49 protein-coding genes and 1 pseudogene (1 of these 50 running past the window's edge) are annotated in these 57671 nt (G+C 62.5%); 33 read left to right on the top strand and 17 right to left on the bottom strand.

The features are described from left to right. Positions 1–1075, top strand: the 3' portion of a protein-coding gene (locus tag M0D66_RS22360; protein WP_266211611.1) for an AAA family ATPase. The gene continues 962 nt to the left of window position 1, outside the view; only the last 1075 of its 2037 coding nucleotides appear in the window; its start codon lies off the left edge, out of view; it ends in the stop codon at positions 1073–1075. Between the two features lie 127 nt (positions 1076–1202). Here the strand turns inward: M0D66_RS22360 and M0D66_RS22355 are convergent, their stop codons facing one another. Next, complete coding sequence (locus tag M0D66_RS22355) at positions 1203–1844, bottom strand: VC0807 family protein (RefSeq protein ID WP_266211610.1); 642 nt, start codon at positions 1842–1844, stop codon at positions 1203–1205. 150 nt (positions 1845–1994) lie between these two features. On the opposite strand from M0D66_RS22355, the gene arfB reads away from it, so the two are divergent. Next, entirely contained in the window at positions 1995–2399 is a 405-nt protein-coding gene (arfB, locus tag M0D66_RS22350; RefSeq protein WP_054034662.1) for an alternative ribosome rescue aminoacyl-tRNA hydrolase ArfB, read from the top strand. A 123-nt stretch (positions 2400–2522) separates the two neighbouring features. On the opposite strand, the gene M0D66_RS22345 is transcribed toward arfB, so the two are convergent. Then, positions 2523–3818, bottom strand: coding sequence for an EAL domain-containing protein (locus M0D66_RS22345; protein WP_266211667.1), 1296 nt, complete (start codon positions 3816–3818; stop codon positions 2523–2525). A gap of 563 nt (positions 3819–4381) precedes the next feature. Here M0D66_RS22345 and M0D66_RS22340 point away from each other — a divergent pair. Further along, positions 4382–4672 carry a putative quinol monooxygenase gene (locus M0D66_RS22340; protein WP_093632755.1) on the top strand — a complete coding sequence of 97 codons (291 nt, stop codon included), beginning with the start codon at positions 4382–4384 and terminating at the stop codon, positions 4670–4672. Positions 4673–4810: 138 nt separating this feature from the next. Here the strand turns inward: M0D66_RS22340 and M0D66_RS22335 are convergent, their stop codons facing one another. The 3 genes from M0D66_RS22335 to M0D66_RS22325 form a co-directional block, all read right to left on the bottom strand. Next, positions 4811–5068 (bottom strand): hypothetical protein, encoded by a 258-nt coding sequence (locus M0D66_RS22335; RefSeq protein ID WP_007182306.1) that lies wholly within the window; start codon positions 5066–5068, stop codon positions 4811–4813. Between the two features lie 199 nt (positions 5069–5267). After that, positions 5268–5510, bottom strand: coding sequence for a hypothetical protein (locus tag M0D66_RS22330; protein WP_093632441.1), 243 nt, complete (start codon positions 5508–5510; stop codon positions 5268–5270). A 245-nt stretch (positions 5511–5755) separates the two neighbouring features. Further along, positions 5756–6475 carry a YdcF family protein gene (locus M0D66_RS22325; protein WP_266211609.1) on the bottom strand — a complete coding sequence of 240 codons (720 nt, stop codon included), beginning with the start codon at positions 6473–6475 and terminating at the stop codon, positions 5756–5758. A 266-nt stretch (positions 6476–6741) separates the two neighbouring features. Here M0D66_RS22325 and M0D66_RS22320 point away from each other — a divergent pair, with 266 nt between their 5' ends. Continuing rightward, positions 6742–7065 carry a hypothetical protein gene (locus M0D66_RS22320; RefSeq protein ID WP_054034659.1) on the top strand — a complete coding sequence of 108 codons (324 nt, stop codon included), beginning with the start codon at positions 6742–6744 and terminating at the stop codon, positions 7063–7065. A 378-nt stretch (positions 7066–7443) separates the two neighbouring features. Here the strand turns inward: M0D66_RS22320 and M0D66_RS22315 are convergent, their stop codons facing one another. Further along, positions 7444–7698 (bottom strand): hypothetical protein, encoded by a 255-nt coding sequence (locus M0D66_RS22315; protein ID WP_093632446.1) that lies wholly within the window; start codon positions 7696–7698, stop codon positions 7444–7446. A 308-nt stretch (positions 7699–8006) separates the two neighbouring features. Beyond that, positions 8007–8393: pseudogene (locus M0D66_RS22310) on the bottom strand (transposase); the annotation flags it as partial. Positions 8394–8801: 408 nt separating this feature from the next. Between M0D66_RS22310 and M0D66_RS22305 the strand changes: the two are divergent. From M0D66_RS22305 to rluB, 4 genes are all read left to right on the top strand, one after another. After that, positions 8802–9704 carry a LysR family transcriptional regulator gene (locus M0D66_RS22305; RefSeq protein ID WP_266211608.1) on the top strand — a complete coding sequence of 301 codons (903 nt, stop codon included), beginning with the start codon at positions 8802–8804 and terminating at the stop codon, positions 9702–9704. Between the two features lie 137 nt (positions 9705–9841). Continuing rightward, positions 9842–11065 carry a pyridoxal phosphate-dependent aminotransferase gene (locus M0D66_RS22300; RefSeq protein ID WP_266211607.1) on the top strand — a complete coding sequence of 408 codons (1224 nt, stop codon included), beginning with the start codon at positions 9842–9844 and terminating at the stop codon, positions 11063–11065. A 372-nt stretch (positions 11066–11437) separates the two neighbouring features. Further along, a complete protein-coding gene (scpB, locus tag M0D66_RS22295) occupies positions 11438–12592 on the top strand; it encodes an SMC-Scp complex subunit ScpB (protein ID WP_266211606.1) in 1155 nt (384 codons plus the stop codon). Between the two features lie 64 nt (positions 12593–12656). After that, positions 12657–14555 carry a 23S rRNA pseudouridine(2605) synthase RluB gene (gene rluB / locus M0D66_RS22290; protein ID WP_266211605.1) on the top strand — a complete coding sequence of 633 codons (1899 nt, stop codon included), beginning with the start codon at positions 12657–12659 and terminating at the stop codon, positions 14553–14555. Here rluB and M0D66_RS22285 read toward each other — a convergent pair. Next, positions 14552–14902, bottom strand: a complete 351-nt coding sequence (locus M0D66_RS22285; RefSeq protein WP_200618553.1) for a hypothetical protein — start codon at positions 14900–14902, stop codon at positions 14552–14554. The genes rluB and M0D66_RS22285 overlap by 4 nt on opposite strands. Before the next feature lie 186 nt (positions 14903–15088). Here M0D66_RS22285 and rimP point away from each other — a divergent pair, with 186 nt between their 5' ends. The 5 genes from rimP (at position 15089) to truB (ending at position 21682) form a co-directional block, all read left to right on the top strand. Beyond that, positions 15089–15547, top strand: a complete 459-nt coding sequence (gene rimP, locus M0D66_RS22280) for a ribosome maturation factor RimP (protein WP_028199738.1) — start codon at positions 15089–15091, stop codon at positions 15545–15547. Beyond that, complete coding sequence (gene nusA / locus M0D66_RS22275; protein ID WP_054034655.1) at positions 15544–17019, top strand: transcription termination factor NusA; 1476 nt, start codon at positions 15544–15546, stop codon at positions 17017–17019. The genes rimP and nusA overlap by 4 nt, the downstream gene beginning before the upstream one ends. Before the next feature lie 94 nt (positions 17020–17113). Next, positions 17114–20074: a translation initiation factor IF-2 gene (gene infB / locus M0D66_RS22270; protein WP_093632457.1), complete on the top strand. Its 2961-nt coding sequence runs from the start codon at positions 17114–17116 to the stop codon at positions 20072–20074. A gap of 203 nt (positions 20075–20277) precedes the next feature. Next, a complete protein-coding gene (rbfA, locus tag M0D66_RS22265) occupies positions 20278–20643 on the top strand; it encodes a 30S ribosome-binding factor RbfA (RefSeq protein WP_054034654.1) in 366 nt (121 codons plus the stop codon). 103 nt (positions 20644–20746) lie between these two features. Beyond that, complete coding sequence (gene truB / locus M0D66_RS22260) at positions 20747–21682, top strand: tRNA pseudouridine(55) synthase TruB (protein ID WP_266211604.1); 936 nt, start codon at positions 20747–20749, stop codon at positions 21680–21682. A 120-nt stretch (positions 21683–21802) separates the two neighbouring features. On the opposite strand, the gene M0D66_RS22255 is transcribed toward truB, so the two are convergent. The 4 genes from M0D66_RS22255 to M0D66_RS22240 form a co-directional block, all read right to left on the bottom strand. After that, positions 21803–23365 (bottom strand): DHA2 family efflux MFS transporter permease subunit, encoded by a 1563-nt coding sequence (locus M0D66_RS22255; protein ID WP_200565683.1) that lies wholly within the window; start codon positions 23363–23365, stop codon positions 21803–21805. Positions 23366–23396: 31 nt separating this feature from the next. After that, the gene (locus M0D66_RS22250; protein WP_200618550.1) at positions 23397–24671 is read right to left on the bottom strand and encodes an EmrA/EmrK family multidrug efflux transporter periplasmic adaptor subunit; all 1275 of its coding nucleotides are present in this window, start codon (positions 24669–24671) and stop codon (positions 23397–23399) included. 76 nt (positions 24672–24747) lie between these two features. Beyond that, the gene (locus tag M0D66_RS22245) at positions 24748–26271 is read right to left on the bottom strand and encodes an efflux transporter outer membrane subunit (RefSeq protein ID WP_266211603.1); all 1524 of its coding nucleotides are present in this window, start codon (positions 26269–26271) and stop codon (positions 24748–24750) included. Positions 26272–26320: 49 nt separating this feature from the next. Next, positions 26321–26836 carry a MarR family winged helix-turn-helix transcriptional regulator gene (locus M0D66_RS22240; RefSeq protein ID WP_200618548.1) on the bottom strand — a complete coding sequence of 172 codons (516 nt, stop codon included), beginning with the start codon at positions 26834–26836 and terminating at the stop codon, positions 26321–26323. Between the two features lie 318 nt (positions 26837–27154). Between M0D66_RS22240 and typA the strand changes: the two genes are divergently transcribed. The 6 genes from typA to M0D66_RS22210 all read left to right on the top strand — a co-directional run bounded on the left by typA (position 27155) and on the right by M0D66_RS22210 (position 37001). Next, positions 27155–28981, top strand: a complete 1827-nt coding sequence (gene typA / locus M0D66_RS22235) for a translational GTPase TypA (protein WP_093632467.1) — start codon at positions 27155–27157, stop codon at positions 28979–28981. Between the two features lie 373 nt (positions 28982–29354). Next, complete coding sequence (locus M0D66_RS22230) at positions 29355–32216, top strand: 2-oxoglutarate dehydrogenase E1 component (RefSeq protein ID WP_054034650.1); 2862 nt, start codon at positions 29355–29357, stop codon at positions 32214–32216. A 152-nt stretch (positions 32217–32368) separates the two neighbouring features. Then, positions 32369–33631 carry a 2-oxoglutarate dehydrogenase complex dihydrolipoyllysine-residue succinyltransferase gene (odhB, locus tag M0D66_RS22225; protein WP_266211602.1) on the top strand — a complete coding sequence of 421 codons (1263 nt, stop codon included), beginning with the start codon at positions 32369–32371 and terminating at the stop codon, positions 33629–33631. A gap of 139 nt (positions 33632–33770) precedes the next feature. Beyond that, a complete protein-coding gene (gene lpdA / locus M0D66_RS22220) occupies positions 33771–35201 on the top strand; it encodes a dihydrolipoyl dehydrogenase (protein WP_093632469.1) in 1431 nt (476 codons plus the stop codon). 90 nt (positions 35202–35291) lie between these two features. Next, positions 35292–36389: a cell division protein ZapE gene (zapE, locus tag M0D66_RS22215; RefSeq protein ID WP_266211601.1), complete on the top strand. Its 1098-nt coding sequence runs from the start codon at positions 35292–35294 to the stop codon at positions 36387–36389. A 162-nt stretch (positions 36390–36551) separates the two neighbouring features. Then, positions 36552–37001, top strand: a complete 450-nt coding sequence (locus M0D66_RS22210) for a transposase (protein ID WP_167378274.1) — start codon at positions 36552–36554, stop codon at positions 36999–37001. A 149-nt stretch (positions 37002–37150) separates the two neighbouring features. Here M0D66_RS22210 and M0D66_RS22205 read toward each other — a convergent pair whose 3' ends face one another. The 5 genes from M0D66_RS22205 to M0D66_RS22185 all read right to left on the bottom strand — a co-directional run bounded on the left by M0D66_RS22205 (position 37151) and on the right by M0D66_RS22185 (position 43547). Continuing rightward, positions 37151–37636: a DUF2147 domain-containing protein gene (locus M0D66_RS22205; RefSeq protein WP_200618544.1), complete on the bottom strand. Its 486-nt coding sequence runs from the start codon at positions 37634–37636 to the stop codon at positions 37151–37153. Positions 37637–37887: 251 nt separating this feature from the next. Continuing rightward, positions 37888–39603: a ShlB/FhaC/HecB family hemolysin secretion/activation protein gene (locus M0D66_RS22200; protein WP_266211600.1), complete on the bottom strand. Its 1716-nt coding sequence runs from the start codon at positions 39601–39603 to the stop codon at positions 37888–37890. 249 nt (positions 39604–39852) lie between these two features. After that, entirely contained in the window at positions 39853–41238 is a 1386-nt protein-coding gene (locus M0D66_RS22195) for a collagen-like triple helix repeat-containing protein (protein ID WP_266211599.1), read from the bottom strand. Positions 41239–41405: 167 nt separating this feature from the next. Further along, positions 41406–42875 carry a collagen-like triple helix repeat-containing protein gene (locus tag M0D66_RS22190; protein ID WP_266211598.1) on the bottom strand — a complete coding sequence of 490 codons (1470 nt, stop codon included), beginning with the start codon at positions 42873–42875 and terminating at the stop codon, positions 41406–41408. Positions 42876–43334: 459 nt separating this feature from the next. After that, positions 43335–43547 (bottom strand): hypothetical protein, encoded by a 213-nt coding sequence (locus M0D66_RS22185; RefSeq protein WP_266211597.1) that lies wholly within the window; start codon positions 43545–43547, stop codon positions 43335–43337. Here M0D66_RS22185 and M0D66_RS22180 point away from each other — a divergent pair. The 14 genes from M0D66_RS22180 (at position 43534) to M0D66_RS22115 (ending at position 57411) form a co-directional block, all read left to right on the top strand. Then, complete coding sequence (locus M0D66_RS22180; protein WP_200658858.1) at positions 43534–43695, top strand: Flp family type IVb pilin; 162 nt, start codon at positions 43534–43536, stop codon at positions 43693–43695. The two genes, M0D66_RS22185 and M0D66_RS22180, sit on opposite strands and share 14 nt — an antisense overlap. Positions 43696–43856: 161 nt before the next feature. Beyond that, positions 43857–44357, top strand: coding sequence for a prepilin peptidase (locus tag M0D66_RS22175; protein ID WP_266211596.1), 501 nt, complete (start codon positions 43857–43859; stop codon positions 44355–44357). Positions 44358–44377: 20 nt separating this feature from the next. Beyond that, positions 44378–44842, top strand: a complete 465-nt coding sequence (locus M0D66_RS22170; RefSeq protein WP_266211595.1) for a TadE/TadG family type IV pilus assembly protein — start codon at positions 44378–44380, stop codon at positions 44840–44842. 91 nt (positions 44843–44933) lie between these two features. Then, positions 44934–45881 carry a Flp pilus assembly protein CpaB gene (cpaB, locus tag M0D66_RS22165; protein ID WP_266211594.1) on the top strand — a complete coding sequence of 316 codons (948 nt, stop codon included), beginning with the start codon at positions 44934–44936 and terminating at the stop codon, positions 45879–45881. A 40-nt stretch (positions 45882–45921) separates the two neighbouring features. Next, positions 45922–47373: a type II and III secretion system protein family protein gene (locus M0D66_RS22160; protein WP_266211593.1), complete on the top strand. Its 1452-nt coding sequence runs from the start codon at positions 45922–45924 to the stop codon at positions 47371–47373. A 138-nt stretch (positions 47374–47511) separates the two neighbouring features. Then, positions 47512–48753, top strand: a complete 1242-nt coding sequence (locus tag M0D66_RS22155; RefSeq protein WP_211701714.1) for a fimbrial protein — start codon at positions 47512–47514, stop codon at positions 48751–48753. Positions 48754–48756: 3 nt separating this feature from the next. After that, positions 48757–50142: a CpaF family protein gene (locus tag M0D66_RS22150; protein WP_200658864.1), complete on the top strand. Its 1386-nt coding sequence runs from the start codon at positions 48757–48759 to the stop codon at positions 50140–50142. Continuing rightward, a complete protein-coding gene (locus M0D66_RS22145) occupies positions 50135–51145 on the top strand; it encodes a type II secretion system F family protein (RefSeq protein ID WP_266211592.1) in 1011 nt (336 codons plus the stop codon). The genes M0D66_RS22150 and M0D66_RS22145 overlap by 8 nt, the downstream gene beginning before the upstream one ends. Positions 51146–51147: 2 nt before the next feature. Further along, on the top strand, positions 51148–52149 hold the full coding sequence (locus tag M0D66_RS22140; RefSeq protein ID WP_266211591.1) for a type II secretion system F family protein: 1002 nt from the start codon (positions 51148–51150) through the stop codon (positions 52147–52149). Between the two features lie 10 nt (positions 52150–52159). After that, positions 52160–53026 (top strand): tetratricopeptide repeat protein, encoded by an 867-nt coding sequence (locus M0D66_RS22135; RefSeq protein WP_266211590.1) that lies wholly within the window; start codon positions 52160–52162, stop codon positions 53024–53026. A 26-nt stretch (positions 53027–53052) separates the two neighbouring features. Then, positions 53053–53433, top strand: a complete 381-nt coding sequence (locus M0D66_RS22130) for a DUF3613 domain-containing protein (protein ID WP_266211589.1) — start codon at positions 53053–53055, stop codon at positions 53431–53433. Positions 53434–53515: 82 nt separating this feature from the next. Beyond that, a complete protein-coding gene (locus M0D66_RS22125; RefSeq protein ID WP_266211588.1) occupies positions 53516–55252 on the top strand; it encodes a TadG family pilus assembly protein in 1737 nt (578 codons plus the stop codon). Between the two features lie 15 nt (positions 55253–55267). After that, positions 55268–56659 carry a sigma 54-interacting transcriptional regulator gene (locus M0D66_RS22120; protein ID WP_093632485.1) on the top strand — a complete coding sequence of 464 codons (1392 nt, stop codon included), beginning with the start codon at positions 55268–55270 and terminating at the stop codon, positions 56657–56659. A 47-nt stretch (positions 56660–56706) separates the two neighbouring features. After that, positions 56707–57411: a DUF2968 domain-containing protein gene (locus M0D66_RS22115; RefSeq protein ID WP_266211587.1), complete on the top strand. Its 705-nt coding sequence runs from the start codon at positions 56707–56709 to the stop codon at positions 57409–57411. Positions 57412–57671: the final 260 nt, after the last annotated feature.

Genomic DNA, 57671 nt, shown 5'->3' with positions numbered 1-57671 from the left:
CGCTGCCGTCGAGGCCGGTGCGGTGTTCGCCGAGCTCAGCGCGCGGCCTGCTTTTACGGAGAACGGACTGCAGAGGATTGCTGAGGCGCTGGGCATCGAATCGGCGCGGTTGTCGGATGCACTGCCGGATGCATCGAGCGGCTTCGACGAAGAGCCTGACGATTTTTTCACGCAAACGGGTGCGCCAGACGATTTCGATACGCAGCCTGACGATTTGTTCGTCTCAGCACCGCCTTCGCCCGCCCAAAACCCGCTCGCCGACTGCGTCGTCTGGCTCGAGCGCAACTATCGATTCGGCCTCGAATCGCCCATCGGCCGTTTGTCGCTCGCGATTCGCAACGGTGCGGCCGGCGCGGCCCTCGAAGTCCTGCGCATCGATCCGGCCGAACCCTGCGCAGCGGCGCTGTACGAAGATACGCATGCGACGCTCACCGATCGCACAATCGCGCGACTCGCCGTAGGTTTTGCCCCGTACGCGGATGCGCTCGCCGAAGCACTGGCCGCCGATACACCGGACCCGTTGCCGCTGTTCGACGCGCTGAACCGTTTTCGAATTCTGTGCGCGACCCGCTCGGGGCCGCGCGGCGTCGATCAGGTGAATGCCGCAATGGCCGCACAGGTGCGGCGCGCAGCGGGTGTGACGCTGGCCGTAGGCGCGCAGTGGTTCGCTGGACGCCCCGTCATGGTGACGCGCAACGATTACGCGCTCGGTCTGTTCAACGGCGACATCGGCATTGCGCTGCCGGGTGCGGGCGGTGCGTTGCGCGTGTATTTCCGTACCGGCGACGGCGGTCTGCGTGCTGTATCGCCTGCTGCACTGCCGCCGCACGATACGGCATTCGCGCTCACGGTTCATAAGTCGCAAGGCTCGGAGTTCCAGCATGCGGTGTTGATGTTGCCGTCGGTGTTCAGCCGCGTGCTGTCGCGAGAGCTCGTCTACACGGCGATTACCCGTGCACGTGAGCGTGTGGAAGTGATTGGCGCGCGCGCCGTGCTGGCGCAGGCCATCGCGACGCCGACGCAGCGTGATTCAGGTCTAGCCGCGCGAATTGCGGAGGCGTGCCGCGTCGCCTAGCGGGATCGTGTGGGCGAGGCACGTATTCGTTCGCGAGCTCAGCAAGGAGTCAGTGCGATTCAGGCAGTCCGTGTGGCGCAGGCAGGCGAGGCAACTTGGGCAGCTAAGCAGCCGGGCAGCCAACCCCTCAGCCCGTGATCCCGCCCGGCTGCACGCGCGCCTCGACCCGGCTGGGCATGGTCTTGCGATACCACACCGTCCACAGCGTCAAGGCGCCGTAAATGCCATAGCCGACGAACGGCGAGACCACCAAAAAGCGCTCGATGGGCCAGGTGAGCGCCATCCAGGCACGCAGCGCCGTTTCACCTGTCAGGCCGACGCCCCATACGAGCGTCATGAGCCGCATTGCGCTGACGAGAGCAGGCCGCTCGCGCCACAAGGCTTCAAAGCGCTCGGCGCCGCCTTCCATTTCACGGGCGACGGTGGCGCGCGCGAGATAGAAGATCAGCGGACGGCGCATCGGCAACGACAGCAGAAACACCACGCCCACCGCGCCGGACACGAGCGACTCCCGCAGCAGCAACATGCGGGGACTGCCGCCCAGCGCCATCGCCGCGACCGACAGCACGATGCCCGCCACGACCATGATGCTGAGCGCGTCGACGCGTCGAAAGCGCACCAGTTCGATCAGGCTCCAGACGATCGGCGGCACGGCGGACGCGATCAGCGCGCCGGTCTCGCCAAGGTGCGGCAGCGCGAACCGGTAGGCAAGCCATGGCAGCAGAAAGTTGACAGCCAGTTCCAGCACAAAACCCGGACGGAGTTTCATATTAATTTACGCTGTAAGCGAAAACCGCAGTATCGATGAACCGGCCGTGTCGATGCAAATAGTTTTTCGCATCGGCAGCCGCGGCGGATAGTCCGTAGTCGGTATTCGACTTTGCTCTGTGTACACTTGCGTCTCTAGCTCAATCCCATCATGACATCCCGTTATCCGATCCCGCCAAACGAAATCGAATTGACCGCAGTGCGCGCCCAAGGAGCGGGCGGCCAGAACGTCAACAAGGTCTCGAGCGCCATCCATCTGCGTTTCGACGTGCACGCTTCGTCGTTACCGGAAGTGCTGAAGATGCGCCTGCTCGCGCTGTCCGATCATCGGCTTACGCGCGACGGCGTGGTGATCATCAAGGCGCAGCAGCATCGCACTCAGGAGATGAACCGCGCGGCGGCGCTGGCGCGGCTCGACGAGCTGATCGAAAGCGTCAGCGTGACGCGCAAGCCGCGTGTCGCGACCCGGCCGACGCGCGCGTCGAATCGACGTCGCCTCGACAGCAAGGCCAAGCGCAGTGAGATCAAATCCGGCCGCGGGCGGGTGGAGGATTGACGGGATTAAAGGGATTTAAGGCGGCAGGGCCGAGGCGCTAAATCCCGGCAGAGCGACAAAAGTGCCCTGTGAGGCACCCTGAGAATCTCACGACAACGCGCGCCAGCCAACGGTCGCGGGGCTTCAGCGTTTGCCCCCGCGTCGGCCAGAGCGCGTATCGGACGGCGAAGTCATCGGCACAAAATCGACGCACAGCACATGCGTGCCGTCACGCTCGAATGCGATTGCCGCGGTATAGCAATCCTGGCCGTCTGCGAGCGAGTAGTGCGGCCCCATCATGGCGACGCGTCCTGGCGCAGCGAGTGCGTGCTTGAAGTACGCGCGCCGTGACCAGTTGCTGCGCGTATCGGTGTAGAGCGGCGCGAGCCGCAGCGGAGGCGGCGGCAGCGAGACGGCCGAGACCGACGCTTGCGTCTGTTCGCCTTGGCCGTCGGTGACGAACACGCGGCGTGCTTCGGGCAGATGCCACACCTTTTGCGCCGCCTGCCGCAGATCGCCGGTGGCTTTGAAGGTTTCGGAAGCGGCGAGCACGGCTTCGGCGAACCCTTCGAAACCGAGCCGCTGGTGGCCCGCATGAGCCTGTTCATAGGCGGCGAATTTGCTCCACATCGACTCGATCAGCGCCGGCACTTTGGCGCACGCAGCCTGCACCGAACCCTTCGGCTGGCCGAGCCAGAAACCTTGCACGAAATCGACGTCGGCCTGCATCAGGATCATCAACTCTTCGTCGGTTTCGACGCCTTCGGCCAGCACCAGCGTACCGGACTGGTGGAGCATCGCGATCAGATGGCTGATCATCGAATCGTCGCCTTCACGTTTGCCCGCGCGCGCGACCAGCGAACGGTCAAGTTTGACGATGTCGGGGCGAAAGCGCCACACGCGGTCGAAGTTCGAAAAACCGGTGCCGAAGTCGTCGATCGCAATCAGGAAGTCGCGCGGCTGCGACGCCGCGAGCATGCTGGCGACGGCGGATTCATCGTCAGCAGGTTGTTCAAGTACTTCGATGACGATGCGCTCCTGCGCCAAGCCGAAGTGCGCCGAGAGCTCGTCGATAAAGGTGCGCTGCGGCCAGCCGGTTTCGAACACCTGCGGACGCGTATTCAGAAACAGCCAGCCGGTGCTGATGCCCTGTTCCATGAAATTCGCCACGTGCAGGCAGCGTGCGATGCGATCGAGCTCGCGTGCGTCGGCGGCCGAGCGCGTGCCGGAGAAGAGCACTTCCGGCGATACCGGTAAGCCGACCGGATCGAACGCGCGCAGCAGACCCTCGTAGCCGACCACGCACTGATGCGTGACGGACAGCACCGGCTGGAACACGCTGTGCAGGGTTAGGGCGCGCCACGTCGCGGTCCAGCCGGACTCGTCCCGGACCAGATGCGGGAGCAGGCCGCTAAGGGTCAATTCGCTGACGGTCGGCATAAGGGCAGGCATGAGTGCGGGCATAGTGACATCGCGGCAAGCGGGTGACGGGGCGCGCGGACAGATTTAACGCGCAACGGATGCACAGCCCAGGCGCCGGCAGGGTAAGGCGGGCACAGCCCGGGAACGCGGAGAGCAATGCCAGCCATGCTGGGCTCCGGCGGGATTAGTCAAAACCAGTCTAGCAGTTCGAACTTCGCGTGAATGTGCGGGTTATCACAGACGCGGGATGTGGCTGGGCGGCTAACAAACCGGCCGTGGCGCGGTGGCCGGCCCCGGTCCTGTGGGTGTTTGGCGTGGGTTTCGCACTCGTTTGCCGCGCGCAGGACTGACCGTTCGAATGCAATCAATCATGCGTATGAAACCGAGGGTAGCAGGGCGGTAAGTGGCTGTCCGCCAAACTCCAGGCAAGGACGGTGCTCAGACTTTTTGCGTCCGCGGGTGGCTCTGCTGCAGGGTAATCACGGCGTGGCCGCAGGAGCCGGCCCAGTGCGCGTGAGCGCCTGCAGGATTGACGGGCGGCGGGTATGCTGCTGCTTTTCCTGAACAAACGGAGTACAGGCATGACGGAAATAGCGGTGGTCGCAATCTCGGTGGCAAAGCCGGGTTATGAAGAGCAATTGCGCGAAGCGGCAGAAGGCATCGTTGGGCCTACGCGCGAAGAGCAAGGTGCGCTTCAATACGATCTGCACCGTGACGTGCAGGAGCCGCGCCGGTTCGTGTTTGTCGAGCGTTGGAAAAGCCAGGAAGCGCTGGCGGCGCATGCAAAATCCGCGCACATTGCCGCTTATAAGAAAGCGGTGGCGGATTGGGTCGAACACGCGGAAATTCGCGTCTTGTCGAAGATCGCGTAAGCGTTCAAAGGGCGAAAAGCGGAGACGAAAAGCGGGGGCGAACAGCGGGAGATCTCTGAAGGTCGAACCCCGAAAGTCGAACGACGGCGAGTGAGCTGCCAGACCGGACACGGCCTGCGCGGCGCTCGCCGTTTATCTTTAGTGCGTGGCTTGCGGGACGTCGAGGATCAGGATGATGGTCCAGTCGGCATCGCCGTCGTGGTGATACTGGCGTTCCGCGACAATGAACGGCTGTTGCTTGCCGTCCGGGCCAAGAAACAGCACGTCGCCTTCCATCGGCAGGCACTCGACGGGCGGCAGCGCGAGGAACGCTTCCTGACCGCCGCGCGGCATCAGTTTTTCGATTTTGCGAGATGCTGCTTCAGTCCATTCGATATCTAGCTGGATGTTGCTCATGCTGTCCTCCGCACCAAGGTGCGCACAGGTTAGGGGGAGTCCGGCAGGCGCCGGTCGGTGCGCGACTTTAGCATAACGTCGGCCGGCCGCAGCGGGCCTGCGGCGAGTCCATTAGACAACAAAAAAGCCGAAACCGGCGGTGCCGGCTTCGGCTTTTCACCTTCGCGGCGAGGCCGCAGGTGATGCTGTCAAACTGCGCTTACGAACTGGCGGCTTCGGCCTTCGCGGCCTTCTTGTGATGGTGCGGGGCCATCTTGTGATGTTTCTCCGGCATAGGCGCGCTTTCCATTGCTTGCTGGCGGTTTTGCAAATCTTGCGCGCGCTGCTCGACGTCGGCGGCCTTGGCCGGATCGGTGCTCATCATGACGCCGTTGTCCTGCGCATAGGCCGCGCCTGTTACGGCACTGAGGGAAACCAGGATCGCCAGGGACACTTTCTTCATTGTTACCTCCGCAGAGTGGTAATGGACCCGAGTATTTGCCTGTCCAATCGGAAAGACAATGCATTCTAGCCAGCAATATCCGCTCCAGCGGACGTTTTGTAACTACAGTGACAATTGGTTACACCTTGTTGCGTTCGGTCCACAGTCGCTGTCGACGACGATCTCATTTCGAACTCGACAATGCGTTGGCGGCACAAAGAATATTCGCATCTCTAAATAAATTGCTTTGTCAGGAATCGCGAGATTCAGAACCATCCGATTGCACGATAGACGTGAAATTGCGCGATTCCAATCAGTTCGTGCAGTGCAATCTCTGCATTCACCAGATTGTCATAGCGCGGCAGTACACCGGGATCTGTATGCAGCGCGCTCGAGATCAGCGGCTGTGGCGTGAGGCCGAAACGATGGAAGTCGAGCAATGCGCGCGGCATCTGATAGGCGGAGGTGACGAGTATCAGCGAATCGTAATGTGACCGGTCGAGAATGGCAGAGACGTTGCGTGCGTTTTCGTAAGTCGTGCGGCTGCTGTTTTCCAGCACGATGTCCGCACGCGGCACCTGGCGCCGCAGCAGGTAGGGCAGATAGGTATCCGCTTCGGTTGCGCTATGTCGCTGCGGATTGCCGCCGCTCACGATAACCTGACACGTGGCGGCCGCACGTTTGCAAGCCGCGTAGTTTTCCGCGCTCACGGCGATGCGCGCGAGCACGTCACGCGGTGGCACGAGCACATCGTCATCGTCGTAAATAGTGCCGCCGCCGAGCATGACGATTGCGGTGCGCGGCGCGAAGCGGGCGGGCGTGTCGGTCTGCCGATGCGGCTGCGCCAATTCCAGCAATGGAGCCGTGAGCCAGCCGGCGGCGAGCAGCCAGAACAGGGCGATCGCGCCAATGGCGAGCGGCCGGCGGGCGCGTTTCCAAAGCACGATTGCTGCAAAAAAAAGCGCTAATAAAGTGAATAGAATCAATTTAAATGGGGTAACGTATGACTTTCGGGACAAATCTATGGGCCTGCTATCGCGCCGCAGCGGTTGCATCGTCGGCCCGTAGACAGAACGCTAACATGGTGTTCAGACGGGGGTTCCGAAAACGAGACCAGGGCAGCACCTGGCGGAATTCGACCGCATGAAAGCGGCCAGTTTCCAGCCAAGGGCGGGTGCTATGCGCGTCACTGGTGGCGCGGTGACGTGTTGGGCATAGATGTGTCATAGCTGCACTTTAAGAAAGAAGTGAGATGACCACGTATTCCAACGAAGCGGTACTTGAAGCGCTGCGGCGGGCGCAATATCGCCAGGTCCCATGGGCCAGACGACCGGGTGTCTTCCAATATCTTCGCGCGCTAGGCTTGATGGACACTGTTCGGCAGCGCACCGTCGCACCGGCTCCGGGCTTTCATGCACCGGTTGATATTGCCGTGCTCACCGACCGCGGCAGAGCCGAGTTCGCGAGGCTTGCGCACGACGAACGCCTGTTGAGCTGGACCGCACAGCGAATGAACGACTACGTCGTCGCGACAGCCGAAGCGCGGCCCACAGCCGCTCTCGAAGCCCGGCCTTAAGGGCGCGGGCGAAAGGCGCTGGCGCTGTATTTCCCAGCCGCTCCACGCGGCTGGCGGTGATTCCATTGCTTCGCTTTGTTGGCTGGCTGGTGCGCCTGATACAGTGCGTGCCGCTCGCCTGTTGGCGCAAAAAAAAAGCCCGTATCGCAAGGATACGGGCGTACCGGAATTACTACTGCCACGCTGTGCTAATGGCGTTGAATCAGACTGGCGCATTGGCCGGTGGTTCCCTGATCGTTCAATTCGCCATGCAGCGCGTTGTCTTGCAGCGACGATGGGCGCCGGCTATATCGAACAATGGCGGCGAACAACAGCGGCAATCCCAAGTGATTTGACACACGCACACGCCGAGCCGGTCACCGGTGCGGCGGTACATACCTAGCGGCGGCGTGCAGGGTCGTCGCGCGGCGGTTCAGGCCGCGTGCGTACATTGCTCGCGATATCGCCGCGCAAGTCGCCACGGGGCGCAGGCGGCGTGAAGTCGCGGTTGCGTGTTCCGCTTTGCTGCCAGGCTTCGATGGTGGCCGTGTGATCCGGCCGCCAGTTCCACCCTTGTGGGCGCTGCTGTGCGAGCGCCGGTGCGGCCATTGATGAAACGACAATGCCGCACAGAAGCAGTGACATTGGTTTCATGCTGAGCTCCCGTCAAGCCGATCGACTCAAGGCCTGTTTGCATACACATAAGGTATGCCGAGTGGCGAAAGCACGCTGTAAGCAATAGTAAATGGATGTTTCACCCGCAATAATCGACTCGCTTCAGGTGTCTGAAGCGAGTCGACAATGACGGCGAAGAAACGGAAGGGGACGACTCAGCTGGGCGCGCCGAAGAGCGGTGCCCATTGCAGGTCGGACGGGCGTCGAAAGACGGCGCACGGCGGCCCAGATACACGCCGGGCGCCCGCAGGCGCCCGGAGGCAAAACAATTCGCGTCAGGCCATCTTGACCGGCGCGCGCCACGATTCCGGATTGGTCCAGAATGCGCCACGCAGACGGTCGCGGCTCGGCGGTGCCGGCGGTTTCGCCGCAGTCGCGCCAATGCGGCCGCGCAGCGAAATTTCACGGCCGCTCGTGCCGAGTCGCTTAACTATTTCGGCGAGCGTACCATCGGCTTGCCATTCGTCGAAGCGACGGCGGCAAGTCGGCGGCGACGGATAGCGGCCCGGCAGTTTGGACCAGCCTTCTCCAGTCGACAGCACCCAAAGCACGGCATTGACTACTGCGCGCGCTTCCACGCGTGGTCGACCACGACGTTCGCTCCGTGCTGGCTCCGCACAGAACAACGCCTCGACCAGCGCCCACTCGTTGTCTCTCAAATCGTCGAACAGCATCATGTTTCACCTCAGCGAAGCTAACTCCGGTGCGCTGCCCCGCGCCGCGCACTCTCCATGCACTCGATAGGCGAGTGCCAAGGGGGGTCGGGCTTGCCACGATCTGCTATTCAGTCAGTAGTCATGGCGCCGACCCTGTGTGCATGTAAATGCAGGAAGTGTGCCAACTTGATCCAACTACCTGAAAGCCCTGTGACAGCGGGCCAGCGCGGGCGCTAGCTAGGGGCGTATAAGAATCCAAAAAACCCATCTCGCAAATCGGGACAATCACCAATCTTGTGCAATCAAGCCCGTCCAGCGTGCGTTTGCGCCTTATTGCTGCGCTGCAGCGTTAGCACTAAATGCGAATGTGGTGCGGCATTTCGCCATACAATGCGCATCAAACTGGGTTATTGATGAGGCTGGTAAATGAATGTGACGCTGCGTCAGCTAAGGGTTTTCATTGAGGTCGCCCGTTTGCAGAGCTTTAGTCGGGCCGGCGATGAAATCGGTCTGACGCAATCGGCGGTCAGCCGCTGCGTACGCGAACTGGAAGGGGAGATCGGTCTGAAGCTGATCGACCGGACCACGCGCGAGGTGCAGTTGACGGATGTCGGCGGCAACCTGGTGTCGAGCGTGTCGCGGCTGCTGACGGATCTGGACGACGCCTTGCGCGAGATCCGCGAAATCGGCGAGCAACGCCGCGGACGGGTGGTGGTGGCCGCAAGCCCGACGATCGCTTGCCGGTTGATGCCCGGCATAGTGGCGTTGTGCGGACGGCAGTTTCCCTACATCACTTTGGGTCTGCGCGACGACGTGCAAAGCGACGTGGTGCGCAAGGTGAAGTCAGGCGAAGTCGATTTCGGCGTGATCATTGGTCCGTTTTCTGCCGACGACCTGCTGAGCGAATCGCTGATGACCGATTCGTTTTGCGTCGTTTCACGCGAAGACCACCCCCTGGCGGCACATAAGCAGGTGGCATGGACGGACCTCGAAGGCCAGCAGCTCGTCATGCTCGATTACGCGTCAGGCAGCCGGCCGATCATCGATGCCGTGATGCAGGAATACGGCGTGAGCGCCACCGTGGTGCAGGAGCTGGGGCATTCCGCGACCGTTTTTGGGCTGGTCGAGGCGGGCGTGGGCGTGAGCGTGCTGCCCTGGCTGGCCTTGCCGTTGCCGGCTGGCGCCTCGCTGGTGGCGCGGCCGCTCGTGCCGCGCGCGGAGCGCACTGTGGAACTGGTGCGACGGCGCGACCGTTCGCTGTCGCCGGCGGCGGAGGCGGTGTGGAGTCTGATTCGTCAATTGCCGGCGCGGGCTGAGGATTTGGGCTGATGACTTTGGCCGCGCCGCTTGACTCGGTGACGTCGCCGGCGACTCCGCCGTCCCAAAAGCCGGCGCCGCGCTAAACTGTCGCCTCCCTTGGCGTCAGCCTCGACCCATTACCCGTCCATCACTGTCTGGAAGTCTCGATGAGCGAAACGGATCTGCCCGTGCCCTCCGTCCCCAACGCGCGCGACGCCGTGCGCGCACTGCGTCCTTCACAGATCCGGGAAGTCGCGAACGCCGGTTTCGGCGTTGCGGACGTGTTGCCGTTCTGGTTCGGCGAGTCCGACCGGGTGACCCCGGCGTTCATCCGCGACGCCGCTAGCGCCGCATTGGCTGCCGGCGCCACCTTCTATACGCATAACCTGGGCATTGCGCCGTTGCGGGCGGCGCTCGCGGACTACGTCAGCAAGTTGCACGGGCCGACGTCGTCCGATCACATTGCGGTGACGAGCGCCGGCGTCAACGCACTGATGCTGGCCGCGCAGCTGGTGGTGGGAGCGGGCGACCGCGTTGTCGCGGTCACGCCGCTGTGGCCGAATCTGGTCGAGATTCCCAAGATTCTGGGCGCGCATGTAGAAACCGTCGCGCTGGGCTACGGTGAGCGCGGCTGGCAACTCGATCTCGAACAGTTGCTGGCGGCGCTGACGCCGGACACGAAGATGCTGCTGATCAACTCGCCGAACAATCCGACTGGCTGGGTGATGAGCCGCGAAGAGCAGCGCGCCGTGCTGGCGCATTGCCGCCGCCACGGCATCTGGATCGTCGCCGACGAAGTCTACGAGCGTCTTTATTACGCGGACCCTGAAGCTGGCGTTGAGAGTACCCATTCACGCACGGCGCCGTCGTTTCTCGATCTCGCCACGCGCGACGAACGCGTGATCTGCGTGAATTCGTTTTCCAAGGCGTGGCTGATGACTGGTTGGCGGCTCGGCTGGATCGTCGCGCCGGCCTCGCTGATGGACGATCTGGGCAAGCTGGTCGAATACAACACCTCGTGCGCACCGGCTTTCGTCCAGCAGGCGGGCATCGCGGCCGTCCAGCAGGGCGAGCGCTTCACACGGGAATTGGTGCTCGACCTGAAGGCATCGCGCGACCATCTGGTGCGGGCGCTGTCCGCGGTGCCGGGTGTCGACGTGAAGGCGCCGCCCGGGGCGATGTATGTGTTTTTCTCGATGCCGGGTGCGTCGCGCAGTCTCGAGCTATGCAAAGCCATGGTGCGCGAAGTGGGCCTGGGCGTGGCGCCCGGCAGCGCGTTTGGTCCGCAAGGCGAGGGTTTCGTGCGCTGGTGCTATGCCTGCGACACGGCGCGGCTGGACGCGGGTGTCGAGCGTCTGAAGCGTTTCCTCGCGCAGCACGGCACGCGGTGAGGCGCGGCGGAAAGGGCGCTCGGCGTGACTGAGGGGCCCGTAAGGTTCCAATTAAGGGTCCATTTCAGTCCGATTCTCGTGTATTTCCGTCTGGTTTTCCGCGAAAGCACGCAGCTTGGGGCGCCGCTGAAAAATGCGCCGGGGATTTCGTCTTTACGCACTGGTTGTTTTTGCGTAATATGGCGCTCAGTCACGCGATTCCTTTCAGGAATATCGCTGCTCCGTCCGGCTGGGTTTGGCTCGATTGCCTGTTTCGCCTCCCCCCGGTGCGTGCTCCCATCAATATGACCGATCAGAATCGGGCGAGCGCGTCTTCAGTTCCACATCGTCTGTTTGATCCGGTTCTTTGACCACAGGGTCTGACCTAGCTGCATGAATACCCAAGAGGCGAAGATCGTCCTCGAGACTGCCTTGATCTGCGCGCAGGAGCCGTTAAAGCTCGTCGATTTGCGCAAGCTCTTTGCCGACGGCGTGTCGGCAGACACTGTTCGGAATTTGCTCGAAGACCTGAAGCAGGATTGGTCTGGGCGCGGTGTGGAGCTGGTCGGGCTGGCGTCGGGCTGGCGATTTCAAAGCAAGCCCGCGATGCGTTCGTACCTGGATCGTTTGCATCCCGAGAAACCGCCGAAGTATTCGCGCGCGGTGCTCGAGACGCTCGCGATCATTGCGTACAGGCAACCGGTCACGCGCGGCGATATCGAAGAGATTCGCGGCGTCACGGTAAATACGCAGGTCGTCAAGCAACTCGAGGATCGCGGCTGGATCGAAGTGATCGGCCATCGTGATGTGCCGGGGCGTCCGGCGCTGTACGCGACAACGCGGCAATTTCTCGACGACCTCGGTTTGAAGGCGCTCGACGAATTACCACCGCTCGCGGATCCGTCGGCGCAACTGAATGCGGATCTGCTCGGTCAGCATGCGATCGAGTTTTCCGAGGCCGGGGCCGTACAGGCATTGGCTTCGGACGAAGAGAGCCCGCTCGAAGGGCCGTCGGAATCTGTCATCGGGGAGGCTGACGCTGAAGTAGGCGAATCTCTCGACGAGACTGCCGATCACGGCCACGTTGAGGCGGTTGGCGAGGCGGCTGGAACGGAAATCGCCGGCGAACACGCTGAAGAGCATCAAACGCCGGCCGCTCAGACGCAGCACGCGGAGCCGGCTGAGGCGAGCGGGGCAGTCGAAGCAGGCGAAACTGAACTTGCCGAGGCAAGGCATGATCCGGCGGTCGCCGCACCGGCGCCTGAGTCCCATCAGGACGCTGCAGCAGCGCCGAATGGGCAGGAACATGCCGAAGCGGCGAACGTTGAACCGCAGGCCGGCGCCGCCGAGCCCGCACTGAATCACGATCCGGTCTCCCAGGCCGATCCGGCAATACCCGCGCACGACTCGGGCGTACTCCGCAATACGGAGCACGCCGCCGAGCCGAACCCGACCACGGCGGCGCACGGCGATCCTGAGGATCGCCGCGATGCTGCACAGGACGCAGGCATTCTGACCGACGACGAACCCGAGTCGCGCAGCGCCTGACGTAACCGAACTTTTTTTGCCGCGCCCGCAATGGGCGCGCGCGACCTGACATTTTGAGGTTGTTTTGACACATACCCACGACACCGATTCGTCCGAATCCGAGCGCGCCGTGCCGTCGGCACGCGCCGACGAAGCGCGTACCACGCAAGCGTCGGCAGGCGAGGGCGAGCGCCCGGCGCAGGCCACGGAAGCAGACGGTGAAGACCGTCCGCGCCGCGGTCTGCGTCGCGGACCGCGCAGCCTGATCGCGCGCCGCCGCGCCGGAGCGAAGACGAAGGGCGCCGAAGGCGCGCCCGCGCAAGGAGCGCCGGTCGTCACTGAAACGCCGCCGGACGGCGAGGTGGTCGCGCAGGTGCGCATGCCGCGCAAGGATGGCGGCGCCAAGGGCCAAGGCCCGCGCCGCAATGCGGGCGGCGCGAAGCGCGAGGGTGGTCAGCGTGACGGTGCGCCCCGCGAAGGCGGACCTCGTGAAGGCGGGCGCGGCGAGCGCCAGCCGCGCGAAGGCGGTCAGCGTCAGAATCGCCGCGGCGCGGAAGCGCCGGTGGCAATCGCAGCCGAAGCGAATCCGGACGATCTGTTTTCGTACGTCACCTCGCCCGCATTCGATGCGGACAACAGCGCCACCGGCGGCGTACGCGCCCCGATGCTGCGCCGTGGCAAGCCGGCCGCGCCCAAGCGCGTTCTGGCTGCGGACGACGACGCGCCGAAGCTGCACAAGGTGCTGGCCGAAGCCGGCATGGGCTCGCGCCGCGACATGGAAGAACTGATCGTCGCCGGCCGCGTGTCGGTGAACGGCGAGCCGGCTCACATCGGCCAGCGCATCATGCCGACCGACCAGGTCCGCATCAACGGCAAGCCGGTCAAGCGCAAGCTGGCCAACAAGCCCCCGCGCGTGCTGCTGTATCACAAACCGACCGGCGAAATCGTCAGTCACGCCGATCCTGAAGGCCGTCCGTCGGTATTCGACAAGCTGCCGCCCATGAAGACCGCCAAGTGGCTCGCGGTCGGCCGCCTCGACTTCAACACCGAAGGTCTGCTGATGCTGACCACCTCGGGCGATCTGGCGAACCGTTTCATGCATCCGCGTTACAGCGTCGAGCGTGAATATGCGGTGCGCGTAGTCGGCGAGCTGGCGGAAGGTATGCGTCAGAAGCTGTTGCACGGCGTCGAACTGGAAGACGGCCCGGCGAATTTCCTGCGCATCCGCGACGGCGGCGGCGAAGGCACCAATCACTGGTATCACGTCGCGCTCGCCGAAGGGCGTAATCGGGAAGTGCGCCGCATGTTCGAGGCAGCCGGCCTGATGGTCAGCCGCCTGATTCGCACGCGTCATGGCCCGATCTCGCTGCCGAAGGGCTTGAAGCGCGGTCGCTGGGAAGAACTCGAAGACAATCAGGTGCGTGCGTTGATGGCGTCGGTCGGCCTGAAGGCGCCGTCGGAAGAAAAGGGCAGCCGCAGAGAGGCGCCGGAGCGTAAGCAGCCGGACCCGATGCAAACGTCGATGGGCTTCATTAACCGCGAACCGGTGCTGATGTCGCATGGCCGTTTCGACCAGCAGCAGCCGCGCGGTCAAGGCCGTCGCGGTGCGGCGGGTGGCGGCTTCGGCGGTGGTGCGGGTGGTGGGTTTGGCGGCAGTAGCGGCAGCGGCGGCGGTTACGGCAATCGCGGCGCTGGCCGCAGCGCCGGTGGTTTCAGCGGCCCGATGGGTGGCGGCGGTGCACCTGGCCCGCGTGGCGGCCGTGACGTCGACGGCAATCGCGCGCCGTCGGGCAATGGCAATCGTGCGGCCGGCGGCGGTAAGCGCGCTGGCGGCCCTGGTGGCAGCAATCCGGGCGGCGGTAGCCGCGGGCCGGCCGGCAATCGCGGCGGTAACGCCAACCGCGCCGGCGGCGGTGGCAACCCCAACGCGGGTGGCGCCAATCGTGGTGGCGGCGCACCGCGCGGCCGCTCGCGTGGTCGTTAAGCGGCAAGTAACTTGAGCATGACGGTTGGCTGCTGATCGTTCATCAACGATTTACGCTTCGCCACCGTCAGAATCGATCGACGAGCTCCGCGGATTTCATCGCAGGTTTCATCTGATGCATAAAACCGCGGTGTGCGCATAAGTAGGGGCAGAGTTTTCTCGCCCTGCTTGTCCGGCGCAGGTTCGAGGCGGCGCAAGCCGCCTTGCAAAAGGCCCGGCGCGCCGCCATATCGTTGAAAGATTCCCATGAAATCAAGCGGAAATGCGCTCCCTACGGCGTTCTGCGGTTTGCGTTTGTCCCGAAAAATGGCTACAATCGCGGAGTCGCTGGGCGTGCGGCTTTTCATGTGCGGCTCAGGTGCGACCACCGGTAATAAGATGATGGGCGTTTAGCCCATTTTTTTTTGCCGCGCAGTTCTAAGTGGTTCGGCATCTCGGGTAGCACGAACGTGCGCCGGCTTGGCGCGCGGCCCGCATTGGTGTTTGCAGACAAACCCGGCAGGTCTCGCCGCGCGAACATCTTAGAGGGCACTGTGCAACTGACGGAACTGATTGAAACCACGGTCGTGGGACTCGGCTACGAGCTCGTCGATCTCGAGCGCACCGGGCGCGGCATGCTGTGTATTTATATCGACCAGCCGGCCGGCATCGCGATCGAAGACTGCGAGAAAGTCACGCGTCAGCTCCAGCACGTTCTGACGGTCGAAAATATCGATTATGAGCGGCTTGAAGTGTCGTCGCCGGGTCTCGACCGCCCGCTGAAAAAACTGGCGGATTTTGAACGCTTCGCAGGCAGCGAAGTGGTAATCACATTGAAAAAGCCATTGGACGGACGGAAATCGTACCGGGGCATCCTGCATGCTCCGCAAGGCGAAACGATCGGTCTGGAATTTGAAGGGAAGGAAGGCGCCGCGATGCTCGATTTCACCGTCGCGGATATCGATAAGGCACGCCTCGTTCCGAAAGTTGACTTTAGGAGCCGCAAACAATGAGTCGCGAAGTGTTGATGCTGGTGGATGCGCTGGCACGCGAGAAGAACGTCGATAAAGACGTGGTATTTGCCGCGCTCGAGGCGGCCCTCGCTTCGGCCTCCAAGAAACTCTTCGAAGAAGACGCGGACATCCGCGTCCAGATCGACCGTGAAAGCGGCGAGCACGAAACGTTTCGCCGCTGGAAAGTGGTGCCGGACGAAGCCGGCCTCCAAGAGCCGGATCAGGAAATCCTGCTGTTCGAAGCACGCGAACAGAAGCCGGAAATCCAGCTCGACGAATACATTGAAGAACCGGTGCCGTCGATCGAATTCGGCCGTATCGGCGCGCAGGCCGCCAAGCAGGTGATCCTGCAGAAGGTGCGCGACGCGGAACGCGAGCAGATCCTGAACGACTTCCTCGAGCGCGGCGAGCACATCATGACCGGCTCGGTGAAGCGCCTGGACAAGGGCAACTTCATCGTCGAAACCGGCCGTGTCGAAGCGCTGCTGCGCCGCGACCAGCTGATTCCGAAGGAAAATCTGCGCGTGGGCGACCGCGTGCGCGCCTATATCGCCAAGGTCGATCGCACCGCTCGCGGTCCGCAGATCGAACTGTCGCGTACGGCGCCCGAATTCCTGATGAAGCTGTTCGAAATGGAAGTGCCGGAAATCGAACAAGGCCTGCTGGAAATCAAGGCGGCAGCCCGTGATCCGGGCGTGCGCGCCAAGATCGGCGTGATCGCTTATGACAAGCGCATCGATCCGATCGGCACCTGCGTCGGTATCCGCGGTTCGCGTGTCCAGGCCGTGCGTAACGAGCTCGGTGGCGAAAACGTCGACATCGTGCTATGGTCGGAAGATCCCGCTCAGTTTGTGATCGGCGCGCTCGCGCCGGCAGCCGTCCAGTCGATCGTCGTCGATGAAGAAAAACATTCGATGGACGTCGTCGTAGACGAAAACGAACTGGCGGTCGCGATCGGCCGCAGCGGCCAGAACGTGCGTCTTGCCAGCGAACTCACCGGCTGGCAGATCAACATCATGACGCCGGACGAATCTGCGCAAAAGCAGAATCAGGAGCGCGGTGTACTGCGTGACCTGTTCATGGCGCGTCTCGATGTCGACGAAGAAGTTGCCGACATCCTGATCGACGAAGGCTTTACGAGCCTCGAAGAGATCGCTTATGTGCCGCTCAACGAGATGCTCGAAATCGAAGCATTCGACGAAGACACCGTTCACGAACTGCGTAATCGCTCGCGCGATGCGTTGTTGACGTTGGCGATCGCGAATGAAGAAAAGGTCGAGAATGTTGCACTCGACCTGAAGAGTCTGGACGGCATGGATGCCGACCTGCTCGCCAAGCTTGCCGAACATCAGATCCAGACGCGCGACGAACTCGCCGAGCTGGCTGTGGATGAACTGGTCGAGATGACCGGAATGGAAGAGGATGCCGCTAAGGCGTTGATCATGAAAGCACGTGAACATTGGTTCCAGTGAGAAATGACCATGGCGCACTAAATTGAACGCGGCCGTTAGGCCGCATGACAAGATGCTAACCGCAAGGAATCGGTCCTTGCATTAAGAGGAATGAATGGCGAGTAACAACGTAGCCCAATTTGCCGCGGAACTGAAAATGCCTGCAGGCGTGCTCCTTGAGCAGCTTCAGGCAGCAGGCGTCACGAAAGCGAGCGAAGACGACAGCTTGTCCGAAACGGACAAGGCGCGTCTGCTCGACCACTTGCGCAAGTCTCACGGCTCGACTGATGCGGACAAGCGCAAGATCACGCTGACGAAACGGCATACGTCGGAGATCAAGCAATCCGACGCGACGGGCAAAGCTCGCACCATTCAGGTCGAGGTGCGTAAGAAGCGCACTTTCGTCCGCCGCGACGAATCCTCCGCTGAAGGCGGGGATGCATCGAATCATGTGGCCGAAGCTGATGTAGACGATCTCGAACTCCAGCGTCGTGAAGAGGAAGCTCGTCACGAAGCCGAGCTGCTCGAAAAGCAGGCTCAGGAGTTGAAGGCGCGTCAGGAACAGCTCGAGCGCGAAGAAGCCGAACGTCAGGCGCGCGAGCAGGCTGCTGAAGCCGAGCGTCGTCGTGCGGAAGAAGAAGCGGCGAAGAAGCGCGCAGCGGCTGCGGCCGAAGCGGCGGCTCGCGAACAGGCTCAGGCTGCCCAGCCGGCGCAGGCTGCCAAGGCGGCGAAGGCTGAACCGGTTGCGGCCAAGGCTGCGGAACCGGCGGCTGCCAAGGAAAGCGAGCAGGACGACGAGCGCGCTGCGGCAGAACGCGCGGCGCAACGCGAAGCAGCGAAGAAAGCGGAAGACGCAGCGCGTCAGGCCGCCGAGAAAACGCGCGCCGAGCAGGAAGAAGTCAGCAAGCGCCGTGCGGCGGCAGAAGCCGAAGCACGTGCGATTCGCGAAATGATGAACACGCCGCGCAAGGCGCAGGTCAAGGCGCCGGAACCGGCACCGAAGCCCGCTGAGCCGGCCAAGCCGGTGGAAGCCAAGGGCACGCTGCACAAGCCGGCGCGTCCGGCGGGTGAAGCACCGGCACGTCCGGCCGCCAAGAAGCCGGCTGCTGCGGCTCCGGCCGCAACGACCACGCCGTCGGCTGGCGACAAGAAGAAGCCGGGTGGTGGCAAGGGCGGCTGGCAGGACGACGCAGCGAAGCGCCGCGGTATCAAGACGCGTGGCGATTCGAGCGGCGGTGTTGATCGCGGCTGGCGCGGCGGCCCGAAGGGTCGCGGTAAGCATCAGGATCAGAACACCACGTTCCAGGCGCCGACCGAACCGATCGTGCGTGAAGTGCACGTGCCGGAAACCATCACGGTCGCCGATCTGGCGCACAAGATGGCGGTGAAGGCCTCGGAAGTCATCAAGTCGATGATGAAGCTCGGCCAGATGGTCACGATCAACCAGATGCTGGACCAGGAAACGGCGATGATCATCGTCGAGGAATTGGGCCACCACGCGGTTGCCGCCAAGCTGGACGATCCGGAAGCCATGCTGGTCGAAGGCGAGATCACGGACGCAGAAGCACTGCCGCGTCCGCCGGTCGTCACGGTCATGGGTCACGTCGACCACGGCAAGACCTCGCTGCTCGACTACATCCGCCGTGCCAAGGTTGCAGCGGGTGAAGCGGGCGGGATTACGCAGCACATCGGCGCGTATCACGTCGAAACGCCGCGCGGTGTCATTACGTTCCTCGATACGCCGGGCCACGAAGCATTTACGGCCATGCGTGCTCGCGGTGCGAAGGCAACCGACATCGTGATTCTGGTGGTCGCAGCCGACGACGGCGTGATGCCGCAGACGAAGGAAGCGATTGCCCACGCGAAGGCAGGCGGCGTGCCGCTCGTCGTCGCGATCAACAAGATCGACAAGCCGGATGCGAATCCGGAGCGCGTCAAGCAGGAACTCGTCGCGGAAGGCGTCGTGCCGGAAGAATATGGTGGCGATTCGCCGTTCGTGTCGGTGTCGGCTAAAACCGGCGCGGGCATCGACGACCTGCTCGAAAACGTGCTGCTGCAAGCCGAAGTGCTGGAACTGAAGGCACCGGTCGAAGCGCCGGCCAAGGGTCTCGTTATTGAAGCGAAGCTCGATAAGGGTAAGGGTCCGGTCGCAACGATCCTGGTCCAGTCGGGTACGCTGAACCGCGGCGACGTGGTGCTGGCAGGTAGCGCTTACGGTCGTGTGCGAGCCATGCTCGACGAAACCGGCAAGCCGACCAAGTCGGCAGGCCCGTCGATCCCGGTTGAGATTCAAGGTCTGTCGGAAGTCCCGCAAGCTGGCGAAGAAGTCATCGTCATGCCGGACGACCGCAAGGCGCGTGAAGTCGCGTTGTTCCGTCAAGGCAAGTTCCGCGACGTCAAGCTGGCCAAGCAGCAGGCCGCGAAGCTCGAGAACATGCTGGAGCAGATGGGCGAAGGCGAAGTGGCGTACATGCCGCTCATCGTCAAGGCCGACGTGCAAGGTTCGCAGGAAGCTCTGGTGCAGTCGCTGCTCAAGCTGTCGACCGACGAAGTCCGTGTGCAGATCGTGCACGGCGCAGTCGGCGGCATCAGCGAGTCGGACGTCAACCTGGCTACGGCTTCGAAGGCGGTCATCATCGGCTTCAACACCCGTGCGGACGCACAGGCGCGCAAGCTGGCGGAAACCAACGGCGTCGATATTCGCTACTACAACATCATCTATGACGCAGTGGATGAAGTGAAGGCTGCGATGTCGGGCATGCTGGCACCGGAGAAGCGCGAAGTCGTGACGGGTACGGTCGAAGTGCGTCAGGTCTTCAAGGTACCGAAGATCGGCGCGGTGGCCGGCTGTATGGTCACGGACGGTTTCGTCAAGCGCTCGTCGTCGGTGCGCGTGCTGCGCAACAACGTCGTCATCTTCACGGGCGAGCTCGATTCGCTCAAGCGCTTCAAGGACGACGTCAAGGAAGTCCGTCAGGGCTTCGAGTGCGGTATGTCGATCAAGAACTTCAACGATATCGTCGAAGGCGATCAGTTCGAAGTCTTCGAGGTTACCGAAGTCGCGCGTACGCTGTAATTCACGCGGCATTGGCTCAACGGGCGGAGCGGGCTTAAGCGCCCGCTCCGCCCGTTGTCTTTGGGCCCGCGCATTTTGTCGCGTATTGCGCCCCGCGGTGGCTTGCAGTCGCTATCAAGCCGCGCATTGCCGTCCGGGCAATCACCACCTCGGTTCGCGCGAACAACTTTATTGCATCCGTCAGAACGGAGCACACAAACACCATGCCTAAAAAACGTTCTTCTCCCAATCGCAACGTGCAGATCGCCGATCAGATCCAGCGCGACCTGTCCGAGCTGCTGCGCGAGGTCAAGGACCCGCGCATCGGCCTCGTCACGATTCAAAGTGTCGAGTTGACGCCCGACTACGCGCACGCGAAGGTCTACTTCACGACGCTAACCGGCGACCCGCAGCAGACGCTCGAAGCGCTCAACCACGCGGCCGGCCATCTGCACAATCAGCTGTTCAAGCGCCTGCACATCCATACTGTGCCGACGCTGCATTTCCATTACGACCAGACGATCGAACGGGCCGTCGAAATGTCCCGTCTGATCGACGAGGCGAATGCCAATCGCGCGAAAGAAGACTGAGCGCGCGGGTTGAACGTTGTTCTCCGCGTTCCGGGCTGCGCTGCTTCAGTTGCAGCTCATTTAGCGCTGTTTCCGTACACTTCGAAGACTCTGTCTTTCTGACATGACCGCACCTCAACGCCCCCGCGTGCCGCGTCGCGCGCTCGACGGCGTACTGCTGCTCGACAAACCGCTCGGCCTGTCGAGCAACGACGCGCTGATTCGCGCGAAGCGTCTCTACCTGGCAAAAAAGGCCGGCCATACCGGCACGCTCGATCCACTTGCCACCGGTCTTTTGCCGCTGTGTTTCGGCGAAGCGACCAAGTTTTCGCAAGACCTGCTCGAAGCCGACAAGACCTATGAGGCGACCATGCGCCTCGGTATCCGCACGACCACTGGCGACGCCGAAGGCGAAGCCATCGACACACGCGACGTGACATGCGATCAGGCCGCGGTAGGGGCGGCCATGCAGAAATTTCTCGGCGACATCTTTCAGGTCCCACCGATGTACTCGGCGCTTAAACGCGACGGCAAGCCGCTATACGAATACGCGCGCGCCGGCCAGACGGTGGAGCGGGAAGGGCGTCAGGTGACGATTCACGCGCTCGAGATGCTTGCCTGCGCGTTGCCCGACGTGACGTTTCGCGTGACCTGCAGCAAAGGCACCTATGTGCGCACGCTTGCTGAGGATATCGGTGAAGCGCTTGGTTGTGGTGCGCATCTGGTCGCGCTGCGGCGTACCGGTGTCGGTGCGCTGACGCTGGAAAATTCGGTGACGCTCGACGCGTTGTCCGATGCGACGGAGAGCGAGCGCGATACGTGGCTGCAACCGGTCGATGCGTTGTTGTCCACGTTCCCGCTTGTCACGCTGGACGAAGACGCGACCCGTCGCTTCCTGCATGGGCAACGCCTGAAGCTCTCCGAGTTGACCATTGTCGGCGATGCGGTGAATGCGCCGCGCGTACGCGTGTATGCAGCGGACGGTCGTCTGCTTGGCGTCGCGAAGCAAGGCGAGGGCGTGCTGGCGCCGGAACGGCTCGTGGTTACCGCAGCGAGCTAACGCGGAACTTAAGCGCCGCCTCGTCAGCAGCAGCAACAAAAAAGGCGGGACCGCTCACCAGCGGCCCCGCCTTTTATTACATACATACAGCTCGCGTCGCGGACTAATAAAACCAGAACCTCAATGCGCCGCCGCAGCTGCCGCACCTGCATCACCACCGGCGCGTTCAGGCTTTGCGATCCAGATCAACGCGATCAGCGCGACAAAGATCCCCGCCGATACAAAGAACAGATCGTTCACGCCCAACTGCGCGGCCTGCTGAGTCGCCATCGTATTGAACAGACCATATGCCTGCGGCTGACTGAAGCCCGCGGCACCCATCTGCCGGATCGACTGATCGAACACCGGGTTGTACGCGCTCGCCTGTTCGGCCAGTTGCGCGTGATGCATGATGGTGCGGTGATCCCACGCGGTCTGGAAAATCGACGTGCCGATACCGCCGCACATGATCCGCACGAAATTCGACAAGCCCGACGCAGCCGGAATCCGGTTGCCCGGCAAACCCGACAACGTGATCGACACCAACGGGATGAAGAACCCGGCCATGCCGATCCCCTGAATCAACGTGGGCATGAGCAGCGAATAGGTATCGACGCCGGTCGTATAACGTGAGCGCATCCAGAAGCACAGCGCGAACACGAGGAACGACAAGGTCGCGATATAGCGCGGATCGGTACGCGGCAACACCTTGCCGGTGATCGGCGACAGCAGCACGGCGAACAGGCCGACCGGCGCCATCACGAGACCCGCTTCGGTGGCGGTGTAGCCGATATCGGTTTGCAACCACAACGGCAACAACACGAGGTTGCCGAAGTAGAGGCCATAGCCGATCGACAACGCAATCGTGCCGCTTGTGAAGTTGCGCCGGCTGAAGAGCGACAGATCGACCACAGGATGTTCGGCCGTCAATTCCCACACGATGAAAAACGCCAGCGAAATCACCGCAACCAGCGCCAGCACGACAATGGTGGTCGACGAAAACCAGTCGAGGTCCTTGCCCTTGTCGAGCATCACCTGCAACGAGCCGACCCAGAGGATCAGCAGGCCCAGACCGACGCCGTCGATCGGCGCCTTTTTGACGACAGAATCGCGATTACGGAAGATCGTCCACGTTGCCACCGCGGCGATCGCGCCGACCGGAATGTTGACGTAGAAAATCCACGGCCACGAGATGTTGTCCGAGATCCAGCCGCCAAGAATCGGCCCGGCCACCGGTGCGATCAGCGTGGTCATCGCCCACATCGACAAAGCCATCGGCGCCTTGGCGCGTGGATAGCTCGCGAGCAGCAGCGTTTGCGACAGCGGAATCATCGGGCCGGCGACGGCGCCTTGCAGCACGCGCGAGGCCAGCAGGAACGGCAGAGTGGGGGCGAGACCGCACATCCACGACGAGATCACGAACAGGATGATCGACGCCATGAACAGGCGCACCTGGCCGATACGATCGGTGAGCCAGCCGGTCAGCGGCACGGAGATCGCGTTTGCCACCGCGAACGACGTAATCACCCATGTGCCCTGGTCGGACGACACACCGAGGTCGCCTGAAATGGACGGGATCGACACGTTCGCAATCGACGTGTCGAGCACGTTCATGAACACGGCGAGCGACACCGCGATGGTGCCGATCACCAGTTGCGCGCCCTCGAGCGGCGGATGAGGGACTTGCGCCTGAGCCTGAGCCATTAAAAAAGCCTTCTATGAATCGTCGCGCCGCTTACATCAGCTTCGCGGCGGCCTTGGTAGCGCCGCCAGCTTGAGCCGACTTCTGCGAGCCGCCGTTCGGACCTGCATTCTCCGAAATGATGCGGGCGATTTCCGCATCCGCCTGGTCGCCGTACTTGTCGAACACATTGGTCTGATAAACCGTGTTCGGCGCCTGGCCGAGCTGGCCACCCTGGTCGTCCTTGATGCTCACGTCGGCTTGCATCGACAGGCCGATACGCAGCGGATGCTTCTCGAGTTCCTGCGGGTCGAGCGCGATCCGTACCGGCAGACGCTGGACCACCTTGATCCAGTTGCCGGTTGCGTTCTGCGCGGGCAGCAGCGAGAACGCCGAACCCGTACCCGCCGAGAAGCCGACCACCTTGCCGTGGAACACCACTGACGAACCGTACACGTCGGCCGTCAACTCGACCGGCTGGCCGATGCGCATGTGCTTCAGTTGCACTTCCTTGAAGTTTGCGTCAACCCACACACCGCCCAGCGGCACGATGGCCATCAGCGGGGTGCCCGGCGAGACGCGCTGGCCGACCTGCACCGAGCGCTTCGCGACGTAGCCCGTGACCGGCGCCGGCAAGTTGTTACGCGCGTTGGCCAGATACGCATCGCGCACCTTCGCGGCGGCAGCCTGCACGTTCGGGTGATTGGCGATCGTGGTGTTGGCGGTCAGCGCGCGGTTCGAAGCCAGTTGTTGCTCAGCGGCGTCGACCGAGGCTTGTGCGCTTTTCACGGCGTCGCGGGCGTGCGAGATTTCTTCCGCGGACACAGCGCCGGTTTGCGCGACCGTCAGGCGGCGCTTCAGGTCATCCTGCGCGCGCGACAGATCGGACTGGCGCTGGGCAACTTGCGCCTGGTACTGGTTGTCGTCGGCGAACAGGCCGCGCACCTGACGCACTGTCTGCGCGAGATTCGCTTCGGCTTGTTCGAGCGCGACGCGCGCGTCGGCCGGATCGAGCACGACGAGCGGGTCGCCGGCCTTCACGGTCTGCGTGTCGTCTGCGTTCACGGCGACAACCGTGCCGGTGACCTGCGGCGTGATCTGCACGACGTTGCCGTTCACGTAGGCGTCGTCGGTGTCCTCATGGAAGCGTGCGTCGAGGAAGTAGTACAGGCCGTAGGCGACCGCGGCGATCAGGATCACGATGACGAGTAGCGTCATCATGCGCTTGCGTTTGCCGTTGTTCGCCGGCGGTTGTGCCGGTTGAGTCGGCTGCGGGGCCGGCTGCTGAGTCGGCTGTGTAGTAGCCGCGGGCTGTTGGGTGGTGCTCATTGATGTGCTCCGGGTTCTCTCAAGCGTCGTCGTTTATTCGGATGTTTATGCGAGTGCGGGTCGCGTCGATGTGGCTTCAGTTTGCAGCGGCGGTCGCAGCGGTGGCCGATGCGGCGGCGGCCGGTGCCGGGGCATCGGTCGGCACCACGAGGCCGGTTTGCGTGGCGTCGAAACCGCCACCGAGCGCCTTGATGAGGCCGATCTGCAGATCGCGGCGGCGCATCTTCAGGCCCGTTACCGTCTGTTCGGCGGCAAGACGGTTCTGGTCGGCGGTCAGCACCTGCAACTGCGGCGACAAACCGGCCTTGTAGCGGATCACCGCGAGCTGATAGGCCTTGGTCGACGCGTCGAGCGCGCGCTGTGCGTCGCCCGATTGCTGGTCGATCGAACGGATCGACGACACTTGCGTCGCGACATCCGAGAGCGCATTGATCAGCGTCTGGTTGTAGTCCGCCACATCGAGGTCGAAGTCTGCGTAGCGGCCCTTCAACTGCGAGCGCAGCGCGCCGGCGTCGAAGATCGGCAGGTGAATCGCCGGACCGAATTGCATCTGACGGCTGCCCGACTTGAGGAAACGGCCCCAGCCGAACGCATCGAAACCGAAACCGGCGGCGAGGTTGACGTCCGGGAAGAATTCAGCCTTCGCCTCTTTCACATCGTGCATCGCGGCTTCGACCTGCCAGCGTGCAGCGACGATATCCGCGCGACGCGCCACGAGGTCGGCCGGCAGATTGTTCGGCAGCGCTACCGTGTCACCGGTGGTAAGAAGCGGCTTGGCGATCTGCAGGCCACGATCCGGACCCTTGCCGAGCAGCGCGCCCAACTGATAGCGCGCCACGGTGATCTGGCCGTCGAGATCGGTCAGGTTCGCCTGGCTGGTCGCGATGTTGCCGTTCGCGGTTTCCCGTTCGACGTTGGTGTCGAGCCCGGCGGTGACGCGGCCGTTGGTGATGCGGCTGATGTCCTGGCGGTTGGCGATTTCGCGCGCGGCGATGTCGCGGAATGCGTACAACTGGGCGAGCTGGTTATAGGTGCTCGCCACGGAGGAGGCGAGCGTGACGCGCGCCTGCTGCATGTCGGCTTCCGCTGCCTTTTCCTGCGACACGGCCTGGCCCAGGCGCTGGCGGTTCTTGCCCCACAGGTCCAGATCCCACGACGCGCTCGCCAGCACGTTGTTCTCGCTATACCAGGTGCCGCCGTACGGAGGCGGGTAGAGCGCATTCGCCGAGAAGAGTTCACGGGTCCACGAGTAGCTGCCGTTGACCTTCGGGTACAGCGCCGAGCGCGAGCTTTCAATGTAGGACGACGCCTTGGCGAGGCGAGCCTGCGCCTGCGCGATCGAGGGGCTGCCTTCCAGCGCTTCCGCGATCAGCTTCGGCAGTTGGGGGTCACCGAACTGGTTGGCCCAGTCGAGCGACGGCCACTGGCCGCCCTGGCCCGGCAGGCTCTGGGTGGACTCGTACTGAGCCGGCGACGAGATCTGCTTGTCGCTTTTCATGCCGAAGTAGTTCGCGCACCCCGTGAGGGCGAGCGCCGTCACCGCGGCGGCGACAGCGGCCCGGCTCGAAAGTGCGGGCGCGGACAGGGAAAGGGATTTCATCGCTCGACTCTTTGAGTGGAATGTAATGATGGACACTGCAAGCAATTTATTACGATTTGCTGTCAAAATTGCTTGCTGCATCACGGGCTAGTCCCGTTTGTTCGCCGGAATTGATGAGTACGCGGCGCAGCATGCTCTTCAGAAAACCCACTTCTTCGGGGGTGAAGCCGCCCAGCAGGTTGTCCAGCACGCCGTTGAAAATGGCCGGCATTTTGGCCGCGATCGCGTGACCTTCCGGGGTCAGCGCGAGTCGCACGACCCGCCGGTCTTCGTTGCTGCGCACTCTTGTCAGCAAGCCGCGTTTTTCCAGCCGGTCGACCAGACGCGTGACGGCGCTTGCGTCGATGCCGTATTCGCGCGCCAGTTCGGCCGCCAGCAGGCACTTGCCGCTCGCCACCATGAACAGGATGCTGCCTTGCTGGCTGGTGATGCCCAACTCGGCCATGCTGCGCTGTGTGACCAGGTTCGACATGGTCGATTTCACTCGCGAGAGCAAATAGCCGACGCTTTCGCCCAACTGATACTCGCTGATCTCTGAGCTGGGTGTTGAGGACGGATCCGTCATGATTCTCGTGCGAATGCAATGGTTGACTAGGCAGGATTATAGACAGCGGTTGATTGACGCGGCAAGCGTTATTACAGCTTAGGCAAGGAACTTTTCCGCCTCAAGGCACAATCCGCGTGGATTTGCGTAGGATTTCGCCGAAGCCGTGTGGGACTGTTTCTTAGGCAGCGCTGCGTGGAAGGCGATGGAGCTATCAGGGAATACCAGAAAGCTTCATTTGGGCGTGCTATAATGTTGGGTTCCCAAAAGTGCGCTTTGGGCTTTGTTGGCTTCGTACACAATGCTGCTGCTGGCGCACTCAACTGTCTCCAGGTTCCTATGACTCGCGCCCTACGCAATATCGCCATCATTGCCCACGTCGACCACGGCAAGACCACGCTCGTCGACCAGCTCCTCCGCCAAACCGCTACCTTCCGCGACAACCAGGCGGTTGTCGAGCGCGTGATGGACTCGAACGACATCGAAAAGGAACGTGGCATCACGATTCTTTCGAAGAACTGCGCGGTCGAGTACGAAGGCACGCACATCAACATCGTCGACACGCCGGGCCACGCCGACTTCGGCGGTGAAGTGGAGCGCGTGCTGTCGATGGTCGACTCGGTGCTGCTACTGGTCGATGCGGTGGAAGGCCCGATGCCGCAAACGCGCTTCGTGACCAAGAAGGCGCTGGCGCTCGGCCTCAAGCCGATCGTCGTGATCAACAAGGTCGACCGCCCGGGCGCGCGGATCGACTGGGTGATCAACCAGACCTTCGACCTGTTCGACAAGCTGGGTGCAACTGACGAACAACTCGACTTCCCGATCGTCTACGCATCGGGTCTGAATGGCTACGCCGGCCTGACGCCGGACGTGCGCGAAGGCGACATGCGTCCGCTGTTCGAAGCCGTGCTGGAACACGTGCCGGTCCGCCCGGCTGATCCGTCGGCGCCGCTGCAGCTGCAGATCACGTCGCTGGATTATTCGTCGTACGTTGGCCGTATCGGCGTCGGCCGCATCACGCGCGGCACGATCAAGCCGGGCATGGCCGTCGCCGTGCGTTCGGGCCCCGACGGCGCGATCCTGAACCGCAAGATCAATCAGGTCCTGTCGTTCAAGGGTCTCGAGCGCGTGCAGGTCGACTCGGCTGAGGCCGGCGACATCGTGCTGATCAACGGTATCGAAGAAATCGGTATCGGCGTGACCATCTGCGCACCGGAACAACCGGAAGCGCTGCCGATGATTACCGTCGACGAACCGACCCTGACGATGAACTTCCTCGTCAATTCGTCGCCGCTGGCCGGCCGCGAAGGCAAGTTCGTCACGAGCCGTCAGATTCGCGACCGCTTGATGAAGGAACTGAACCACAACGTGGCGCTGCGCGTGAAAGAAACGGGCGACGAAACCACGTTCGAAGTGGCAGGCCGCGGCGAGCTGCACCTGACCATTCTGGTCGAAAACATGCGCCGTGAAGGCTACGAGCTGGCCGTGTCGCGTCCGCGCGTGGTGATGACGGAAGTCGACGGCGTGAAGCACGAGCCGTACGAAAACCTGACGGTCGACATGGAAGACGGCCACCAGGGTGGCGTGATGGAAGAGCTGGGTCGCCGCAAGGGCGAAATGCTCGACATGGCGTCGGACGGCCGCGGCCGTACGCGTCTCGAGTATCGTATCTCGGCGCGTGGGCTGATCGGTTTCCAGGGCGAATTCCTGACGCTGACGCGTGGTACGGGCCTGATGAGCCACACGTTCGACTCGTATCAGCCGGTCCGGGAAGGTGGTGTCGGCGAGCGTCGTAACGGCGTGCTGATTTCGCAGGACGACGGTGCAGCAGTGGCGTACGCACTGTGGAAGTTGCAGGATCGCGGCCGTATGTTCGTGTCGCCGGGCGAGCCGCTGTACGAAGGCATGATCATCGGCATTCACAGCCGTGACAACGACCTGGTCGTGAACCCGATCAAGGGCAAGCAACTGACCAACGTGCGTTCGTCGGGTACGGACGAAGCGGTGCGCCTTGTGCCGCCGATCCAGATGTCGCTGGAATACGCGGTTGAATTCATCGACGACGACGAACTGGTCGAAGTCACGCCGAAATCCATCCGCCTGCGCAAGCGTTACCTGAAGGAACACGAGCGCCGTAGCGCCAGCCGTAAGGGCGCAGTGGACTAAGTCAGCATCGGCCTTAACTGGCGTGCTGTCAGGCAAAAGCCACCTTCGGGTGGCTTTTGTCATTTCTGGCGCCCCATTCGCGTTGCGTGCAATTGTTCGCGGTTGGCTGCCTGTTTGTCGTGTTTGTCCCCGTTTTTCGCAGAAGTCTGTTGCGGGTCCTGTAAAACCGGCCGAAAGCCCGTCGTAAAAGGCTTGAGCGCCAGTCCGTCTGCTATCTGCACTATCCGTTCTGTGATATGCTCCCCGGGTGCAAAGTTTTAGGTCCTTCCAAGCAAGACTTGATTCGCGCAATCCGCTAAACGGTCAGGCCGTGTCGCGGAAGGTTCTGTAACCCGCTATTTCTCGAGAAACTCGAAGAAAGGTGAGCGTAAAAATGATGAAGCAATTCCAGTCGAACTCTTATCTGTTCGGCGGCAATGCTCCGTACGTAGAAGAAATGTACGAAGCGTATCTCGATAATCCGGCGTCAGTGCCCGAGAACTGGCGCAGCTATTTCGACGCGTTGCAGAACGTCCCTGCATCGGATGGCAGCAATGCCAACGACGTGGCCCACGGCCCGATCGTCGAATCGTTTGCGCAACGGGCCAAGGCTAATGCCTTCATCCCGCGCACGGCGGCCGGCGGCGAAGATCTCGCTACCTCCCGCAAGCAAGTCTATGTGCAGTCCCTCATCGGCGCATATCGCTTCCTCGGCTCGCAATGGGCCAATCTCGATCCCCTGAAGCGCCGCGAACGTCCCGCAATCCCCGAACTTGAGCCCGCGTTCTACGACTTCACTGAAGCCGACATGGACCAGGAGTTCAGCGCCACGAATCTGTATTTCGGATTCGAGCGTGCTTCGCTGCGCGAGATCGTCAAGGCCCTGCGTGACACGTACTGCGGCACGATCGGCGCCGAGTACATGTATATCAGCGATCCGGAACAGAAGCGCTGGTGGAAAGAGAAGCTCGAGTCGATCCGTTCGACGCCGAACTTCTCCAATGAAAAGAAGAAGCACATCCTGAATCGCCTGACGGCCGCTGAAGGCCTCGAGCGCTTCCTGCACACCAAGTACGTCGGCCAGAAACGCTTCTCGCTCGAAGGCGGCGAAAGCTTCATCGCCTCGATGGACGAAGTCGTGCGTCATGGCGGCGCCAACGGCGTACAGGAAATCGTCATCGGCATGGCCCACCGTGGCCGTCTGAACGTGCTGGTCAATACGCTCGGCAAGATGCCGGCTGACCTGTTTGCCGAATTCGAAGGCAAGCACGTCGACGACCTGCCGGCCGGCGACGTGAAGTACCACAAGGGTTTCTCGTCGGACGTTTCGACCGAAGGCGGCCCGGTTCACCTGTCGCTCGCGTTTAACCCGTCGCACCTCGAAATCGTCAACCCGGTGGTAGAAGGTTCGGCGAAGGCCCGTATGGATCGCCGCGGCGACGACAGCGGCCTGCAAGTGCTGCCGGTGCAGATCCACGGCGACGCGGCCTTCGCAGGTCAGGGCGTCGTGATGGAAACGCTGAACCTCGCGCAAACGCGCGGTTACGGCACGCACGGCACGCTGCACATCGTCATCAACAACCAGATCGGTTTCACGACGTCGGACCCGCGCGACTCGCGCTCCACGTTGTACTGCTCGGACGTCGTCAAGATGATCGAGGCGCCGGTGCTGCACGTGAACGGTGACGATCCTGAAGCTGTGGTGCTGGCTACGCAGCTGGCCATCGACTTCCGGATGCAGTTCCATAAGGACGTGGTTGTCGACATCGTCTGCTTCCGCAAGCTGGGTCACAACGAGCAGGACACGCCGGCTGTCACGCAGCCGCTGATGTACAAGACGATTGCGAAGCACCCGGGCACGCGCGCGCTGTACGCTGAAAAGCTGGTGCAACAAGGCGTGATTACGGCGGCAGAAGGCGACGAATTCGTCAAGGCGTACCGCAAGGCGATGGACGAAGGCCATCATACGGTCGACCCGGTGCTCTCGAACTACAAGAGCAAGTACGCGGTGGATTGGGTTCCGTTCCTGAACCGCAAGTGGACCGACGCAGCCGACACGGCAGTGCCGCTGGCCGAGTTGAAGCGCCTTGCTGAGCGCGTCACCACGATCCCGGAAAACTTCAAGGTTCACCCGCTGGTCGAGCGCGTCATCAACGACCGTCGCGCGATGGGCCGTGGTGAAGCGAAGCTTGACTGGGGTATGGGCGAACACCTGGCATTCGCGTCGCTGGTCGCATCGGGCTACGCAGTGCGCCTGACCGGTCAGGACTCGGGCCGTGGCACGTTCACGCACCGTCACGCGGTGCTGCACGATCAGAACCGCGAACGCTGGAACGACGGCACCTACGTGCCGCTGCAGAACATCGCTGAAGGTCAGGCGAAGTTCACGGTGATCGACTCGGTGCTGTCGGAAGAAGCGGTGCTGGGCTTCGAATACGGTTACTCGACCGCTGAACCGAATACGTTCGTCGCGTGGGAAGCGCAGTTCGGCGACTTCGTGAACGGCGCGCAAGTCGTGATCGACCAGTTCATCTCGTCGGGCGAAGTGAAGTGGGGCCGCGTCTCGGGTCTCACGATGCTGCTGCCGCACGGCTACGAAGGTCAAGGTCCGGAGCACTCGTCGGCACGTATCGAGCGTTTCCTGCAACTGTGCGCAGACCACAACATGCAGGTCGTTCAGCCGACCACGCCGGCGCAGATATTCCACCTGTTGCGCCGTCAGATGATCCGCCTGTTCCGCAAGCCGCTGATCGTCGCTACGCCGAAGTCGCTGCTGCGTCACAAGGAAGCCGTGTCGGATCTGTCCGAACTGGCGAAGGGCGCGTTCCAGCCGATCCTCGGTGAAATCGACGATGCGATCGAGCCGAAGAAGGTCAAGCGCGTGGTGGCCTGCTCGGGTCGCGTGTACTACGACCTGCTGGCACATCGCCGTGAATCGAAGTCGAACGACGTCGCGATCATCCGTATCGAACAGCTCTATCCGTTCGCGCATAAGCAGTTCGAAGCGGAAATGAAGAAGTACGACAACGCGACCGAAGTGGTCTGGGTGCAGGACGAGCCGCAGAATCAGGGCCCGTGGTTCTACATTGAGCACCACCTGAAGGAAGGCATGAAGGAAGGTCAGAAGCTGGCATACAGCGGACGTCCGGCTTCGGCTTCGCCGGCAGTCGGCTACTACGCGAAGCACTACGAGCAGCAGAAGGCGCTGATCGAAGGCGCTTTCGGCCGCCTCAAGAGCGCGTCGATCGCTAAATAAGGAAAACAGACGAACCGGGAAAGCGCGCTGCGCTTTCCCGTGCCGCGTTCAGTCACCACATGGTGGTTCGTTCCCGGCAAGTATGGTTCGCAGGCGGTCGTCGAGTACATAGATCGCGCGCCGTCACCCGATACGTATTCAGGATATTCATAATGGCTATTGTTGAAGTCAAGGTTCCCCAGCTCTCCGAGTCGGTCTCGGAAGCCACGATGCTGCAGTGGAAGAAGAAGCCCGGCGAGGCTGTTGCTCAAGACGAAATTCTCATCGAAATCGAGACCGACAAGGTCGTCCTCGAAGTGCCGGCGCCCTCCGCCGGCGTGCTCGCACAAGTGATCTCGAACGACGGCGACATCGTCGTTGCGGATCAGGTGATCGCCAAGATCGACACCGAAGGCACGGCAGGCGCCGCTGCTGTCGAAGCTGAAGTGAAGCCGGCTCCCGTTGCCGCGCCGGCACCGGCCGCTCAGGCTGCATCCGCAACGGGTGCGAACACCGCTGCTTCGCCGGCTGCCGGCAAGCTGATGGCCGAGAAGGGTCTGGGCGCGGGCGACGTCGCCGGCACGGGCCGCGACGGCCGCATCACCAAGGGTGACGTGCTGACGGCTGGCGCACCGGCGGCCAAGGCTGCACCGGCACCGGCTGCCGCACCGAAGGCTGCCAAGCCGTCGCTGCCGGACGTCAAGGCGCCGGCATCGGCCGACCAGTGGCTGAAAGACCGCCCGGAACAGCGCGTGCCGATGTCGCGTCTGCGTGCGCGTATCGCCGAGCGTCTGCTCGAGTCGCAGCAAACCAACGCCATCCTCACCACGTTCAACGAAGTGAACATGGCGCCGGTGATGGACCTGCGCAACAAGTACAAAGACAAGTTCGAAAAGGAACATGGCGTGAAGCTGGGCTTCATGTCGTTCTTCGTGAAGGCGGCTGTTCACGCGCTGAAGAAATTCCCGCTGGTGAACGCGTCGATCGACGGTAACGACATCGTCTATCACGGCTATTTCGACATCGGTATCGCGGTCGGTTCGCCGCGTGGCCTGGTGGTGCCGATCCTGCGCAACGCAGATCAGCTGAGCCTCGCTGAAATCGAAAAGAAGATTGCTGAATTCGGCCAGAAGGCCAAGGACGGCAAGCTGTCGATCGAAGAAATGACGGGCGGTACGTTCTCGATCTCGAACGGTGGTGTGTTCGGTTCGATGCTGTCGACGCCGATTATCAACCCGCCGCAATCCGCCATTCTGGGCGTGCACGCCACGAAGGAACGCGCTGTGGTCGAGAACGGCCAGATCGTGATTCGTCCGATGAACTATCTGGCGCTGTCGTACGACCACCGGATCATCGACGGTCGCGAAGCAGTGCTGTCGCTGGTCGCAATGAAGGATGCGCTGGAAGACCCGGCGCGCCTGTTGCTCGACCTGTAATCGCCGGTTAGGCGGGCGTCGGCTTGTCATCGCGCAAGTCGACGCCATATAAGCAGCACGTCTCTAGCATTCCGCAGTACTGGACCGACGCGCGCCACGAAGCGTGGCCGCGCGTCGCTCCGTCATCAAAAGGATTGTCATGTCCAAAGAATTTGACGTCGTCGTGATCGGCGCCGGCCCCGGCGGTTATATCGCCGCTATCCGCGCAGCGCAGCTCGGCAAGACGGTCGCATGTATCGAAAAATGGAAGAACCCGGCCGGCGCGCTGAAGCTCGGCGGCACGTGCCTGAACGTGGGCTGCATTCCGTCGAAGGCGCTGCTCGCGTCGTCGGAAGAATTTGAAAACGCATCCCATCACCTCGCCGACCACGGCATTAGCGTGGAAAACGTGCAGGTCGATATCGCGAAGATGCTGGCCCGCAAGGAAGGCATCGTCGAGAAGATGACCAAGGGCATCGAATTCCTGTTCCGCAAGAACAAGATCACGTGGCTCAAGGGCCATGGCAAGTTCACCGGCAAGACGGACGCCGGCGTGCAGATCGAAGTCAGTGGCGAAGGCGAAACCGAAGTCGTGACGGCGAAGAACGTCATCATTGCAACGGGTTCGAAGGCGCGTCACCTGCCGAACGTTCCGGTCGACAACAAGATCGTCGCCGACAACGAAGGCGCACTGACGTTTGACTCCGTGCCGAAGAAGCTCGCCGTGATCGGCGCTGGCGTGATCGGTCTGGAACTCGGTTCGGTGTGGCGCCGTCTGGGCGCGGACGTGACGGTGCTCGAAGCGCTGCCGGAATTCCTCGGCGCGGCTGACCAGGCGCTCGCCAAGGAAGCCGCCAAGCAGTTCAAGAAGCAAGGTCTGGACATTCACGTCGGCGTGAAGGTCGGTGAAATCAAGACTACCGACAAGAGCGTCACGATCAATTACACGGACAAGGACGGCAACGCGCAAACGCTCGAAGCTGACCGCCTGATCGTGTCGATCGGCCGCGTGCCGAACACCGACAACCTCGGTCTCGAAGCCATTGGTTTGAAGGCGAACGAGCGCGGCTTCATCGACGTCGACGACCACTGCGCAACGGCTGTGCCGAACGTGTACGCGATCGGCGACGTGGTGCGTGGTCCGATGCTCGCGCACAAGGCTGAAGACGAAGGCGTGCTGGTTGCTGAAATCATCGATGGTCAGAAGCCGCATATCGACTACAACTGCATTCCGTGGGTGATCTACACCGAACCGGAAATCGCGTGGGTCGGCAAGACCGAGCAGCAACTGAAGGCCGAAGGCCGCGAAGTCAAGACGGGCCAGTTCCCGTTCATGGCGAACGGCCGCGCGCTGGGCATCAACAAGGCGGATGGCTTCGTCAAGATGATCGCCGACGCGAAGACCGACGAGCTGCTGGGCGTGCATATCATCTCGGCAAACGCATCGGACCTGATCGCGGAAGCCGTGGTGGCGATGGAATTCAAGGCGGCGTCGGAAGACATCGGCCGCATTTGCCATCCGCACCCGTCGCTGTCGGAAGTCATGCGCGAAGCGGCCTTGGCCGTGGACAAGCGCGCGCTGAACATGTAATCACGCGCACGCCTGACTGAACGCAACTCTGGCATCACCACGAAGGCGGGCGGGTTCACTCACTCCCGCCTTTCTTTTTGCAGCAACACAATGAACGTCACCGAATACTACGAAAAAGAACTGCAGACGCGGGGTTATCAATCGGACCCGGCGCAACGCGCGGCGGTCGACCGTCTGCAGCGGTGTTATGACGAGTGGGTCGAATACAAATCGCGCCGCTCGAACGCGTTCAAAAAACTGATCATCCACCCGGATCTGCCTCGCGGCGTGTACATGTGGGGCGGGGTAGGGCGGGGCAAGAGCTTCCTGATGGACAGCTTCTACATGATCGTGCCGGTGCAGCGCAAAACGCGCCTGCATTTCCACGAGTTCATGCGCGAGGTGCATCGCGAACTGGAAGAACTGAAAGGCACGGCCGATCCGCTCGACGAACTCGCGCGCCGTATCGCCAAGCGCTACCGGCTGATCTGTTTCGACGAATTCCACGTCTCGGATATCGCCGACGCGATGATCCTCTACCGTCTGCTCGACAAGCTGTTCGAGAACGGCGTGCAATTCGTGATGACGTCCAACTACGACCCGGACACGCTCTATCCGGACGGCCTGCATCGCGACCGCATGCTGCCGGCAATCGAACTGATCAAGTCGAAGCTCGACGTGATCAATGTCGACGCGGGGATCGACTACCGCAAGCGCACGCTGGCTCAGGTCGAGGTGTATCACACGCCGCTCGGCGCAGCCTCGGATAAAGCGTTGCGTGACGCGTTTTCACGCCTTGCCGCGGTTCCTGATGAGAGTCCAATTCTGCGCATTGAAAAGCGCGAGCTGAAGGCGCTTCGGCGCGCTGACGGCGTCGTGTGGTTCGATTTTGCGACGCTCTGCGGCGGTCCACGCTCGCAGAACGATTACCTTGAACTGGCGAGCCGTTTTCATGCTGTGATCCTGTCCGGCGTGCCGCAGATGTCGGTGCGTATGGCTTCTGAGGCGCGTCGCTTCACCTGGCTGATCGACGTGTTCTATGACCACAAGGTCAAACTGCTGATGTCGGCTGCGGTGCCGCCCGATCAGCTGTATCTCGACGGTCCGATGGCCAACGAATTCGCGCGCACGGTCTCGCGCATCGTCGAAATGCAATCGAAAGAATATCTCGACACGCCGCGCCGGATCGTCGACACGTCGCTGACTTAAGCCGCCGCGTGACGCGGGCGCGAATGCTTTTGCGATAGATCACGGTCCGCTCGTCGAAGAGGCGGAGTCCGAAGTCGTATTTTCAAGATTCGGATTGGTCTTATGTTCCGCCCGCGGACGACTGGATATCTTCTTTGTCATGGTTCTGACAAAGGAGAAGCCATGAATCCGTACCGTGATATCAATGATGAAGAATGGCAACGTGTTGCACCGTTGCTTCCTGAACTGCGTCCGCGTTCCGAACTGCGTGGCCGGCCGCTCGCCAACACGCGCTCCGTGCTCAACGGCGTGTTGTGGGTGATGTATAGCGGCGCGACCTGGTCCGCCATGCCGCGCAAATATCCGTCGTATCAAACCTGCCATCGCCGCTTCAAGGCATGGTATGAGTCCGGCGTACTCAAGCGCGTCATGGACCAGTTGTTCGGCGCAGCGAGCGAGGAACTCTGCAAGCTGATGGAAGCGCGCATGCGCACACATGTGAGCGCGGAACAGAAAAGCGTTGACGCAGAAAAGGTGCCCGCAGCAGCGCCTCCGGCGTACAGCCCGGCAGCGGTCAAGCCGTTACCGTCTTCGCCGTTCGCGTATACGTCGCCTTTCAAGCACGCTGCATGACAACTTCAACCAGCCAGACTCAAACAAAAAAAACGGCCGCACGATGGCGATCGTCGGCCATTTCTTCTGGTTCCATCCTGGCAGCAGATGCGGCCCTGATGGAACACTATCTTCGCGCGTCAGGCATCGGCGCCTGAACGGCAAGCTCCTTACTGCTGGCGAATCCAGGTCTGCGAGCGGCCCAGCAGCGAAACGCCGATGTAGCCACGCACCACCAGCTTGTTCCCACCGTCTTCCAGGTGCATCTTGCACTTGTAGACCTTGCCGTTTTCCGGGTCGAGAATTTGCCCGTGATCCCAGCCGTCACCGTCCTTTTTCATATCGTTGATGATCGTCATGCCGAGGATCAACTGGTCCTTGCGCGCGTCCGTGCATTCAGTGCAGCGGCGATCCGGTTGATCGTTCGCGCTGAGTCCCTTGACCACCTTGCCGCTCAGCGAGCCGCTGCTGTCCTGTGCAATTTGCACGAGTGCCTTGGGCTGGCCGGTGTGATCGTCGATGGTTTGCCACATGCCGACCGGGGAATCGGCCTGCGCCATTGCCGTGACGGCGCTAACGAGCAGCACGCCGGCGAGGGCGGCATGTTTGGCTGTGCGAAGCGCGATTGCGCGTGCGCGTTGAGTGAATTGCATCATTGTCTTCCTCCTTGATTAAAGACGGCGCGATCATGGTCGCGCGGCGTTATTGGCGTCTCGGGCGGTCTTCAGTTGCCGGCTGCCGTGATGCCTGGTATTGCCTCTCAGATTCAAATCGGCCACATCGGTGTCCGCCGTGTGCGGCCTGCGGCCTGGGTGTCGCGGGCCGCATACCGTCAGCGCAGAATACGTGAAAGTGCGCGTGTCGTTTGATAGTGGAACCTCTAATCAGGACGCGGCACTTTCGAACATCAGTTCAGCTGATACGAGAATGTTGCGTTGATGCGTGGGCTGCGCGACGCGCTCTCCACCGGCGCATCGCCGATCGGTTTGGCCACCGACAAATCCAGGCTGTAATACTTCGCGTCCGAGATCCGGAAGCCGAACGCAATCGATGAAAGCTTCGACGGCGAGGGCGTGCCTGCATGCAGATACACGCGCGCCATGTCGAACGAGACGTACGGTGTGAAGGTGCGCAGATAGGTGAAACCCGGCGTGAACGGCCGGTTGACTTCGAACATTGCGCCCCAGCCCGAATCGCCCGACGCCTCGCCCGGTTCATAACCCTGCGCAAAACGTTGCGCACCGAACGAGATCTGTTCCGACGTGGGCAGCGAGACGCCGCTGTACTGACCGGTCAACGAAACCGCGGTGCCGATCTTCAGCGGCCACTCGTTAGTTTGCGAAAAGCTTGCACCGGTCCGCACGAAGTTGATTGACGCCGGATTCGTGACCGGCGAGCCGGGAACGTTCGAGTCGCCGGATTTCGACGCACCCAGGATATCGAAAGCCTTCGCCACATTGATACTCGCGCGGCGCACCTGGCCGGTTTCCACGTTGGTGTAGTCTGCCTGCAGTTGCAGCACCCGCACCTGTGAGCGAAAGCCGATTTGCGCGCCGGTGTTGTGATTGTTGTAGCGATCTTCGTCGTGCGATGCATAGACCGAGGCCGTGCCGATCACGCTCTGCTTGTTGCTCAACAGGATCGGATACGCCAGCGAGCCGCCGACCTTATCGTTGATGACCGTGCGCTCGATAAAGGAGGGAAGGCCGGGATTGTCGGTGGGGTTGCCGCGATAGTGCGACGCGTCGATCTTCCCAGTCAGCCCATTGCTGCCGATCGGCACTGTGGCGTGCGCGGCGAGATAGGTGACGTTGTCGCGGCCCTTCGGCAGCAACGCAGACACGCTCAGCTGTTCGCCGAGCGCGGTCAGGCCGTTTTCGGTGGCCGTCAGCAGGCCTTGCACGCCGGGGTGATTGAAGTCGATGCCTGTGCTGAGATCGAACGGTTTGCGGTCCACGTTCAACTCGAGCGTGGTGGCGCCGTCGGTATTTTGCGGAGGCGCCACGTTGGCCGCGACTTTCACGCCGGGCAACAGACCTAGCACGTTGATGTAACGCTCAAAGGTGGCGCGCCGCAACGGCCGGTCGGCAACGATGTGGTCGGCGATCGCGCGAATCTTGTCTTCGACTGCGCCTGGCTTGCCCGTCACCTTGACTGCGGACACGTAGCCTTCGACCACCGTCACGCGCACCACGCCGTCGTCGAACGTCTGCGCGGGAATGAACGCGAACGAGAGCGCATAGCCGCGGTCCTGATACAGCTTCGTAACGCCGTTGGCGACCTGGATCAGATCGCCGATGGTGGTGTCTTTGCCGACGAGCGGCGTGAAGCGCTGCGCGACTTCGTCGAACGGAATGGACTTGACGCCCTCGACCTGAATCTTCGAAGGCGTCAGATGGCGGGCGAGCAGTTCCTGAAGCTGGGGCGCTTGCGGCGTGACCTGCATGGTCACGTTCGGGCCCTTGTCGGGCGCCTTGATCTGCGGCAGCGAATCGAGAGGATTGCCGCCGACGGTCGGGCCGGCTGGGCGTGACTGCGCGTGTGCTGCTACTTGCATCCCGCTTGCCGCGATCGCCGCGAGCAGGAGGGTCCATTTACTACTACTACCGTACCCGAGTTTCATCGGATTTTCCTCGTATGCCGTTCTTGTCTTGCGGACGCGCCGCCTGGCCGGGCTGGTCGCGATCGCTTATGTGTGGCTCGACGCATACTGCCATGCTTGCATGTATTACGTCACGTGCTCCGTGGGGCTTGAGCATTGGCTGCACAAAGCGCGGAGCACGTGATGACGCGGACTGCTTATGCGCCTTGCATAACGGGGCGTCCAACGGAACGCCTTGTATGCGCGGCATCAACGAGCGACTTATGCGGACTACTTATGGCTCACCGGCACCAGGCCGCCGAGCAGTGTCGTCAAGCCGCCCGTTGCACTGCCCGAGCCGCTCGTCGAACCTGCCGCCGAGCTGAGTGTTCCGGTCAATTGGCCGACGAGGGCGGTCACCGGCGCGAGCGGATTGCTGCCGTTGCTACCCGAGGCGCTGCTGGTGACACCGGAGAGCGCGCCAGTCAGCGTCGACAACGGATTCGATCCACTACCTGAGCCACCCAGCACCGACGTCAGCGAACTCAGCGGCGAGCCGCCCGAAGTCAGCGAGCTCAAGGGCGTGCCATTCAATGCCGGGGTCAGGCCGGCCAGCGGCGTGCCGCCGAGCAGCGTCGACACCGAGCCGAGCGGGTTGTTGCCGAGCCCGAGACTCGCGAGCGTGTTTTGCAGCGGGCCGAACGGGCTGCCGTTGGCAGGCGGCCCATTGACGACCGCCACATTGGTGCTGCCGACGAGGCTCGTAATCAAGCCGGGAATCGGATTCGCGCCATTCGGGCCGTTCGGATTGACGAGGCCGCCGGCGTTCGTCACCGTGTTGCCGAGCGAGCCGACCAGGTTGCCGAGGTCTGCGCCGAGCGGGTTGTTGGTTGCCGCGCCGACTTGTGTGCTGGTCGATTTCAACGTGCCGCCGATTTGCGCGAGCAGGCCGCCTACCGGCGCGCCGAGGCCGGTCTGCGTGCCGACCGTCTGCGTCACGAGTCCGACGGTCTGCACGATCGGTGTGATCGCGGTGCTGATCGGCTGAGTGACCTGCTGCACCGGCACGGAGGCCAGCGAATTGCCGAGCGTCACGCCACCGGCGTTCAGTGCGCCAGCGGTGGTGGAGAGAACCGTTGCCAGCGGCGTGGTGAGCGGCGACAGCGGCGCGAGATTGCCGGTGCCGAGGCCGCCGACCGCGGTGCTCAGACCTTGCACGACGCCGCTTGTCGAACTGACCACCGAGCCGAGTCCGGCGACCGTGGTGCCGACCGGATTGGAGGTCGTGCCGATTTGTCCGACGCCGCCGCTCACTGCGTCAGCGAGTGAATTCAGTGTGCTGCTGGTGCTCGACACCGCGTTGCCGAGACCTTGTGTGACCTGCGGGCTGAGGCCCGGGATGGTCTGCGAGGCGATCGTGTTGCCGAGGTCTTTGGTCGTCTGCGCGGCGGCGGTGGCGACGCCGGTGGTGCCCGACGACGTGCTGGTGGTCGGGCCGCCGCTGGTCGAACCCCCGCCGCTAGTGCCGCCGCCGGAGGATGCGCTCGGCGGCGCAGTGACGCCATTGCCGCCACACGCGGCGAGCAAGCCTGCGACTGCAACGGCGATCAGCGGTGCGCGCAACGACGACACTGTCGCGCACGCCGCATGGAGAGTAAAAAAACGTTGGCTGGACATAGGTGCTCCTCAGTGTCTTCTAGGTGTCGTATGCGTGGTTTGCGTGCGCCTGTGCAACGGGTGTCTGAGCGGCGCGGCTCAATTCATCCAGGTTCCGGCAGAGCCGGGGCACGGCTGTCGGGCCGCACTCCGGGTGCCAGTCGCTGCGCTTCTTTCGATAGCATTACTTACTTCTTCGTCAGGCCACCAAGCAGGCCACCGACGAGCGACGTCACCGGAGCGAGCGGGTTGCTGCCCGATCCCTTGCCGCTGGTGCTCGACAGCGAGAGGCCGGGGCTCGATGTGGTGGTCGTCGTGGTGGAAGGCGTAGCGGCCGCCGTTGTCGTGACGCCGCCGAGCGCGCCGGTGACGCTCGCCAGCAGGCCGGTAACCGGGGCGAGCGGGCTGCTGCTGCCGCCGGTCGCGCTGCTCAGGCCGCTCGTTACACTCGAGAGCAGACCCGTGACGGGTGCCAACGGGCTGCTGCCGCTAGATGCGCCGCCCAGACCGCCCGTTACGCTGCTGAGCGCACCGGTGAGCGGAGCGAGCGGGCCACTGCTGGTGCCACCGGTCAAGCCGCCGAGCACGCTGGTGAGCGGAGCGAGCGGGCCGCTGCTGGTGCCGCCCGTCAGGCCGCCGAGTACGCTGGTGAGCGGAGCAAGCGGATTACCGCCCGTGCTGCCGGTGAGCAGGCCACCGACTGACGCGACCGTGGTGCCGGTGTCCGTCACCGTGTGACCCAGAGCAGCCGTGATCGGATTGCCGCCCGTTGCACTGATCAACGTGCCGGCCTTACCGAGGCCGCCGCCGAGAGTGCCGAGCAGGCCGTTCAGCGGTGCGCCGAGGCCGGTCGTGTTACCGACCGTCTGCGTGGTCGCCGCGACCATCGACGTGATCGGCGTGATCGCGGTGCTGAGCGTTTGCGTGATTTGCTGGACCGGACCCGTCGAGAGCGCGGTGGTGAGCGTGCTGCCGCCGTTGGTGACTGCGTTGCCAAGCGTATTGACGACGCCGCCGAGCGGCGTGGTGATGGCTGCCAGCGGCGCGAGCGGACCGCTGCCGAGGCTCGTCACGAGGCTGCCCGCTTCTGTCACTGCGCCGCCGACATGACCGACCACGCCACCGAGGCTCGAGACCGTCGTGCCGACCGCGTCGCCGCCGGTGCCGAGCTGGCCGAGCCCTTGTGATACGCCGGTGCCGAGCGTGGAGACCGCCGAGCCGACTTGTTGGACGATGCCGCCGGCGGCCTGGGTGGTTTGCGCGCTGACGCCGGGCAGGCTTTGCGAACCGATCACGCTACCGATGCTCGAGACCGTCTGGCCGAGATCGTTGACCACGCCGCCGCCGTTGCCGACGACCGTGCCGAGCGCGTTCGCCACTGGCGTCGTGCCGGTTCCCGTTCCTGTTCCGGTGCCCGTACCTGAGCCGCTTCCCGATCCGTTGCTGCTGGTGTCGGTGCCGGAACCGCCTGAGCCCATCGAACCGCTTCCGCTGCCCGTGGTGGTGGAAAGCGCGCCGCCGGAGGAGCCGCTACCGCTGCCGCCAGTGCCGGCACTTAGGGTTCCGGAGCCCCCGCAAGCGCCGAGAGAAAGCATTGCTGCCACGCTGGTGGCAATCAGGGTTGTTCGAAGTGTGGTGTTGGCCGTTTGAATGTTCATGTCGCCCTCGCATCGCATGTGTTTTTGGGTGTTGCTGCGTGCCTTCCTCTGCATGAGCCGTGCCATTTCGACTGAATAATGCAGAAGATTTTTTTGCAATGGGGCTTAAAGCCATATGTGATATGGCTTTGCGATGAATTGATGGAGTGTCTGCTAACCCAGATATAGCGCGAGAAAATGAATTCGCTAAACGTTTGCGATGGCTGCGTAACGTAACGAGGCGCGCGCGCCGTTACGAAACACGGCGTAACGCAGGCGCAGCGGGAGGTCCCCGGACGCTTGAAACGTTCTGTTCAAACAAATAATTAGTGCAGCGAATCTAACTCATGGTTATTCCTATGTGCTGCAACGCACGAACAGCCGTTAACCTGAGTACGACGCTAAAACGCATATGGTGTCGCGCTAAGGGCAGCGGACAATTGCTTAAATATGATTGTTCGGCTATAAAACCCGAAAGCATCACGGATTGACGAGGGAGGTGCGTAATCGAACAGACAGCTCATAGACCTCTGTTTTATTGAAGCCGGCTGCAAGGCGGTGCTTCCGCAGCGCAACACGCAGGACCAGGAATGAGAGACCAATGGTCCGCAGCGCTGAAGACTCCGCCATCCGAAGCAGCACGTAAACAAACGAAATAAATGAAAGTCCGAGGGTAAAAATGAAAAAGTTCACACAACGCTTCCTGAGAGATAACAAGGGCGTGACGGCCATCGAGTATGGTTTGATCGCGGGGTTGATGACGGCAGCACTTGTCATTGCGGTCGGCTCCATCACCGGTGCGCTTAAGACCTCATTCGCAGCCATCGCTGCCTTGCTATAGGTAACTTAAGGGTCTGGCGGCGGCAGTTCCTGTAGGTGAAATTGAGGCGGGACAGGTTCTATCCGGTTAGTCTCGCGCACTTCTGGAACAAGGCCAGTTGAGTTTTCAGTGCGGACTGCTTATGCAGTCCGTACTGATATGTCTCGCCCGTCGAGTCCATTATGAATTTACCAGTCGCCGACATTCTATTTGTCGCGTGGGCCGCCGCCATTGCTATATGTGATTGCCGCAGCCGACGCATTTCCAATTCGCTTGTCGTTTTTGGTTTAGCGGCGGCATTTGCGTGCGCGCTATTCCAGTGCAGCCCTTTTAATATTTCGGCCGGACAGGCAGCGTTGGGTGCCGTCGTCGGGCTGGTCGCGTTGCTGCCGTTTTTTGCGCTAGGCGTAATGGGTGCTGCCGACGTCAAGGTTTTCGCCGCGCTAGGTGCCTGGTGCGGTATGCATATGCTGCTCGGCATCTGGATCGCTGCGAGCCTTGCAGCCGGGATGCATGCGCTCTGGCTACTCGTCACAACCCGCACGCGACTCGCTACGATCGTGCGGCACGCTGGTCCGACTTTCGAGGTGGGTGGTAAAGCATCGACCCCCTATGCGGCGTGTCTGACAGTGGCGGCCTGTGCATGGCTGGCGCTGCAAATGTCCACAGGTGTGCTGCGATGAGACCTTCCACGACCCGGTCCATGATTCCACAGAAAGGGCTCGCGCTTGCGCACCGCCAACGTGGCGCCACGGCTGTGGAATTCGCGCTGGTATTCCCGTTGTTCTTCGCAATCGTCTACTTGATCATCACTTTCAGCGTGATGATGGTAGCCCAGCAGAACCTGACACTGGCGGCCGAAGAAGGCGCGCGCGCCGCGCTGAATTACCAGCCCAACACGTCTTTGCAAAGCGCGCTTACCAATCGCGCCGCGGCAGCCTGCGTCGCGGCCCAGGCGGTAATGGCTTCGATCGTCAGCGCCGCGACCTGCACGTCGACTGCGAGCGCCTGCAGTCCCAGTAACGGGATGCAATGTGTGCAAGTCGCAATGGCTTACGACTATCAGAAACACCCAATCGTGCCGTCGATAGTAATTCTGGATATCCCGCTGCCGAAGACGCTAACGAGCAGCGCGACGGTCCAACTCAACCCGGAGAATATTCAGTGACGCACGCGCTGATCCTCAGCTTTTCTGTCCGTCAACGCGCGTGTGAACGCTCGGGCTATAGAGCATCGTTCAATCGAAGCAGCGAGTCATCATGCCGAATCTGACCAAAATTATCGCCGGTGTGCTGATCGCGGTCGCGTTGCTGCTCGGCCTGTTTGCCTGGACGCTGTCACGCCGCCCGGCGCCAGTGGCCGTCACGGCCGCCACGCAAGCCACTTTTCCGGTGGTGGTGGCGACCCGCACGCTGCCTGCCGGCAAGGCAATTACCGTCGACGCTTTGCGCGTGCAGTCGCTGCCGATCAATCCGAACGGCGCTTTCACCGATCCGGCCCAGTTGACGGGCCGTGTGCCGAATGCGGATATCAGCGTGGACTCGCCGGTGCTGGAAACGCAACTGTCGTCGGGGCTGGCGGAGCGTATCGAACCGGGTGAGCGCGCCCTTGCGGTCCGCGTTGACGAAAGCAATGCGGTGGCCAACCGGCTGCGGCCCGGCAATTTCGTAGACGTGTTTTTTACGCTCAAGCGCGATAACGCCGGCGTCGGCAACTCCGAAGTCGACCGTACCCAGACGCGTCTGCTCATGTCGAAAGTCCGTGTACTCGCGTTCGGTAATGCGACTGCGAGCGGCGACACCGCGGGCGATCCGAACGGCATGGTGCGCACGGCGGTACTGGCGGTGCCGGTTGCAGATGTCGACAGGTTGACGCTGGCGGAGAGTGCTGGCCGGCTGGTCTTCGCGCTGCGCAATCCGAAAGATGCCGAAGTGGCTGACGAAAGCGTTTTTCCCGCGCAGCCAGGCGTGCTGAAAACTTCCGCGCATCCCGGCTCCGGCGATGTGCTGCAGAACTCGACGAAGGCTGCGGCCGGCGTTGCACTCGACACCTTGTCTGGCGTTGGCAACCTGCCGGGTGTCGCGCCGCGGTCCGCACCGGCGCCGCATATGGCGGTTGCGCCGACCCGCGTCGCAGGCAGTACAAACAGTACAAAAAGCGGTATCGAAGTGATACGGGGTGGGCGCGCCGAAACGGTCGCCTGGTAGCAGTTTTAGGGAGCGGGCGGCCGGACGCGTCCATGACTACATGACAAAACGGATTTTTGCATCAGGAACGACGGCGTACGTCGGATGTGCGTTGTTGATTGCGTCAAGCGCGGCGCACGCGGCCGATTCTACCCAGCATGCGCGGAAGGCGCGCCCGGCACAACCTGCCTCGTCGGCCGAACCTGCGCAACTGGCGGTCGGGCAAACCATCGGACTGACGGTCGGCGGCCAGCAACAGGTGGCGACAGGCCATGTGCTACAGCGCATTGCACTCGGCGACCCCTCGGTGGCCGACGTACTGATCATGAAGGGTAGTGGCCGTGGTGGCGTGCTGCTGGTCGGCAAGGCCGCGGGAACCACGAGTTTGATGCTGTGGGAGCGCGGCCGCGATACGCCATTGACGTATACGGTGAACGTCATTACCCAAGCGGCGGCTTCGCTGCTTGGCCCGGATACCCCGAGTGTCAAGGTGCTCGGCGGTACTGCGCTGATGTCCGGTTCGTCGGCGACGATGGAAGCGCATCAGCGCGCCGTCGTTGCGGCGGAGGGATCGCTTGCAAAGGATGCCGCAGCGGGCAAGGGCGGTGCAGCGGCGAAAGACGGCGCGGTGTTCGATACGTCGACGGTCGCCAGCCGTGCCGTAGTGCAGGTCGATGTGCGCGTCGTCGAATTCAGCCGTTCTGTGCTCAAGCAGATCGGCTTCAACTTCTTCAAGCAGAACAACGGTTTCACGTTCGGCTCGTTCGCGCCATCGGCGCTGACCTCGGTTTCGGCGACGGCGGGGCAGGCGCCCCAGTTCACCAGCACGACGCCGCTGTCGTCGGCGTTCAATCTGGTGTTCAACTCGGCGACCCACGGCTTGTTTGCCGACCTGAGCCTGATGGAAAGCAACAATATGGCCCGTGTGCTGGCTGAACCGACGCTCGTCGCGTTGTCCGGACAGAGCGCAAGCTTTCTCGCCGGCGGCGAAATCCCTGTGCCGGTGCCGCAAGGGTTAGGAACGACCTCGATCGAATATAAGCCTTACGGCATTGGTCTCACGTTGACGCCGACCGTACTGGGCCCGCAACGCATCGCGCTGAAAGTGGCGCCGGAGGCGAGCCAGCTCGACTTCGCGAACGCAGTGACGATTAGCGGCGTGTCGGTGCCAGCGTTCACGACACGGCGCACGGACACCACGGTCGAACTCGGAGACGGCGAGAGCTTTGTAATCGGCGGGCTGGTTGACCGCGAGACGACGTCGAATATATCCAAGGTGCCCTTGCTGGGTGATCTGCCGATCATCGGCACGTTCTTTAAGCAACTGAGCTACCAGCAGAACGAGAAAGAGCTGGTGATCATCGTGACGCCGCATCTGGTGTCGCCGTTGGCGAAGGCGGCGCCTGTACCGTCGACGCCGGGCGAACAGTCCGAACAGCGCAACGGTCCGGTGTGGCGCTCGCTGGTCGGCGGATTCGTCGCGGGCGATGCAGCGCCGGGGTTTTCGAAATGAAGGCGCCGAAGCTTCGCTTGACGCGCGCGGTAACCGGATTACGCGAAGCAAACAGACGCACGCGCACATGGCCTGTGCGCGGCAGTATGCAGTACGACGCGGCGGCCTGGCTGCCGATGCCGCAAAAGGATGTCCAACATGAACGCGAGAACGCATTCATTGACTGAACGGGCGGTCACCGATTATTTCGTGTTTGCGTCGCTAGCCGACGAACACGTGCATTGGCTCGCCGAAACTCTGGTGGGTGCAGGCGTGGTCGAAGCGGTCACGCTCGACCCGGCAATGCTCATGCAACGCATTGGCGTGCTGAACCCGTCGCTGGTGTTCGTCGACTTTTCGGGCGGCCGCGCCGCAGCGGCGAGTGCTGCCGCGAGCGCGGTGCGCAGTGCCTATCCTGGTATGCAGATCGTCGCGATCGGTTCGCTCGCCGAGCCGGAAAGCGCACTGGCTGCGTTGCGTGTCAGCGTGCGTGATTTCATCGATCTGTCGGCGCCCGCTGAAGAGGCCCTGCGCATCACGCGGCAGGTGCTGGACAACCTGGTCGAACCGGTCAGCCGTCATGGACACGTGACCGCACTGCTTGGGGCGCGCGTCGGTATGGGTGTGAGCACGCTGGCCGCGAATCTCGCGGTAATGTTGCAGCGGCGCGACGTCGCGAAAGGGCGGCAAGCTGCCTTGCTCGATCTCGGCTTGCCAGCGGGCGACGGCTCGTTGCTCCTGAATACCCGCAGTGAATTCAATTTCGTAGAAGCCGTGCGTAATCTGCGCCGCTTCGATCAGACCTTCGTGCATACCGCGCTATCGCACCACACGAGTGGCCTCGCGCTCACGACGCTACCGCCTAATCTTGCCGATATGCGCGAGGTGTCGTATTCGTCGTCGATTGGTTTGCTGAACCGGCTGCGGGCGTTCTTTGATCAGCAGATCGTCGATCTGGGCGGATTCAGCAATGTCGAATTCATCGCGCATGTCGTGCAGGCTGCGGACGAAACGTGGTTGTTGTGCGATCAGGGTGTCGCCTCGATCGTATCGGCAGTTGGTGTGCTCGACGCATTGCGGGAAGAGGGCGTCGATACCGCCAACGTGCAGTTGGTCGTCAACAAATTCGACAGCGACCTCGGGCTAGCCGCCGCGCAGATCGCGCAGCGTCTGGAGATTCCGTTGCTGACGACGTTGCCGGAGCGGCGTGTAGCGCTCGGCCAGGCCGTCAATCAAGGGCATCTGCTGGCGGACACCACGGCACGCGACCCCTATGTGCGTGCGTTAGAACCGTTGATTGAACGGCTCGGTGGCGCGGCGAGAACAGCCGCGCAGCCAGGCGGAAAATCCGCGCTTAGTGCGCTCAAGCGCTTCATTCCATCCACTCAAAAGCGGTCATAAACGATGGCAAAAGAGATTGAATTTGCCGACGACGCGCCTTCGTTCGCGCATAGCCAGCAGTTCCAGGACATCAAGAATGCTGCGCACGAACATCTGCTGACGCGTATCGAGGAACTTGGCTCGGAGTTCGGCCGCTGGTCGCGTAACGCGATCAACCAGTTCGTCGATCTGGAGATGGACAGCTTTGTACGGCTGCGCCGGATTCCGATCAACGAAGGCGAAGTGCGGTTGATCGCCGAGGCGCTGACCAAAGAACTGGCGGGATTCGGCCCAATCGAAGATCTGCTCGCCGATCCGGCCGTCGAAGATATTCTGATCAACGGCTACAACGACGTGTATGTGTCGCGTCACGGGATCCTCACGAGGATTCAGGTACGTTTCGCCGACAACGCCCACTTGTTGCGTATCGTGCGGCGCATTCTCGCACCGATCGGACGACGCCTCGACGAATCGAATCCGATGGTCGATGCGCGTTTGCCGGACGGCGGTCGCGTGAATGTGGTGATCGAACCGTTGTCGATCGACGGGCCGATCGTCTCGATCCGCAAATTCCGCAAGGACCCGCTGCGTCCCGATGATCTGCTCGCGAACGGCACTTATAGTCCCGAAGTCGGTGCGCTGCTCGAAGCAGCGGTGGCGGCTCGCTGCAACGTGCTGGTGTCGGGCGGCACGAGTTCGGGCAAGACCTCGCTTCTGAACGCGCTCGCGTTCCACATTCCGGAGCCGGAGCGGGTTGTGACGATCGAGGACACCGCCGAACTGTCGCTGAACCATCCGCACGTGGTGCGGCTGGAAAGCCGTCCTGGCGGTTTCGACGGCGCGGGCCTCGTGACGATTCGCGACCTGCTGCGCAATACCTTGCGGATGCGCCCGGACCGCATCATCGTCGGTGAAGTGCGCGGCGGTGAGGTGCTCGAAATGCTGCAGGCGATGAATACCGGCCACGACGGTTCCATGGGCACGGTCCACGCAAGTTCGCCGCGCGAGTGTCTGTACCGGCTGGAAATGCTGGCGGGCTTTGCTGGCTTCCAGGGCACCGAATCGAGCCTGCGCCGCCAGATTGCCAACGCGATTGACTTCATCGTGCAGATCGGGCGCCTCTCGAATGGGCGCCGGCGGATTCTGTCGATCACCGAAGTGACGGGTCTGTCAGACAACATCATCGCGACCCAGGAACTGTATCGCTACGAGCCGATCGCGACGGCAGAGGGAGACGAACTCGATAACTGGGTGTCGCTGGGTATCCATCCGCACTCGTCGAAACTGGCGCGTTTCCGTCAGGCCCTGGGCGGTTCGGTGCAAGGCAATGCGTTCGGTAACGCGGGCTTCGGCGGCGGTGGTTTCGGAGGCGGTGGCACAGGCGGCTTCGGCGGAGGCTTCAATGTCTAGCTCGGTGCTGGTCTTCGCGGCGCTCGCGCTGCTGTGCGCAGCAGGCGCGTTACTGCTATTGCAACGCAGCGCACAACGTAAAGACCAGATGAGCGCCGAACGCTTCATCGATAGCCGCATGGCGTCGGGCACGGTTGGCGCGGGCGGTCCCGTGGCCAGCCCCCGCGTGGCGCCGTCGCGCGCCGGATTGCCCCTCATGGCAGCGCCACAGACGCCGCAGGCCGATGCCGGCTGGTTCGGCCGCGTGCGCTATCTGAAAGCGCGTGGCAGCTTCACGTTACAGCACGCGATGGCCAGTGCGGGCATCAACCACGCGCGGGTGCCGGCCATCCTGGTGGGGACGTTCGTGCTGGTGTTGTGTATCTGGGCTGCGAGTGTCGGTGGGGTGTTGGCCGCCGCTGCCGTCCTGGTTACGTGCGGGGCGTTTATCTACTTTCTGGTGACGATGCGCGCTAACAAACGCCGTCAACAGATTGTGCGGCAACTGCCGCTGTTTCTCGACGGTATCGTTCGACTGATCACGCTCGGCAACAGCGTGCCGGCTGCTTTTCAAGCATCTTTGCAAACCACGGAAGCGCCGCTGCGCGAATGTCTCGACCACGTCTCGCGGATGTTGCGCACCGGCGTCGAAATCGATCGTGCGCTCTCTCACGTTGCAGTGATCTATAACGCGCGCGAGCTCGAGCTGGTCGGTGCGGTGCTGCGTCTGTCGGTCAAATACGGCGGCCGTGCCGACGTGATGCTCGACCGGATGTCATCGTTCATGCGTGATCTCGAACAGGCTGAACGTGAGCTTTCCGCGATGTCGGCGGAAACTCGCATGTCGTCGTGGGTACTGGGCTTACTGCCGGTAGGCATTGGCGGCTTCCTGATCTTGTCCAATCCGGAATATTTCGCGTCGATGTGGTTTGACGCGACCGGCCGCAACGTCGTCTACCTGGCGTTCGCGTTGCAGGCGCTGGGCTCCTATTTGCTGCATCGAATGGCAAGGCTGAGGAACTGAAGATGGAAGCTCAACACGTTGCCGCCATCGCGCTTGCTCTCGCGGCACTCGGCCTGCTGCTGATTGCAGCGCTGCTGGTCGTGCGTCTCTCGGCGGCGCGGCGTAGCGAACGCACGTTGACGCATGCCCTCGACGAGCGTGCGCTGCAGAGCGCGGCGCTTACCGCCGCGGCGCGTGGCGGTGAGCGGGCGGACACCGCCGCCCCTGCCCGAGGTGGCCAGCCCGCAGGCTGGAAGCGCCTGTTCGAGCGTTTCGCACACGCCGGGGTACGTTGGCTCGATACACCGCTCGGTCGGCAGATCGTCGCCGAGGAAGACCGCCGTCTGCTCGAACAATGTGGGTTCGTCGACACGCGCATGCGTGGCCTGTTTCTGATGGCTCGGATCCTGGGCATGGCCATACTGCCATTGGTGGCCGGCATGCTCGCACGCGATCATGTTTCGGGGTCGACGTGTGTGGTCATTATTATTGCGGCCACCTTGGCCGGTTTCATGGTGCCGAAGATTTACGTGGCGCGTCGCGCCAGCCGGCGTCGCAACGGCGTGATTGAGGAATTGCCGCTGATGGTCGATCTGCTGCGTCTGCTGCAAGGCGTTGGTCTCTCGCTCGATCAGAGCCTGCAGGTGATGGTGAGCGATTTCCGTACGGTACTGCCGGTGCTGTCTCATGAGCTGGAAATTGCGCAGCGTCAGTTCGCGGCCGGCCGCCCGCGCGACCAGTCGCTCAATCGCCTTGCGGCGAGCTATGACAACGAGGATTTGCGTGCGGTGGTGCGACTGCTGATACAGGTGGACAGGCACGGGGGCGCGGTGCAGGAACCGCTGAAACTGTTCGGCGATCGCTTGCGCGAAGCACGTCGCGCGATGCTGCGTGAACGCATTGGCCGCCTCACTGTGAAGATGACCGGGGTGATGATCGTCACGCTATTGCCGGCCCTGATGATCGTCACAGCCGGGCCGGGCGTGCTTGCCGTCACGAAGTCGCTGCACTCGACGCAACGCTGAGGATTTTGCAATGACTCACAGTTTTTCGACCGGGTACCGGAATCGCATCAAGCCACGAGGCGTGCGCGTGGCGGCCTTGTTGTCGGTATCTCTGGGGGTGTCGATATGGTTTGGCGGGTGTGCGTCGAAGGATCTCGGGTATGGCGTAGGCCCGCAAGCCGAGCGTGCGGCGCTCGCCCAGCAAGCCAACCGCGACCCCGCACCGGATACGCCGGGGATGTATCTCGGGCTGATCGATCAAATGCAGTCGCAGGGACTTTACTACGCGTCGCTCGCGCATATCGACGCCTATGAAAAGCAATACAGCGTGACGCCGGACACGCTTCTGCTGCGCGCTGATGCGCTGCGAATGACCGCTCAACCCGCGGCCGCGGCGACCGCTTACACGCAATTGCTGAAGACGCCGCTGGCGGCGCGGGGTTATCGCGGTCTTGGTTTGCTCGCCGGCGGGGCGGGCGATTTCGCGCGCGCCGCGCAGGAGCTGGAGCAGTCGGCGCAACTCGCGCCGACCGACGCGGTGACCTTATCGGATCTCGGCTATGCACGCATGCGCAACGGCGATGTAAGCGGAGCGCGCGTGCCGTTGATGCAGGCGGCGCAACTCGATCAGAACAATCCGAAGATCGTTAGCAATCTCGTGCTGTTTCTGCTTGCCAACGGGGAGCAGGCGCAGGCGCTGGCGGTGATGAATCAGCAGAAGCTGGCGCCGGAAGTGCGCGCGGCGATTCGCGGCGACGCGGCCAAGGTGGCCGTGGCGGAGCGCGCGCAATCGCAATCTTCAGCGCCGCCGCTGCAGTCAGGTGGACCGGCCGGCGCTATGGCTAGCGCGCAGGGAATCGAGCCGGCACCGCGCTTGTTGCAGCGGTTCGCGCAGTGAGCAACGGCGCAATCAGGGGAAAGAATATGAAAAGCAAACAGATGGAACGGGGTTGCATGGGATCAGTGGCACGTATTGTCATGGGTGCGGGCCTCGCGTTCGGCTTGACCGCAGGTCTCGCCGACGTGGCACTCGCCCAGACCGGCACATCGACGGAGACGGCGCCGGCTGCGAGCGAAATCGGCCATTCGGCGCGGGCCTGGATCAATCTGCAGAGCAGCAACGCGGAAGCTGCACCTGCGCTGCCAATGCTGGGAGCGGAAGCGGGCCTTGCGTACCGTCGTTACCTGGAATCGTTCAAGAGCAAAATTCCCGATCTTTACGAATCGGCATTGGGTTCTGGCGGCAACGGCAGCAGTGGCTCGCAATTCGGCTCTGGTTCGAGCGGCAGTAGCGGTGAGCGATGACATGCCCGGACGTCAATTTTCAGCGGTCCTAGCCAGACGCAGGGCGTGTGCCGGCTACGCACGTCGTGCGGGCGGTGCGGGCATGTTTGCGCCGCGCCGGCAGCGTGGCACGGCCGCGGTGATGGCCGCAATTTTTCTGAGTCTGGCGGTCGCGGCGCTCGGTGCACTCGATGTCGGCAATACGTACTATGCGCGCAGGCAGTTGCAGCGCACGGCGGATCTGGCGGCGATGGCGGGTGTACAGGTGATCAGCAGTCCCGCAGGATGCTCGACGGTAACGACAGTCGCGCAGCAGAATGCAACGGCCAATGGATTCACTGCAGACGGATCCACCAAAACGCTCACGACTACGTGCGGACGTTGGGATACCAGTACCAGCACTTATTTCGGCACGAGCGGTAATCCACTCAACGCGGTGCAAGTCAAGGTCACGCAGCAAGTACCCTATTTGTTCCTCGGACCGTCGCGTAACGTGACCGCGACTGCTACCGCGCTGGCGTCGAACATTGACGCGTTCTCGCTCGGTACCGGCATCGCCGCGATCAACACGCAACAATCGGCGCTGCTGAACGCGATCCTCGGTGGCTTGCTGAAGACCAGCGTATCGCTGAGTATCGGCGATACGCAAAGTCTCGCTTCGGCACATATCAAGCTTTCTGATCTGATGGTGGCGCTAGGTGCATCGTCGATGCAAGGCCTGCTCGCGACCACTGTGACCTATCAGAACCTGATGCTCGCGATGGTCACTGCGTTGCAAGCCGGCGGTGATACCGTCAACGCGGCGATTCTGCGAACGCTGGCCGTTGCGATTCCTGGCGGTCAGAACATCACTATCGGCGATGGCGGTCAGTCCGCCCCGGGGCTGCTCGCGCTGGGGCTCGCCAATCCGAATGCCGCGGCGACGGCGACGATCAATGCGTTCGATGCGTTGATGGTTGCCGCGCAGATCGCGGAGCGTCCGGATCCAACGACCGGCAATACGCCGGTGATCAATGTGACGGCGGGCTTGGCCGGTGTGGCGGGTATTTCGTTGCAGGTCATCCATCCGCCGGTGCTGGCAGTGGGTGAGGGCGGTACGGTAGGCACCGGAGCGAATGCTGTGGCCCGCACGCAGGCGCGGACGGCGGTGCTCAATGCGACCGTCAATTTGATGCCTGTTACGTTTAAGCCATTCGGATTGAATCTGCTTCTCGGCTCGATCACGGTCGCTGCGCTCAATACGCCGATCATGCTCTCGTTGACGAGTGCGCAAGGAACGGCGACCTTGAGTTCGGTCGATTGCGAGTCGAGTAAGGCGGCGACTACCGCCACCATCCAGGTTATTCCGAGCATTGCAACCGTCTGCCTGGGCGCGAACGCGTCTTGCGGCGGCACGATCAACGTGGCGGACGTCACGCTCTGGACTCTCCTGACTGGCACAACCGAACTTACGAAGATTGCGCTGAGCGGCACAGGACAACTTTCTCTGGGGGCGCCGGCCGCGCAGCCAGTGACGTTCAACGGCGCATCCGGTAGTTTCGATTCTTCGGTTACGGTCAATTCGAATGCGGTCGGCACCGATGCGTCGACGCTTACCGCACAACTTCTTAAAGCATTGCCCGGCCTGCTGCAGGTAACAGTTGCGGGCCTCGATTTGACGACGGTCATCCAGCCTTTGCTGGCAGGGGTCGCTCCGGTTCTATCGACTGCTCTCCAGCCTGTTTTCGGTCTGCTCGACACTGTCCTCGTTCCGACGCTTTCACTGCTGGGCGTACAAGTCGGCACTGCCACGGTCCACAATATGTCGCTGACATGCGGCGTCTCGCAACTGGTCAACTAGCGTAACCAAGACAAGATGAGAACCAACCCCAAAATCGAGGAACTCGATATCTACGTCTGGGAAGGCAAGGCCGACATCGTCGACCGGGTCGCGCGCTGCATGGCGAGCTTCGACGTCGAAGTGATCCGTGCGGACGATATCGCGATCTCGCCTGAGCGGACCGCGCTGCGGCCGTCGCTCGCGATCATCAGCGTGTCGGTGATCGACAGCGGCGCACTGCTCATGCGCGACTGGCAGGCCGCGCACGGCATTCCCGTCGTGTGGGTCGGCGCCGCGCCGCGCGACCATGATCCGGCGACTTACCCGTCCGACTACTCGCACATCCTCCCGCTCGACTTCACCTGCGCCGAATTGCGCGGCATGGTCATGAAGCTGGTGCTGCAATTGCGCGCGCACAGCGCCAAGACGCATGAGTCGGATGCGATGATCGCCAACTCGGAGTGCATGCAGGCGCTGCTGCACGAAGTCGACACGTTTGCCGACTGCGACACGAGCGTGCTGGTGCACGGCGAAACCGGCGTCGGCAAGGAGCGCATCGCGCAACTGCTGCACGAAAAACATACCCGCTACGGCCAGGGGCCGTTCGTCGCGGTGAACTGCGGCGCGATTCCGGACGGTTTGTTCGAATCGCTGTTCTTCGGCCACTCGAAAGGCTCGTTCACGGGCGCGGTGGTCGCGCACAAGGGCTACTTCGAGCAGTCCGACGGCGGCACGCTGTTCCTCGACGAAATCGGCGATCTGCCGCTCTACCAGCAGGTCAAGCTGCTGCGCGTGCTCGAAGACAGTGCGGTCACGCGAATCGGTTCGGCCACGCCTGTGAAGCTCGATTTCCGGCTGGTGGCGGCAACCAACAAGCATTTACCGCAACTGGTCAAGGACGGCACCTTCCGCGCCGATCTTTACTATCGGCTTGCAGTGATCGAGTTGAAGATTCCGTCCCTCGAAGAGCGGGGCGCGGTCGACAAGATTGCGATCTTCAAGGCGTTCATTGCGCAGATCGTCGGCAGCGAGCGTCTTTCCGCGTTGCCGGACCTGCCGTACTGGCTCGCCGACGCGGTGGCCGACACCTACTTCCCCGGCAACGTGCGCGAGCTGCGCAACCTGGCCGAGCGGATCGGCGTGACGGTGCGTCAGATCGGCGCGTGGGACGCGGCGCGCCTGCAGCGGCTGCTCGCGCTTGCGCGCACCAGCCAGCCGGTGCCGGCGGAGAGCGCCGCTGAGGTGCTGGTGGATCGCAGCAAATGGGACATGGCCGAGCGCAATCGCGTGCTGGCCGCGCTCGACGCAAACGGTTGGCGCCGGCAGGACACAGCCCTGTATTTGGGGATCAGCCGTAAGGTTTTGTGGGAGAAGATGCGTAAGTACCAAATTTTTGATGAAGAGCCCGAAACACGCGAAAGTGAGTAATAATGAGACGGTTGTACTAAAACAAAAACTGTTCAAGCAGGATTTACATGGACCGAAAGTCGAAACTACGGCAGATTGCCCTGGCAGCATTCATCGCGATGGGGGCCGTGCAGGGCGTGAATGCTCAGGCTCTGCCGGATAGCGGGTCGAGCGCTGGCGTCGTTTCCCAGCCGGGCACGACAACGGCGTTGCCGTCCACTCAGGCGCAGACAAGCGCCTTGACGCCGGACGAAGCCAAGCAGTCTGCAGCGGGCAATGTGGCGGAATTGCAGCAGATGATCCGGGGTTCGGACCTGAGCGAATTGCGCACGACATACAACGGCAGCTATGGAGCGAGCTTGCTGTTTTATGGCAAGGAGATGACGTACTACGTGGCGTTGTTCCGGCAGAAGAACTTCTGGCGCGTCATCAAGACGCAGGACGCCACGCGTGCGGACATGATCTACAAGGATTTTGTGCGTCAGACGCTGCAACTGTCGGACGTCGAGATTCGCCGCACGCAGCTGGAAGCGCAGAAGGCGTTCACGGAGCGGATGATCGCGTTGTCGCAGGACCGCGCCAACCGCTTGCAGGCCGACCTCGACGTTGCGCATCAGCAGCAGACGATTGTCGCGAACCAGCAGCAACAGACCCGCGCCGAAACAACGGCACTGGCACAGCAGAAGGCTGCCGCGCAAGACCAACTGCGCGCCGCACAACGCCAGGTCCGCGAACTGCAGCGCCAACTGGAAACCGGCCTGCCGTCGCATTGACCGCGGGAATACCGGAAGATGGGCGGGCAAGGCGGCTTTGAAAGCGCCGCCCACCCCATCGAGAGAACAAACGGCGCACAAGCCGAACAAAAAACTAGACGTACAAGCCGCCTAGTAACGTAAGTCACCTATCCCCGCAGCAAAAAGCCTCATTCCCGAAGCACCCCCGCAACACGAACAGACATTCCCACGCCCCTGGTTTCCTATGCAGACCCGTCCGCGACGCACGCAGTGCGGAGTGGGAGCTGATGACTCCTTTG

The organism is Paraburkholderia sp. SECH2 (genome assembly GCF_030464795.1).
GTDB classification, from domain to species: domain Bacteria; phylum Pseudomonadota; class Gammaproteobacteria; order Burkholderiales; family Burkholderiaceae; genus Paraburkholderia; species Paraburkholderia aspalathi.
Note: the sequence above shows the minus strand (reverse complement) of the source record. Positions and strands in the feature narration are given on the sequence as shown.

Coding starts and splice junctions, on each gene's coding strand:
- M0D66_RS22355 (WP_266211610.1), bottom strand. CDS start 1,844: ATGAAACTCCGTCCGGGTTTTGTGCTGGAACTGGCTGTCAACTTTCTG.
- arfB (WP_054034662.1), top strand. CDS start 1,995: ATGACATCCCGTTATCCGATCCCGCCAAACGAAATCGAATTGACCGCA.
- M0D66_RS22345 (WP_266211667.1), bottom strand. CDS start 3,818: ATGCCGACCGTCAGCGAATTGACCCTTAGCGGCCTGCTCCCGCATCTG.
- M0D66_RS22340 (WP_093632755.1), top strand. CDS start 4,382: ATGACGGAAATAGCGGTGGTCGCAATCTCGGTGGCAAAGCCGGGTTAT.
- M0D66_RS22335 (WP_007182306.1), bottom strand. CDS start 5,068: ATGAGCAACATCCAGCTAGATATCGAATGGACTGAAGCAGCATCTCGC.
- M0D66_RS22330 (WP_093632441.1), bottom strand. CDS start 5,510: ATGAAGAAAGTGTCCCTGGCGATCCTGGTTTCCCTCAGTGCCGTAACA.
- M0D66_RS22320 (WP_054034659.1), top strand. CDS start 6,742: ATGACCACGTATTCCAACGAAGCGGTACTTGAAGCGCTGCGGCGGGCG.
- M0D66_RS22315 (WP_093632446.1), bottom strand. CDS start 7,698: ATGAAACCAATGTCACTGCTTCTGTGCGGCATTGTCGTTTCATCAATG.
- M0D66_RS22305 (WP_266211608.1), top strand. CDS start 8,802: ATGAATGTGACGCTGCGTCAGCTAAGGGTTTTCATTGAGGTCGCCCGT.
- M0D66_RS22300 (WP_266211607.1), top strand. CDS start 9,842: ATGAGCGAAACGGATCTGCCCGTGCCCTCCGTCCCCAACGCGCGCGAC.
- scpB (WP_266211606.1), top strand. CDS start 11,438: ATGAATACCCAAGAGGCGAAGATCGTCCTCGAGACTGCCTTGATCTGC.
- M0D66_RS22285 (WP_200618553.1), bottom strand. CDS start 14,902: ATGAAAAGCCGCACGCCCAGCGACTCCGCGATTGTAGCCATTTTTCGG.
- nusA (WP_054034655.1), top strand. CDS start 15,544: ATGAGTCGCGAAGTGTTGATGCTGGTGGATGCGCTGGCACGCGAGAAG.
- infB (WP_093632457.1), top strand. CDS start 17,114: ATGGCGAGTAACAACGTAGCCCAATTTGCCGCGGAACTGAAAATGCCT.
- rbfA (WP_054034654.1), top strand. CDS start 20,278: ATGCCTAAAAAACGTTCTTCTCCCAATCGCAACGTGCAGATCGCCGAT.
- truB (WP_266211604.1), top strand. CDS start 20,747: ATGACCGCACCTCAACGCCCCCGCGTGCCGCGTCGCGCGCTCGACGGC.
- M0D66_RS22255 (WP_200565683.1), bottom strand. CDS start 23,365: ATGGCTCAGGCTCAGGCGCAAGTCCCTCATCCGCCGCTCGAGGGCGCG.
- M0D66_RS22250 (WP_200618550.1), bottom strand. CDS start 24,671: ATGAGCACCACCCAACAGCCCGCGGCTACTACACAGCCGACTCAGCAG.
- M0D66_RS22245 (WP_266211603.1), bottom strand. CDS start 26,271: ATGAAATCCCTTTCCCTGTCCGCGCCCGCACTTTCGAGCCGGGCCGCT.
- M0D66_RS22240 (WP_200618548.1), bottom strand. CDS start 26,836: ATGACGGATCCGTCCTCAACACCCAGCTCAGAGATCAGCGAGTATCAG.
- typA (WP_093632467.1), top strand. CDS start 27,155: ATGACTCGCGCCCTACGCAATATCGCCATCATTGCCCACGTCGACCAC.
- M0D66_RS22230 (WP_054034650.1), top strand. CDS start 29,355: ATGATGAAGCAATTCCAGTCGAACTCTTATCTGTTCGGCGGCAATGCT.
- odhB (WP_266211602.1), top strand. CDS start 32,369: ATGGCTATTGTTGAAGTCAAGGTTCCCCAGCTCTCCGAGTCGGTCTCG.
- lpdA (WP_093632469.1), top strand. CDS start 33,771: ATGTCCAAAGAATTTGACGTCGTCGTGATCGGCGCCGGCCCCGGCGGT.
- zapE (WP_266211601.1), top strand. CDS start 35,292: ATGAACGTCACCGAATACTACGAAAAAGAACTGCAGACGCGGGGTTAT.
- M0D66_RS22210 (WP_167378274.1), top strand. CDS start 36,552: ATGAATCCGTACCGTGATATCAATGATGAAGAATGGCAACGTGTTGCA.
- M0D66_RS22205 (WP_200618544.1), bottom strand. CDS start 37,636: ATGATGCAATTCACTCAACGCGCACGCGCAATCGCGCTTCGCACAGCC.
- M0D66_RS22200 (WP_266211600.1), bottom strand. CDS start 39,603: ATGAAACTCGGGTACGGTAGTAGTAGTAAATGGACCCTCCTGCTCGCG.
- M0D66_RS22195 (WP_266211599.1), bottom strand. CDS start 41,238: ATGTCCAGCCAACGTTTTTTTACTCTCCATGCGGCGTGCGCGACAGTG.
- M0D66_RS22190 (WP_266211598.1), bottom strand. CDS start 42,875: ATGAACATTCAAACGGCCAACACCACACTTCGAACAACCCTGATTGCC.
- M0D66_RS22180 (WP_200658858.1), top strand. CDS start 43,534: ATGAAAAAGTTCACACAACGCTTCCTGAGAGATAACAAGGGCGTGACG.
- M0D66_RS22175 (WP_266211596.1), top strand. CDS start 43,857: ATGAATTTACCAGTCGCCGACATTCTATTTGTCGCGTGGGCCGCCGCC.
- M0D66_RS22170 (WP_266211595.1), top strand. CDS start 44,378: ATGATTCCACAGAAAGGGCTCGCGCTTGCGCACCGCCAACGTGGCGCC.
- cpaB (WP_266211594.1), top strand. CDS start 44,934: ATGCCGAATCTGACCAAAATTATCGCCGGTGTGCTGATCGCGGTCGCG.
- M0D66_RS22160 (WP_266211593.1), top strand. CDS start 45,922: ATGACAAAACGGATTTTTGCATCAGGAACGACGGCGTACGTCGGATGT.
- M0D66_RS22155 (WP_211701714.1), top strand. CDS start 47,512: ATGAACGCGAGAACGCATTCATTGACTGAACGGGCGGTCACCGATTAT.
- M0D66_RS22150 (WP_200658864.1), top strand. CDS start 48,757: ATGGCAAAAGAGATTGAATTTGCCGACGACGCGCCTTCGTTCGCGCAT.
- M0D66_RS22145 (WP_266211592.1), top strand. CDS start 50,135: ATGTCTAGCTCGGTGCTGGTCTTCGCGGCGCTCGCGCTGCTGTGCGCA.
- M0D66_RS22140 (WP_266211591.1), top strand. CDS start 51,148: ATGGAAGCTCAACACGTTGCCGCCATCGCGCTTGCTCTCGCGGCACTC.
- M0D66_RS22135 (WP_266211590.1), top strand. CDS start 52,160: ATGACTCACAGTTTTTCGACCGGGTACCGGAATCGCATCAAGCCACGA.
- M0D66_RS22130 (WP_266211589.1), top strand. CDS start 53,053: ATGAAAAGCAAACAGATGGAACGGGGTTGCATGGGATCAGTGGCACGT.
- M0D66_RS22125 (WP_266211588.1), top strand. CDS start 53,516: ATGTTTGCGCCGCGCCGGCAGCGTGGCACGGCCGCGGTGATGGCCGCA.
- M0D66_RS22120 (WP_093632485.1), top strand. CDS start 55,268: ATGAGAACCAACCCCAAAATCGAGGAACTCGATATCTACGTCTGGGAA.
- M0D66_RS22115 (WP_266211587.1), top strand. CDS start 56,707: ATGGACCGAAAGTCGAAACTACGGCAGATTGCCCTGGCAGCATTCATC.